The organism is Burkholderia thailandensis E264 (genome assembly GCF_000012365.1).
Classification (GTDB): Bacteria; Pseudomonadota; Gammaproteobacteria; order Burkholderiales; family Burkholderiaceae; genus Burkholderia; species Burkholderia thailandensis.
On record NC_007650.1, the window covers coordinates 1 to 54,588 of the forward strand.

Sequence of the window (54,588 nt, forward strand, 5' to 3'; positions counted from 1 at the left end):
ATGACTCTCGACGAGATCCGGCAATCCATCCGCGAAGAGCTCGACGCGCTGCGCACAGCCGGTGCGCGCCGGCAAGACTTGTCGCTGCACGCATGCAAGCGGTTGTTCTTTGACCTTGGTGTTCGGCCATCCGCGGCGAACGTCCGAGACTTGACCCAGACGGGAAGCGCGAGCGACATCCCGAAAGACATCGATCATTTTTGGGAGCGGATCCGCGCGGCATCGAAAGTCCGGCTCGAAGGAGCCGCCTTGCCGAAGCCGCTCGAGGAAAAAGCCGGCGCGCTGCTGGGCGCGCTCTATGAAGAAGCGTTGAAACAGGCGCGCGAGAGTCTTGATGACGAGCGGCAGCAGGCAAGGGATGCCGTGGCGGCGGCCGAGCAAAAATATCGGGACGTGCTGATTCGCCAGGAAGCACTCGAGGCGGCGCTCGCCCGAAGCGATGCGCGCGCCGAGCAACTGCAGAATCGCCTGACCGACGCCGAGGTGCAACTAGCGTCCGCGGCGACGCAAGGTCTTGCCCATCAGGACTCGCTACAAGGCCTGATTCGCCGGATGGAAAACGAAAATACGCTGCTGAATCAAAGGCTTGAAACCGAGCAGAGCCACAACGCCGCACTGCGCGAGCGGATCGACGCGCTGAACGCGGAGCTGCGCGAGAACACCGAGCACTACGCGCAGCAGATCAAGGATGCGATCGCGGAAGCCGAGCGGCGCGTGAAGCCGATGCTCGTCGAGCTCGATTCGCTGCGCAGCATGGCTTCGACGTATCAACAGGGGTTGCGCGACGTCAACCGCAAGGAGTTTGATTTCCTTCAGCAACTGAGTGCGGCGAAGGCGCGTGCGGATCGGCTCGACGCGCAGTTGCGCGAACAAGGCGACGAATTGACCGCGGCCGCCAACGAAGTCCAGGTATTGAGGGCCAGCCAGGGCATGACACCCGAGATCGCCGCACTGATCCGCCGTCTGGCTGACGCGGGTAATCTCGACGCGGCCGCATTCGACGCGATCGGCACGTCGCTCGATCAGCATGTATCGCTGCCGGGCCGTTGCCCGAAGTGTGGCGACGGCGAACCCGAACTGTCGCACGGCGCAGACGGTTACGAATTGCTTTGTCCCGAATGCGAACACACGTCGGGAGCGCGGCCGTCGCGCTTCGCGGCTGTCGCCTGTTTCACCCGGTCAACGTGACGGAAGGCGCCCGAAATCCTCAAAGGTGAGGAAATTCGGGAGTCGGTGGATGGGAAAAGGTGAGCGTTTTCGGGAGATCGAAAACGCGGATCTCAAGCCTGGCTTGACGCGGCCAACGCTTCATCGGTGAGCGATTCGGCGTCGGGTAGCGCACTGACGAGGCTTTCCCGCCAATTCTTCCACGCCCGATGCAGCCGATTCGACGAAATCGGCTGCGCGAATCCCAGCCACTGACCGACTTTTTCCGGTTCGACGCCGTTTTCGAAAAGTTCGGCCGCGAACGTGTTGCGCAACGTCTGCGGGCTGGCGCGCGCGGTGCGTGATTGCGCGATGTCGGCCGCGTCGACGATCGCATCGACCGCGCGCAGCATCGTTGCCTTATGCATCGGCCGGCCGGATTGCGACGCAGGGAAGACGAGTTCGCCCGGGATGCCGCAGCGCTGACGTTCGGCGAGCCATGCGCCGAACAGCGCGATCGCGAACGAGGCGAGATGCGTTTCGCGTGTGAATTCTGGTTGGGCCGCCGGGATCGTCAGGACGGTTGATCCGAGTTTGACGCAACTAATCGTGAGTGCGCGTGCTTCGCCGGTTTTCAATCCGCCGCCAAGGAACGCGGCGATTAGCGCACGATCGCGGCGCTCCTTCCAGAGCGCCGCGCCCGCCGCGGGCAGCGGGGAAAACAGGTAAGCAAGCAGCGCGGCGCGTTCGGCCGGCGCGAGAAAACTCGTCGGCTCGTTGTCGCGCGCGCTGCGCCAAGTCGCTTCGCCATCCTGAGCAATGAAGCGGGCAGGATTCGTCGAACCGAATTCGTTCTTGCGCACATGATCGAGCACGCGCTCGATCAGCCTCAAATAGCGCACGCGCTGCGTCTTCTTGATCGGCAACTCGCCGACGAACAGAGCGATCGTTTCGGTGTCCACCGTCGCGAGGTTTTTTTGCCGTTTCGCGAGCCAGCCGAGAAACGCGCCCCATTGCGCGCGGTAGACGTCGGCCGACGATCGGCGAAATTCCTGGGCGGCCAGCCATGCATCGAATGCGGTGTCCGGATGGTTGAGCCAGTCCGACGTATCGCGATCGAACAGATCGCTCGGGATGTCGGGCTGCGAAAGGGGACTCGTCAGAATGGGCGGCGACATGTCATTTATCCCGTTAGTTGCGATTCATCGTAGCGTGTCGCATTCGCTCGACAAAGCATTTTTCGAGGCAACGGCGAGTGTCCGGCGGCCAACGATTCGCCAGGAACCGGGCGTCCGCGTGCGACGTGCGGGCCGGGCGGGCTGCCGGGCAAGCGCGGCGACCGGCTAATCGCCCCATGCGCGGGACACGCGCGAGGCGCGCACCGGCGCAATAGACGCATCGGTGCGTGCGCTCGCGGCCCGCTCGTACGCGGCGACCGCGAACGAGAACACCGCGGGCAGCGCATTCGACTGCCCGAAGTCGACGAGATCGTCGGTTTCGGGGAAGCGCAGCTCGGCCGGGCGGTCGAACAGGCAGCGGACCATCGAATCGTGCCGGCTTGCGAAGCCGAGATCGGCGAGCGCTTCGGCCTCGACCGCGTGCAGAAGCCGCCACGTCAACGGAACGCCTTGCCGGATATAGCGCTCGGCAATGTGACGGACAATCGTTTCCATATCGTGCGCCGCAGCCTTGAAGCTGAGCGCGGCCAGATCCTGTTCGGTCATCGCGGGCTCCTGTTTTGCGTATACTGTACGAATATACAGTATTTTGCGCAACTGGCCATTGAGCCGACTAGGCGCCGTGCTATCGATGGATCACGATGAGAAGCGCTTTGGCCTCGCTCTTGCCCGCGTTGCGGATCGCGTGCGGACCGTCGGCCGCATAGCGTGCGGTGTCGCCCGCCTTCAGTCGCCGTGTGACGCCCGCCGCTTCGATTTCGATCGCGCCGTTCAGCACCGTCAGGTGCTCGCGCGTGCCCGGCTCGTGCGGATTCGACACGAGCGCGCCGTTTGCCGGCAGCGTCAGCTCGTACCATTCGAACTTGCCCGCGAGCTCGATCGGCCCCCACACGCGCAACTGGTATTGCGCGTCGTGCCCGGCGAGCGTCGGAATGTCGTGCGGGCCGTCGACGCGGATCGTCTCGGGCGCCTTCGGCTGCGCGAACAGCTCGTCGAGGCTGATGCCGAGCGCGTTCGTGAGCCGCCACGCGACGGCGATCGTCGGATTCGCCTTGTCGCGCTCGATTTCGGACAGCATCGATTTCGACACGCCGGCCGCGCGCGACAGATCGTCGAGCGTGAGCTTGCGCTCGTTGCGCAGGCGCTGGATTTGCTCGCCGACACGCGGCGGCGTCGCGCCGCCGGCGACAGGAGCGGGCGCGGCCGTGCGCCGCGCGCCGGAAGAGCTTGCCATTTGAATTCCGTTCGCTTAGAGTTGTTCGGTATTTCGAATTTTAGTTCGAAATACAGGAAAAATACGCTGGACCCGACGGCCGACTATAACAGTAGCAAGCTGCTTTGCCGCCGCCACGAGCGCGGACGAGCGCCGAGCCTTGCAGCCCATATCAGGAGCTTATTGCGATGCGTGACGCCTATCTCGCCCATCTACGCGGCACCCTCGACCAGATTCGAGCCGACGGTTTCTACAAGACCGAACGCGAGATCGCCAGCCCGCAGGCAGCCGACATTCGGCTCGCCGGCGGCGCGCACGTGCTGAATTTCTGCGCGAACAACTATCTGGGGCTCGCGGACGACTCGCGCCTCATCGCCGCCGCGCAGGCCGCGCTCGAGCAGGACGGGTTCGGGATGGCGTCGGTGCGCTTCATCTGCGGCACGCAGACCGTGCACAAGCAGCTCGAGGCCGCGCTTTCCGCGTTCCTGAAAACGGACGACTGTATCCTGTATTCGAGCTGCTTCGACGCGAACGGCGGACTGTTCGAGACGCTGCTCGACGAAAACGACGCGGTCATCAGCGACGAGCTGAACCATGCGAGCATCATCGACGGCGTTCGCCTGTCGAAGGCGAAGCGCTTCCGATACAAGAACAACGATCTCGCCGATCTCGAAGCGAAGCTGCGCGAAGCCGACGCGGCGGGCGCGCGCTTCAAGCTGATCGCGACCGACGGCGTGTTCTCGATGGACGGCATCATCGCGAACCTGAAGGGCGTGTGCGATCTTGCCGATCGTTATGGCGCGCTCGTGATGGTCGACGATTCTCACGCGGTCGGCTTCATCGGCGAGCACGGGCGCGGCACGCCCGAACATTGCGGCGTCGAGGGCCGCGTCGACATCATCACGGGCACGCTCGGCAAGGCGCTGGGCGGCGCGTCGGGCGGCTACGTCGCGGCGCGGCGCGAGATCGTCGAGCTGCTGCGGCAGCGCTCGCGCCCGTATCTGTTCTCGAACACGCTCACGCCGAGCATCGCGGCCGCGTCGCTGAAGGTGCTCGAACTGCTCGCGAGCGACGAAGGCGCGAGGCTGCGCGAGCGCGTGCGCGCGAACGGCGTGCACTTCCGCGAGAGGATGAGCGCGGCGGGCTTCATGCTCGTGCCGGGCGAGCATCCGATCATTCCGGTGATGCTGGGCGACGCGCAGGTCGCATCGAAGATGGCCGATGCGCTGCTCGCCGAAGGCGTCTACGTGATCGGCTTCTCGTATCCGGTCGTGCCGCGCGGCCGCGCGCGCATCCGCACGCAAATGAGCGCCGCGCACACGCCCGAGCAGATCGATCGCGCGGCCGACGCGTTCGTGCGCGTCGGCAAGACGCTCGGCGTCATTTGACGGAGGCTCGCGATGAAAGCGCTTGCAAAGCTCGAACGCGGACCGGGCCTCACGCTTACCCGCGTGAAGAAGCCCGAGGTCGGCCACAACGACGTCCTCATCAAGATCCGCCGCACCGCGATCTGCGGCACCGACATCCATATCTGGAAGTGGGACGACTGGGCGCAGAAGACGATTCCGGTGCCGATGCACGTCGGCCACGAGTACGTCGGCGAGATCGTCGAGATGGGCCAGGAGGTGCGCGGCTTCTCGATCGGCGACCGCGTGTCCGGAGAAGGGCACATCACGTGCGGCTTCTGCCGCAACTGCCGCGCGGGGCGGCGTCACCTGTGCCGCAATACGGTCGGCGTCGGCGTGAATCGCGAAGGCGCGTTCGCCGAGTACCTCGCGATACCCGCGTTCAACGCGTTCAAGATTCCGCCCGAAATCTCCGACGATCTCGCCGCGATCTTCGATCCGTTCGGCAACGCGACGCACACTGCGCTGTCGTTCAACCTCGTCGGCGAGGACGTGCTGATCACGGGCGCGGGGCCGATCGGCGTGATGGCGGTGGCGATCGCGAAGCACGTCGGCGCGCGCAACGTCGTCATCACCGACATCAACGACTATCGCCTCGACCTTGCCCGCAGGATGGGTGCGACGCGCGCGGTGAACGTGTCGCGCGAATCGCTGCGCGACGTGATGGCGGACCTGCACATGACGGAGGGCTTCGACGTCGGGCTCGAGATGTCGGGCGTGCCGAGCGCGTTCACGTCGCTGCTCGAATCGATGAATCACGGCGGCAAGGTTGCGCTGCTCGGGATTCCGCCCGCGCAAACCGCGATCGACTGGAACCAGGTGATCTTCAAGGGCCTGGAGATCAAGGGCATCTACGGGCGCGAGATGTTCGAGACCTGGTACAAGATGGTCGCGATGCTGCAAAGCGGGCTCGATCTTTCGCCGATCATCACGCACCGCTTCGCCGTGGACGACTACGAGAAGGGCTTCGCTGCGATGCTGTCGGGCGAAAGCGGCAAGGTGATTCTCGACTGGGCCGCTGCGTGACGCCGGACGAGCGGCCTGGCGGGATGTCGGGCCGCGAATCGTACGTCGTGTCGCGTCGCGATGCGGACTGCGTATGATGATCCGCGACCCGCATCGCGCTTGGCGATGCGGCTTCGTTCGGCCTTCAATGCGCAGCGCCCGCCATCGTCAACTGTTCGACGATCGGCCCGAACGCCAGCGCCGGCTGATGCGTCAACAACGTCGTCAGCATGACCGTTCCGTTCAGCAGGACGACGGAGCCCGTGCCGCGCGTGGCGAGCGCGCGGATCGGCGTGAGCAGCACGGCGGTGCCGGCGGCAGCCGACAAGAAGCTCCGCACGGCGATGCCGCCCATCTGGGGCAGATAGCTAGCGTCGTTTCGCCCGCGTCGCCTTGCACGCTCGTGTTGGCGGCGAAGCTCACAGCCGTGTTGAACGCCGAATCTGCGCTGACGGTGGGGAGGGCCTGCGGATTGAGCTGCAGCGCGTGCTGAGCGCGCTGCAACGCGTAGAGTGCGATCGTGCCGACGAGGCTGAGCGACAACAGCGCGATCGCATGGGTTTTCCAGCTCATTGCCTGCTCGGGATCGATGCCCGCCGCGCGATACGTGCATCGCTCGACAGGCTGCAGCATTCGCATCGGCCACGGCGGATCGCCGTTTGCGATGCGCACGATGTACTGTCCGAGCGGCTTGACGTGCCGAGTCAGCACGGCGGCGAAGAGCGCGATCTGCGGAAGGCGTGCTTGTCCATCGATTCTCCCGCTTCGGCCGTCGGTTCGGCCGCGCTTCATGTGTTCATTACAGCGCAGCGGATGTCAAACCGATCGAGAGAGTCGGGCGACGGGAGTAAACAACGCGTCAATATGTCGGCTCGCAAGCGATTCCGCGAGGCGGGTGGCTTGCGTCATTGCGCCTCGTCGAGCAGATGCGGATTCAATTCGATATTCAGGATCACTAGCCAACGTTTCGGGCAATTGGCCGGAACGTCGGGTGGCGTGCTTTCATTCGGCGCGCCGTGCAGACGGCCGCTCGACCGTGCTTCGAGATACGCGCGTCGCGCGTCGGCTTGCAGCCAGTAGCTGACGAGCGCGCACGTCACGAAGTTGAAGAGCAGCAGCGGCCCTGATTCGACGTCGTGGCCGGCGACGCGGGCGAGGCTCGCGAATGCCGCGGTCAGCACCTGGCTTGCCGCGATCGTGATGCATGCGACCTTGACGAGACCGCGCATGCGCATCGCCGCCTTCACGCGAAGCGGATTGCGTGCGCTCCGATCGCCCGAGTCGCGTGGGCGGCCGCGCCGGCGTGCGTCGTCGTCTTCTTCGTCTCCGTATTTCATGCGGCGCGATCGAATCGCGCGAGCATCGGCGCCGGCGTCAGCGGCAGTTCGCGCGCGTTCCATGCGGCCGGATGCGATACCGCCGCCGGCTTGCTGAGGATCGCACTGTCGTAGCCTTTGCCTGAAAAGTGCATGACGTCGACGAGCCGGAATCCGTGACGCGTGTAGAACGCGACGAGATGCGCAGCCGGCTGCGGCGTGTCGAGCGCGAGATGCCGGTAGCCGCGCGCGGCAGCCCAACGCGTGGCGAAATCGAGCATCGATCGGCCGATGCCGCGCCCTTGCCAGACGGGATCGACGCCGAACTGGCGCAGCGTCGCGACGTTGCCGCGGCGATAGAGCTCGCATGGCGACGAAAGGTCGCGTGCGTGAAGCGTCATCGTCGCGACGAGATGGCCGTTGCAGACGGCGACGAAGCACTCGCCCGCGAGCGCGCGTTGCCGCGTGACGGCGGCCGGTTGGTCGACGCATGGACAATTGAGCCCCATCCGGCCGAGCCGGGTGAACGCGCGATGCAGCAGCGCGGTCAGCTCGTCGTACGAGTCGTGCGCAGGATCGAAACGTCGGAGCACGACGCGGCCGTTCGCGCGTGTCGCGCATGCGAAGTGCATCGCTCGTTCGGACTTCACTCGTTGTTGCGGCATGACGCCTCCCAAACCTCGATGGTTGCCCGAAGTGTAGGGAGTCGCGAGCGCGCCTTTCAAGAAAAAATGTCGTAAAAAATCTCGGCGCGGCAAGAGAGGCCGGAGGCGGCGATGCGCGAAACCGCGGCGAATGTCGCGCGTTTCCCCGCGCGACGGCGTGCGTCATCGATGCATCATGTCGCGGGCGCTTCGCCTTGCTTGACGAACTCCGCTTCGATGCGCACGCGCACGTCGTCGCCGACGGCCGGATACCAGCTCGTCACGCCGAATTGCGCGCGGCTGAACGTGCCGCTTGCGGAAAAGCCGAGCGTGTCCTGCTTCGTCAACGGATTGCGGCCGTAGCCATTGAACGTGACGGCGAGCGTGACCGGGTGCGTCGCGCCGCGGATCGTCAGGTTGCCGGTCAGCGTGCCCTGCGTCGCGCTAGTGTGCGCGAAGCGCGTGCCGTCAAAGCGAATTCGAGGGGCGCGGGCGGCGTCGAGCGCATCCGAGCCTGCGACGAGCTTGTCGAGCAGCGGCACATTGGTGTCGATGCTCGCCGCGTCGATCGATGCCGTCACGCCGCTGTCGGCCAGCCCGCCCGCGCGCCAGTCGAGTTGCGCGCTCGCGCGATCGAAGCGCATCGTGAAGCGCGAATACTTGAAGTGGTCGACATCGAACACGATGCTCCAGTGGTGCGGATCGAGCGTGTAGCGGCCGGCCGGAACGGCGGCTTCCGTCGTCGACACGGTGTGCGTGACGACCCGAAGCGGCGTGCAGCTCGCCGCCATCCCCACAAGCGCGATCGCGCACGCGAATCGTTCCGCCCATCTCGCCGGTTTCATCCGAACTCCTTTTGCCGAATGCGTGCGGAAACGATATCGCACCGATCCGATGTTGACAAAGGAGAATGATCGTTCTACCTTAAACGCATGGACACGAAACCGGGCCTCTTCCCTGCCGCCGGCGCGCGCGAGCGCTTGCTCGATGCGGCCGAAACGCTGATCTACGCGGGCGGCATTCATGCGACGGGCGTCGATGCGATCGTCAAGCTGTCGGGCGCCGCACGCAAGAGCTTCTATACGCACTTCGAATCGAAGGAGGCGCTCGTCGCCGCTGCGCTCGAACGTCGCGATGCGCGCTGGATGACGTGGTTCGTCGAAGCGACGCAAAGGCGCGGCAAGACGCCGCGCGCGCGGCTCGTCGGGATGTTCGACGCGCTGCGCGAATGGTTCGAGCAGCCGGGTTTCCACGGCTGCGCGTTCCTGAACGCGGCGGGCGAGATCGGGCATCCGGACGATCCGATTCGCGTCGTCGCGCGCGAACACAAGGCGCGCCTGCTCGGGTTCGTGCGCGAACAGCTCGACGCGCACGCGGCGGAAACGGGGGCGGACCGCCGACACGTCGCCCGGCTCGCGCGGCAGTGGCTCGTGCTGATCGACGGCGCGATCGGCGTTGCGCTCGTGAGCGGCGACGCGTCGGCCGCGCGCGACGCGCGCGCGGCGGCCGAACTGCTGCTCGATGCGACGCTGCCGAGCCAGTCGGGCTAAAGCCCCCGCCTTTTCATCCGATCGAATCGCCAACCGCAACCTGCCCGCTGTACCCGGCGAGCCGGACCGGTACTTTCACGTCCTCAACCTGGAGAACACGATGTCCGATGCAACCGAAATCCGCCCGCCGGTTCCGCCGTTCACGCGCGAAACCGCGATTCAGAAAGTTCGGGCTGCTGAAGATGGCTGGAACACGCGCGACCCGGAGCGTGTTTCGCTCGCCTATACGCCGCAGAGCAAATGGCGCAATCGCGCGGAGTTCGCGACGGGCCGCGCGGAAATCGTCGAGTTGCTGCGCCGCAAGTGGACGCGCGAGCTCGATTATCGGCTGATCAAGGAATTGTGGGCGTTCACCGGCAATCGGATCGCGGTGCGCTTCGCGTACGAGTGGCACGACGACGCCGGCAACTGGTTTCGCTCGTACGGCAACGAGAACTGGGAGTTCGACGAGAACGGTTTGATGGCGCATCGCCATGCAAGCATCAACGACATGCCGATCCGCGAAGCGGATCGCCTGTTTCACTGGCCGCTCGGCCGCCGGCCCGACGATCATCCGGGCCTGTCGGATCTCGGGCTTTGATCGGCGGCGGGCTGCGTAAAGCATCGCGCGGCCTGCAATGTCGATGAGATGCGCGGCGCGATGTCGTGAAGGATGCGGCGAAGCGCCGATTCACCGTGCCACGCGGATAGGGCTCGATGCTGGAGCGAGGTTGAATATCGAACGCCGATTGTTCGGCGCCGCGTTGTGCTGCAAGGCATCGGGACATCGGGGCACGCGCTGCTCATCCGCCTCACCCGCGCTGCGGCACCTCGCGTTCGAGGCGGCCGAGCCGTACGACCGTCACGCCCGGGCGCAACTGGCGCAGCGACGGCATCACGAGCACGCAATCCGGATACGGCGTCGTGACGGGCTTGCCGTTCGACCAGCCGATCGTCGCGCCAGCCTCCGCAAAATGCTCAAGGCCGGTATACGCGCCGGCGAAACGAAACTCGTCGCTCGCCGCGACGACAGGCTCCGTCACCTGCACGATTCGCATCGTCTTCGACAACGGCAGGAACCAGTCGTCCGGCAGATCCTGTTCGTCGACGGCGCCCGACGCGGCCAGGAAGCGCGCGGTGCTGTCACGCGCAACCGCGACCGCGCGCGCCTCCCAATGCTGGCCGCATTCAATGAGAAGCGCGTTCTTCGCGCTCGCCGGATCGCCGAAGCCGCCGTAATCACGCATCCGTTTGCCTTCCGGATGGCCCTCGTCGCGAATCACGGTCGCCGGTGCGCCGATCTGCAGCGCGAGCGCCGTGCCCTTGTCGAGCGGACCCGCGACGATCAGCGGCGCGCTGCGCTCGTGCATCGAATGCAGATCGAGCAGCCAGTCGGCCTCGTCGACGAACGGCCGGATCGCGCGCGCACGATCGAGCTCGACCGAGCGCTTCGACAGATCGTCGAGCACGGCGGGCATCCACACACGATTGAAATCCTGATCGACGAAGCGCGCGGCGTCGGGTCTCGCGGGATCGAAGCGCTCGTACGCGGCGACGTTCGCGAACGACAAAGTCAGCACGCCGCGGCGCGGGCGCAATTTCCGCTTCAGCAATGCGTCGACGACGATCGCGCCGCACACTTCGTTGCCGTGCGTGAGCGCGTTGATCATCACGTGCGGGCCGGGCACGCCCGAATCGAAGCGATGCACGTAGTCGACGCCCACGTTGCCGGCGCGATGCGCGCCGAGGTCCGGAAAGTCGACCTCGATCGAATAGTGAGGAAATACGGGAGCCGGTTCGGTCATGGTGAGCTTTTTCGGGAGCCGGGGAAATGCCGCGCGCGTACCTGGCGGAAGCGCGTCGGGCCGATGTCGCCGCCGCCGTGTGCGCGATCGCGTGCGATCGGCGCTCAGCCGAGCAGGCGCGCGACGATCGCGTCGCCCACTTCGCTTGTCGACGCCTGGCCGCCCATGTCGCGCGTGCGCGGGCCGTGCTTCAGCACGTGCTCGATCGCCGCGACGATCGCATCGTGCGCTTCACGGGCGGGGCCCGCGCCTTCGCCGAGGAAATCGATCATCATCGCGGCCGACCAGATCATCGCGATCGGATTCGCGACCTGTTTGCCCGCGATGTCCGGCGCGGAGCCGTGCACCGGCTCGAACAGCGACGGAAAGTTGCGCTCCGGGTTCAGGTTCGCCGACGGCGCGATGCCGATCGTGCCGGTGCATGCGGGGCCGAGATCGGACAGGATGTCGCCGAACAGGTTCGACGCGACGACGACGTCGAAGCGGTCCGGCTGCATCACGAAGCGCGCGCACAGGATGTCGATGTGCTGCTTGTCCCACGCGACGTCCGGATAACGCGCGGCCATCTCGGCGGCGCGTGCGTCCCACCACGGCATGCTGATCGCGATGCCGTTGCTCTTCGTCGCGACGGTGAGCCGTTTCGCGCGGCGCTGCGCGAGCTCGAACGCGAATTTCATCACGCGCTCGGTGCCGTGCCGCGTGAACACGGCCTGCTGGACGACGAATTCGCGCTCGGTGCCCTCGAACATCGTGCCGCCGACGGCCGAGTATTCGCCCTCGGTGTTCTCGCGCACGATCATGAAATCGATGTCGCCTGCCTTGCGGCCGGCGAGCGGGCACGGTACGCCGTCGAACAGTCGCGCGGGGCGCAGGTTCACGTATTGATCGAACTCTCGGCGGAACTTGATCAGCGAGCCCCACAGCGACACGTGATCGGGCACCGTCTCGGGCCAGCCCACCGCGCCGAACAACAGCGCGTCCATGCCGGAAAGTTGCGCCTTCCAGTCGTCCGGCATCATCTGGCCGTGCTTCGCGTAGTAGCCGCAGCTTGCCCATTCGATCGGCTCGTACTCGAAGCGCAGGCCGAAGCGGCGGCTCACCGCATCGAGCGCGCGCAGCCCTTCGGGCATCACTTCCACGCCGATTCCGTCGCCGGGGATGACCGCGATCCTGTACACCTTGTCGCTCATGCTGAATTCCTCGTCTCGTGTCCTGCCGCACGCGTTGGCCGGGCCGGGCGCGCGCGGGGTTTGGGGCGCGATCGCATGGAGCTAGCGCGATCGTCGATCCATGCATTTTATTTATTTCTGGAAGGATTAAAATCGGCCATTCGGTTAATCAACTTTCCACGCATCGTGAATAATTCGCCGAACCTCGACGACCTGCGCGTGTTCAGTGCCGTCGTGAGGCTCGCGAGCTTCAGCGCGGCGGCCGAGCAACTCGCGGTGTCTCCCGCGTACGTCAGCAAGCGCGTCGCGCTGCTCGAAAAGCGGCTCGGTACGCGGCTTTTGCATCGCTCGACGCGCCGCGTCGCGGTGACGGAGGCCGGCGAGCGCGTCTTTGCGTGGGCCGAGAAGATTCTCGACGACGTCGACCATCTCGTCGAAGACGTGTCCACCACCCGCAGCGTGCCGCGCGGCACGCTGCGCATTTCAAGCAGCTTCGGCTTCGGCCGGCACGTGCTCGCGCCTGCGCTGCTCGACTTCAGCGAACGCTATCCGCAGCTCGACGTGCGGCTCGATCTGTTCGATCGGCTCGTCGACGTCGCGGGCGAAGGCTTCGATCTCGACATCCGGATCGGCGACGAGATCGCCGATCATCTGATCGCGAAGCGGCTTGCGACGAACTATCGGGTGCTGTGCGCGTCGCCCGGCTATCTCGCGCGATGCGGCACGCCGCGCCAGCTCGCGGATCTCGCCGCGCATCAGTGCCTCGCGATCAAGGAGCGCGATCACCCGTTCGGCGTATGGCGGCTCACGGTGCGCGGCGAGACGTCGACGGTGAAGGTTGGCGGCGCGCTGTCGACGAATCACGGCGAGGTCGCCGTGCAGTGGGCGCTTGCCGGACGCGGGATCGTGCTGCGCTCGATCTGGGAGGCGGGGCCGCTGCTCGCGAGCGGCAAGCTCGAGCGCGTGCTGCCGGACGCGCTCCAGCCGGCGAATGTATGGGCCGTGTATCCGGCGCGGCTCGCGGCTTCGGCCAAGGTGCGCGTGTGCGTCGATTTTCTCGCCGACGCGTTCGCGCACCTGAACGAGCGCGCGAACGGCGGATAATCGCCCGGCGCCCGGCGCCCGGCGCCCGGCGAGCGGCGAGCGGCGAGCGGCGAAAGGGAGGCGGTATGGGCCGGCGTGGGTCGACGCGCGGTGGGGTTGAGTCGGCAAGGATTGTCGATCAATAGTTGATTGTCGACTGCAACTAACGGCCTATCCAGCGCGCGTCGGCGCCGCGGCGCGCGTTGGCTTGCGGAACGATAATGGGCGCGCAGGTCGGCACGCGAAGCGATTCGCGACGCAAAGCGAAAAATGCGCAGCCCCCAGCCCCGAGCCCGCAATTTGCAGTTCGTCGAGCGCCTCGAGCGCGCCGCACTGGCTAGCCGTCGAGGCCGCCAACCCCGCCGACGCAACAGGAGGAACCCGCAATGGACTCGCTGTCGAAGCGCGCGCTCGGCGCGCAAGCACGTTTCGTCGCGGCGCTCGCCGTGCTGATCTTCGCGTCGGCAGGCTCGCTGCGTTACTGGCAGGGCTGGATCTACTGGCTCGTGTTCTCCGGCGCGACAACCTGGCTCGCGCTTCATTTCCTCAAGCACGATCCGGCGCTCGTCGCGAGCCGGATGCGCGTGGGCGTGCGCGCGGAGCGCGAGTTCAGCCAGAAGGTCATCCTCGGCGTCGCGAGCATCGCGAGCGTCGGGCTCGTCGTCGCGATGGGCGCCGAATGGCGCGTCGCACGCACGCCGGTCGACTGGCGCGCGGTTGCGCTCGGCAATGCGCTCGTGATCGCGGGTTTCGCGATCTGCTTTGCGGTGCTGCGCGAGAATCGCTTCGCGTCGAGCATCGTCGAGGTGAAGCGCGATCAGACGGTGATCTCGTCCGGCCCGTATCGTTTCGTCCGGCACCCGATGTATTCCGGCGCAATGGTGATACTTTTCGGGAGCCCGATCGCCGCGCAATCGACATGGGCCTGGCCGTTCGCCGCGGTGCTTGCGGCGGGCGTCGTCGCGCGGCTCATCGGCGAGGAGCGCTACCTGAGCGTGCATCTCGACGGCTATCGCGCGTACTGCGAGCGCGTGCGCTGGCGGCTCTTGCCGCGCGTCTGGTGACGCCGTCGCGGGTTCGGCGGCCCGCTCCGGCGCTTGCGCGCGCCGGCGAGGCGCATCGGTTGATAGACGCCGAACCGTACCTGTCGGCGTCGCGTGAGCATCCCTACAATCTTCGGAGTTATCGTCGAACGAGGTGGTCCGTGATGCTGAAAGTGCTTGGCAAGGCGCCGTCGATCAACGTCCGCAAGGTGCTGTGGACGTGCGCCGAATTGGAGCTTGCATTCGAGCGCGAAGACTGGGGGGCGGGATTCCGGTCGACGCAGACGCCTGAATTTCTCGCGCTGAACCCAAACGGCCTCGTGCCGGTGCTCGTGGATGGCGATTTCGTGCTCTGGGAGTCGAACGCGATCCTGCGCTATCTGGCGAACCGGTACGGCGGCGCGCATCTGTATCCGGTCGAGCCGCACGCGCGGGCGCGCGTCGACCAATGGCTCGACTGGCAGACGAGCGCGTTGAATCGCGCGTGGAGCTACGCGTTCCTCGCGCTCGTACGCAATGCCCCGGATCATCGCGACCCGGCTCAGATCCGCGCGTCGTGCGAAAGCTGGGCGCAGCACATGGCGATTCTGAACGCGCAACTCGACGCGACGGGCGCGTTCGTCGCCGGCGCGGACTACACGCTCGCCGACGTCGCGATTGGCCTGTCGATCAACCGCTGGTTGCGCACGCCGTTCTACAAGCCCGATTTTCCGGCGGTGTCCGCGTATTTCGACCGGCTCGCCGTTCGGCCGGGTTTTGCCGAGCATTGCTTCAACGGCTTGCCGTGAGCGTCGATCTCGCCGCGCGCTCACCTTTCATTCAGCGATTGCGCAGGCCTTGAAGCCGGACGCGGCGATCGGGCGTCGCCGCGCGGCGGCGAGGTGCGCGGCCGGTCGAGCGGCGCGCGCGTCGAGCTCGAAGGCGCGCGCGTTCTACCTCGGAGAGCGCGTGACGTTGCGGTGAACGACGGCGGCGCGGATGCGAATGCTGTCGCCGTCCGGACCGGCCGCTTGAGGAGACAACCGTCGATGCCCGTTCGGCGAACGAGCCGGCGGCCCGCTTCGACACGTCTTCCGCCTAAAGGTGAGATTTTTCGGGAGTTGCCGCGAAGGCGTCCGGAACCTGCCCGGAATTCGCCGGCCGCTCGCGGAATCGGCCGTGAGGCCGGATCGAGCCTGTCGAGATGCGGGGGGGCATGGCCGCGCTCACAGGCGCTGGCGCTTCGCGAGCGTCAGCACGCGTTCCCAACGCAGCGCGTCGCGCTTGTCGTCCATCGGCAGCTTCCACTCGGCGCGGCGATCGTCGCGCACGGCGACGATCAGATACCAGCGGCCGTCGAGCGCCTCAGCGCGGCAGCCGCTCAGATCCGTAAGCGTGTAGCGGCCGTCGGCGCCGTCCTGCGACAGCCACAGCAGCCCCTTCGTCGCCGAGACGCGCAGGTCGCCCCAGGCGCGTTGCAGCACATGCGTCCAGCCGTCTTCGCGCGCGTTCGGCGCGATGTCGCGCCGCCGCCGGACCCAGCGTGCGATCGCCGCCGCGATCGCAACGGCCGCGACGGCGGCGGCGCCGATCGCAACAGCGTTACCGAAGCGCGCGGCGATCGCGTGAAACATGTGGACGGCGCCCCAGATCAATGCGGCGATCGCGAACAGAACGACGAATATCGGCATGGCGAAGCGGGAAATGGCAAAACGAAAGGCGCGGCCGGCGCGCGCCGGCCGCGTGCGGCGAGCATCACCGCATCCGGTGAATGTCGTGCGTGACGAAGCCCGCGTCGTTGTCCGGCAGCGCGAGGCCGTTCTTCACCGAGAGCGTCTTGCGGATGTCCGCGAGGCCCGCGGTCCAGTGATCGCGCATCGTCGACGCGCCGAACTGATAGTCCTTGTAGTGCTGCTCGTAAGCCTTCTGCTGATAGATCAGATGCTGGACGTTGTAGCGCTTGCCGCATGACAGCGTCTCGGCCTGCTGGCACCACGGATCGCTCTCGCGGATGGATTCGGGCACCTGATCGAGCACGCGGCGCAGCACATTGCGAAAGCGCTGCTCGCGCTGCAGCGTATCGGTAACGAAGCGCGTGCGGCTCGAATACTGGACGTCCTTCGTGCGCTCCGTCACTTCGTTCATCGATTCGGGCAACGGCCCGCGCGCGCTCCACAGGTCGACCTGGAACGCGAGCGTGTCGCGGCGCGGCGACGCGCGCAGCACCTCCATCAACGGCGTGTTCGATACGATGCCGCCGTCCCAGTAGAACTCGCCGTCGATCTCGACGGGCGGAAACGCGGGAGGCAGCGCGCCCGACGCCATGAAGTGCTCGGGGCGCAGCGTCGTCTTCGTGTTGTCGAAGTAGATGAAGTTGCCCGTACCGACATTCACCGCACCGACCGACACGCGCGTCTCGCCCGAGTTGATCCGGTCGAAGTCGCACAGCTTGACGAGCGTCGCGCGCAGCGCGGAGGTGTCGTAATAGCTGACCTTCTCCGGCGGATGTGTCGAGCCCGGCAGCGGCGGCGGAAAGCGCGGCACGAAAAAGCCGCGCTGCCCTTGCACGACCGCGCTCGCCGCCTGGCTCGCGGTGAAGAACGTGCGCACGTATTCATGGCTGTTGAAGAGCGCGGCTTCGAACATCGCTGGCAATGCCGGAAAGAACGCGGGCTGGCAGATCGTGTTCCAGAACTCGCGCAGCCGCTCGACGCGCCGCTCGGGCGGATTGCCGGCGATCAGCGCGGTGTTCAGCGCGCCGATCGAGATGCCGGCGATCCAGTTCAGCGGAATGCCCGCTTCGTGCAGCCCTTCGAACACGCCCGCCTGATACGCGCCGAGCGCGCCGCCGCCTTGCAGCACGAGCGCGATCGTTTCGTACGGCAGATCGTGGAACGGCGGGCGCGCATGCTCGAGCGCGTGCGGCACGCCAGCTTCGTTGTGCAGGTCCGCCGGATCGACCGCCTGCTTTTCGGTGCGGGCGCGCGGCTTCATTGCATGAACCAGCCGTGGCTGACGACGAACGACTGGCCGGTGAGAGCCGCGCTCGGGAACGCCGACAGGAACAGCACCGTCTTCGCGACGTCCTCGACCGTCGTGAACACGCCGTCCACCGTCTGGCCGAGCATCACCTTCTTCACCACCTCCTCTTCGCTGATCCCGAGCTCCTTGGCCTGCTCCGGAATCTGCTTGTCGACGAGCGGCGTGCGCACGAAGCCTGGACACACCACGTGCGAGCGCACGTTGTGCTTCGCGCCTTCCTTCGCCAGCACGCGCGCAAGCCCCAGCAGCCCGTGCTTGGCCGTCACGTACGCCGACTTCAGCGGCGACGCCTCGTGCGAATGCACCGAGCCCATGTAGATCACGACGCCGCCGCGATCGTCCTTGTACATGTGCTTGAGCGCGGCCTTCGTCGTCAGGAACGCGCCGTCGACGTGGATCGCCTGCATCTTCTTCCAGTCCGCGAACGCGTAGTTCTCGATCGGATTGACGATCTGAATGCCCGCATTCGACACGAGAATGTCGACCGAGCCGAACGTCTCCGCGACCTTGTCGACGCCGGCGTTCACCGCGTCCTCGTTCGTCACGTCCATCGCGACGCCGATCGCCTTGCCCCCCGCCTGCTTGATCTGCTCGGCCACCGCGTTCGCGCCGTCCTGATTCAGATCCGCGATCGCGACCGCCGCGCCCGCCCGCGCAAGCTCCAGCGCGATTTCCTTGCCGATGCCGCTTGCTGCGCCCGTCACGATTGCGGTCTTGCCATTCAGATTGCCCATGATCGAATTCCTGTCGAGAAGAAAGTGAGAGGGAACGAAAAGGCTCGCGTCACTGCGCGAGGTAATCGTAGACGACTTCGCCGAGACCGAGCGTCAAATCGGCGAGCAGGTGCCGCGCTTCGACGATCTCGAGCACCGGCAGATCGGCGACGGGCGCGAGCGCGTGCGGCGCGAGCTGCAGCGAGGCGGGGCCCGTCCACGCGCCCTTCATCTTGATGTCCTGCAGGTAGTAGCGCACGAGCTCGCACACGCGCGCCGAGCCGTCGACGTGCGGAATGATCTTCAGCAGGAAGTTCGCGCCGGCGAGGCGCTTCGCCTGCTCTTCGAGATCGAGTTCCTGGTGCTTGTAGCCCATCGTGCCCGTCGCGACGCGCACGGGGCCGTAGTCGAGCGTGCCGAGCAGCGTGTCGATGTGCGTTGCCAGCGTCGGCTGCGCGAGTTTCTTCGGAAATCCCCACAATTCGCGGCCGCCGGCGATCGGCGGGTGATCGTTCAGATACATCGCGAGCGTATAGCCGCCCGGCTGGCCCTTGTATTCGACGGGGATCACCTGTCCGCTTTCGGTGTAATCGCCGAAGCCGGTCGAATCGGGCATGCGGATGAATTCGTAATGGACGAGCGGTTCCTTGACCTCGAGCGGTTCCGGCACGATTTCGCGCAGGCGATCCATGTCGGTGCGATACGTGATGATCAGGAATTCCCGATTGACGAAACGGTAAGGGCCCATTGGAAATGCCGGGCTCGTGAGCGGCATCGCGAATGCTTTCGATCGGACTTGGCTTGGCTTCATGTGGACTCCTTGTTGATCGCTTCGTTGTCGGGGTGCCGATATCGTATGCTTCCGAGAATCGATTGTGCGATGCCGCAACTGGAAAAGATTATTGCGGAATTCGCGGCAACGAAATGACAAATATTGACAGTGTTGCGGAGGCGGTAACGAACGCGCATCAGCGGGAGACTGGAAACGGGTAACGGATCGCTTGCGCGCCAAAACCACAAAGGTGAGGCTTTTCGGGAGCTTTGGTGAGTATTTACGGGACCTGTGAAACGAGGGTGAACGCAGGCCGAAAACCGGATGCCGCGACATGCGACGCATGCGATTGAACTTTTGCGGCGCGACCGTCCTCGAAGCACCGCGTTGTTGGAATTTTCGATTTCCCTTTCGATCTCGCGGCGCTTCGGGTTAAGTCTGTCTTAAGCGTGCGCGTCCTAGCATCGTGCGGACCGGTGACCCGGCATCGTTCGATTCGCTACCGTTTCAGTCCCATGCAAAATCTCAATCTCGCTGTCTTTTCCGTGCTCAATGCGGGTTCCGCGCCGCATCTCGGCGCCGTTCGCTTCGGCGTGTTCGCCGCCGATTGGCTTGTGTACGCGGTGCCCGCGCTGCTGTTGCTGACCTGGGTGATGGGCGCGCGCCCGACGCGCCGCCAGGCGATCGAAGCGGGCGTCGGCGCGTGCATCGCGCTCGCGCTCGCGCAGGTGATCGGCCATTTCTGGTACTCGCCGCGGCCGTTCGTGCTCGGCGTCGGCACGCAACTGATTCCGCACGCGCCGGACGGCTCGTTTCCGAGCGATCACACGACGTTCGTCTGCAGCGTGGCGGCAGGCCTGCTGATCGCGAGCACGACGCGCATGGCGGGCATCGCGCTCGCCATCGTCGCGGCGGTGATCGGGTGGGGGCGCGTGTACGTCGGCGTACACTGGCCGCTCGATATCGCGGGCGGCGCGCTCGTCGGCACCGCCGGCGCGCTTGCCGCGCATCTGTACGGCCGCCCGGTGACGGCGCTGCTCGACCGGATCGGCGAATCGGTGCATGCGGTTGCGTTCACGCGATTGCACGAGCGGCCGATTCGCATCGACTGACGACGACGCGAATCGCCGGGAATCCGAATCAACCCGGCGTTCTCGTCTGGGCGGCGTCGTTCGTCGGGCTGGGCTCGACGTCGGCGCCGCCGTGCAATTCGACGTTTCCGCTCTGCAGCTGGCGCGCGGCTTCGCGATCCAGCGCGCTGTCCCTCAGGATCGCGCACATCGCGACGAACAACGCGATCGCGATCGCGCCGAGCCCGCAATAGCCGACGATTCTGAGCGTTCTCGGGATGCCTGCGTGGGTGTGGTGGCGAGTCATGGTCGCGTATCCGGGTGGCGATGCGCGAAGTCGCGCGATCTCGTTCTCGTTCGACGCAAGAAACGCAGTAACGCGCGTCGTGTTTTTTCGATATCCGGTCACGGCGGCGCGGGTGCCGTGCTTCCATGGTTGACGCCGCCGTGTGCCGCAACGGCCTCGCCGAACCGGCAGCGCGCCGTCGACATAGGTATAGGTCACGGGCGATGCGGATGCAACTCCGTTCGCATGGAGATGCGCGCGAGGCGGCTCGCGCGATGCAAGCGGATCGACGGAATGTGAACGCGTGCGTGCCGACGGACGCCGATGCGGCGTTGATCTGCGGAAAAGCGGCAGAAAAGCGGCGGAAGGGATTCGGCGGCGCGGTGCGTGGCATCGAAGGCGCGCAACGTGATGCGCCGGTGATGCGCCGGCGCGAGGCGATCGCACGCGCGTTGCGCGGCTGGGCGATCCGGTGCGGACCGGAATCGCTGATCGTGATCGACGCATCGCGAATGCGGCCGAGCCAGGCCATTTCAAGATGAGCCGATGCGGCGCGGCAGCGGCGCCGCATGCGATTCCGTACTACGAAAATAGGAAAACGCGACGCGATGAGCGGGGCCGCGTGAAGGGGGCGTCGCCTTCGTTTTCTTTTTCGGCGACGGCCGGTCGATGCGAGTGCGAGCCACCGAGCGGTCGATATCGCGATCTACGCGAAGCGAGCGCCTGCTGGCAAGCCGATGAGCCTCGGATTTGCGAGCGTGACGCCCGCGCCATGTTCATGCGCAGTGCCGTCCGCCACTCGCCGACGCGAACCGAACGCGCTTGACACGCTCGACTCGCCCGCCGCATCAATCCTCGAGCGATTCGTGCACCGCGACCGCGCCGCGCTTCCAGTAAGCGGCCGCGCGAATCCGCGATTTCGCGACGCCGCGCTCGCCGCACAGATGCTCGCGCACGCCGCGTATCGCGGCCGCTTCGCCCGCGGCCCACACGTAGCCGTCGCCCGCCGGCAGCGGCAATTCGCGCAACGCGTCGACCAACTGGTTCGCGCCACGTTCGCTGTTCGCCGCATCGCCGCGATGACGCCACACGATATACAGATTCGCGTCCGTTTCGAATTCGATCTGTGCCGACGGATCGGCCACTTCGAGCACGGCCGCGACGCGTGTGCCGGCCGGCAGTTCCTGGAGCCGGCGCGCGACGGCGGGCAGCGCGGTGTCGTCGCCGATCAACAGATGCCAGTCGAAATCATTCGGGATCACGAACGAACCGCGCGGCCCGCCGATGCCGAGCGTCTGCCCGACGCTCGCCTGCGCGGCCCATTGCGACGCCGGCCCCGGATGATGCAGCACGAAATCGAGATCGAGTTCGCGCGCGCCGCGATCGTAGCGGCGCGGCGTGAAATCGCGCGCGACGGGCTGCGGCCGGTCGTCCGGAAACACGATGCCGTTCGGGCCGAATTCGGGGCGCGCCGGCGCGTCTTCGCCGGGCGGCGGGAAGAAGACTTTCACGTGATCGTCGAACGACGCCGATTCGAAATCGTCGAGCTCGTCGCCCGTCAGCGTCACGCGCTTCAGGTGCGGCGTCACGTCGACGACGCGCTTGACCTGCAGCAGACGGAACTTCAGCGTATGGCGCACGCGTGTGACCGCGCGCTCGGTAGTCGGTTGAGTCATGTCGATCGGTTCTCCTTGATAAACCGGGCGCGGAACGATTCAGTCTTCCGTCCGGCCTTCGATGTCGGCGACGGCGCGCCGCAGAATGGCCGCGATGCGGCGTTGCTCGTCGGCGCCGGCGCTGCTCTTGCGCAAGAGCGCCTGCTTGAGCGCCATTCGTGCCTCGACGAATTCCGGCAACCAGCCGCGCGTGTCGTCGTCGGGCGCGGCGGGCGCTTCGCCGGCGAATGCGCGACGCATGAATTCCATCTTGCGGCCGAGATGCGCGAGCTTCGCGAACAGCATCTCGACGCGCTCGCGCTGCGCGTCGAGATGCGCGCGGCCCGCATCGGCGAGCGCGTATCGCTTGCGGTTGCCTTCGACCTGCACGGTCACGTAGCCGAGCTCTTCCAGATACGTGAGCGCCGGGTACACCATGCCGGGGCTCGGCGTGTAGAAGCCGCTCGAGCGCGTGTCGAGCGCCTTGATCAGTTCGTAGCCGTGGCTCGGCTGCTCGGCCAGCAGCGCGAGCAGCAGCAACTGCAGATCGTTGGCGCTGAATTGACGGCCGCGCGGCATCGCGTCGTCTCCGCCGAAGCCGCCGAATCCCCCGGGGCCGCCGCCGAAGCCGCCGAACGGGCCGAAGCCATGCCGGCCGCCGCCGCGGCGATGGCCGCCGAACATCTGGCGGAACATGTCGAGCGGGCCGTGGCCGGACGAGTCGTGCATGCCGCATTCGCGGCGGGAAAACCGGTGAGCGTGGCGCATCGCCCTCTCCCATGTGTCTTTAGATATATCGAAAGATATATATCGAAAGATATAAAGTCAACGGGATTTAAAAGGGGCGGATGAAGGGTGGGCGATGGCGCGGGCATGCAAACAAGTGGTTTCCTCGACCTCGGACGGTGGCTGGGTCCACCGGTGGATGGGATTTCTGCCGAATCGAATGTCGCCGACAGCGACAGGTTTTCGGATGTGGCGGTCTGGCTCGAGTCGTCTGCGAAGACATTTCTTTCCGCCGCAGCGCGCCGTGCCGTGCGTGTCCGCCACGAGCCAGGGCAATTGCTGGTGCGGCCGACAGGCCGCGCCCGGGCGCGGCGAGGGTTCGGGAATGCGGCGTGTCCGCTCACGCATGAGATCCGCGCGCATCGGGTATGGCTCGGGCGCTCGCGCCGGGGCCTTCGTCCTCGACAAGCAGGAGGACGCTCGCGCGCCGGACGTCGCGGAACCCCCGGGGCGGAGCATGAAGGCCTGCTGTCGTCTCCGATCGAGGGCGCGCTCATGAAGGCCGCACATGCCCGGGCATTTTGCGCGGCGCCGGACGTTTGGATGATTTCAGGTGCGGCCGCTGATTATCGACTTCGCATTCGTTTGGCGTTTCCATCGGATGCCGACACCTCCGAGCCGGGAACGCTGTCGAACGAATTCGACGGGCCGCGCATATTTTCCGCGCCGTCTTGCCGGCGTATTGGCGCGAGCGGCGCTGCGCGCGAATTTCCGATCGAGAAGCCGTATCGCGATGTCCACCCGGCGCCGATCGAGGACGATGCGACGAAGCTCGAACGTCATGCGCGAGCGCGCGGGCGGCGTGGCGCGCGCGGTAACGTAGGCGCCGTCAGACGTGATACTGTGACGACGCCATGCGCCATGGCGATCAGCCGGCGTAGCCAGGATCGGCACGAGTCGTTCACGGATACCGCTTGCAAATGAACGGTCTACCTCCGTCGCTTCCGCGGGTCGACAGCACCGAGTCGCTTTTTGCGGAGCCGCTCGCGTTTCTCGCACAAGCGCGCTCGCGGCATGGTGATGTCTTCGTCATGCGGGAGCATGGTCCGATTTTTTCCCGCGCGAGCGATTGCAGCGGCGTGATAGCGGTATTCGGCGAGCATCGGCTTCGACAGATATTGACCGATATAGACAATTTCGCGTTGCCGATGTCCGCGGCGGCGAAAATGGCATTGCCGAAAAACCTCGTCAACCTCAATCGCGGCTTGCACAGCATGCGCGAGCCGGAGCATGGCCGGCACAAGCGCCTCTTGACGGGAACGATCAATCGCGAGTTGTTCGACGCGCACCGCTTCGAAATACGAGCGGCTTTGAACCGCTTTTGCGAAATGCTGAAAGTGGACCGCCGGATTTCAGTGGTCAGCCGGATGCGCGAGCTGACCGTGGAGATGGCGTCTCATATCTTTCTTGGGGCGCAGTGCCAAGAGGATGACGAACTGGCGTTTCTTTTAAGCGCCTATTTTACTTTGCGACGCGAAGCGTCTTCGCTGAACGCGCGCGATCCCCTGCTGTACCGGGACGAACTGATCGGCGTCGGGCAGCAACTCGACCGCACATTGCGGGAGCGGATCAGGCGGTATCGAAAGCGTCCCGTCGACGCTCGTGCGGGGCTGCTGCAACGTCTGGCAACGGCCGGACCGCCGGGCTCGCCCGCGCTTTCCGAGGACGAGATAGTCGGCCATGCCAACGTGATGTTCGTGTCGAGCACCGAGCCCGTCGCGATGTCGCTGACGTGGCTGCTGCTCGTTCTGTCGCAGCTGCCCGATCTGAGGCGCGCGCTTCGCGCGGAAATTGCCGATCGCGCGTCGATGCCGGCATCGACGAACGGCGCGTCGTGGCTCGAGAACGTCGTCAACGAGACGCTCCGGCTCCTGACGCCCAACGCGCTGATGGTTCGCGCGACGACGCGCGCGGTCTCGCTGCAAGGCGTCGCGCTTCCGGCGCGTTGCGAGATCGTCGTGTGTCCGTTCCTCGCGCATCGCGAAGCCAAGCCGTTTCCGGACCCGCATGCATTCTCGCCGTCCCGGTGGGAGACGGCCAGGCCGTCTCCGTACGAGTATTTTCCGTTCGGCGCCGGCGGTCATTTTTGCGCGGGGCGAAATCTCGCGCTCTCGCTGATTCGCGAAGTACTGTCAACGCTGCTATCGCGCTTCGATTTCGTTTTGGATGGCGAACAGTCTATCGACTGGCGCATTCATATCATGTTGATGCCGAAAGGCGACCCGGCACTCATCGCGCATCCCGTCGATGAGCGCGGTGACACGCCGTCGCCGAAATGGCGCGGGCCGATAACCGATCTATTCCATTTCGCGCCGGGGCTTTCTTGACATTTACCAGGGCGCATCCTTTAATCAGAAGCGAATCGGCATGCATGCCCATCGGGATTTTTTCCAGTCATTGATCCGCATGGTTCTTTTCACGGGTTATTCCGCGCTCACACGCTAAGCGGCGCGTCCTGCCTACAACAAAGGAACAATCATGGCTACGAAACCCAAAAAAACAAAGGGCGTTTCTGTTTCCATCGAAGGGAAGCTGCCCAAGATGACCCTGGATATGCCGGTGGACGCGAAAAAGATCAAGGCCATCCAGAAATGCCTGGAAAACGGCAAGCTGACCATCACGATGAGCAAGGTGGATCTTGCCGGCGGCCGCATGGGCGAGGGCTATCTCTACGACTGATGTCCGGCGGCGCTCTGGTTTTCGCCGGCGGCGTCGCGATCTCGCCGCCTCGATGCTCGGGCCTCGGAGGGAACGTGCCGCCGAACGCGTGCGTTTGGCGCGCGGTCGCGCGATAACGGGCGATGAATTCCGGGCTTCGGCAGTTCGACCTTAAGGGCGCGGGAAGCCTATGAAAGCCTTCGATCGCGATGCATCGGAGCCTCGGATCGGTCTCGCGTATGGGCCCGGGATGGCGGAATTCGCCGCACGGAACGCGCACCTCGTCGATTACATCGAAGTGCCGTTCGAGCAATTGCGATTCTCGCCGGCGGTCGCCGAGCTTCAGCAAACCATTCCGTTCGTTCTGCACTGCGCCAGCTTGTCCGTCGCGGGATTCGTGCCGCCCGACGATTCGACGGTCGACGCAATCGAGCGCACGGCCGTGCAGACCGGCACGCCATGGATAGGCGAACATCTCGCGTACATTTCGGCCGATCCCGTTGGCGAAGCGCTGGGCGGGACCGGTGAGCCCACCTCGTTGTCGTACACGTTGTGCCCTCAGTTGAGCGACGAGACGGTACGCCGCGTCGTCGACAATCTCGCCGCGCTTCGTCCGCATTTTCCGGTTCCACTGATCGTCGAAAACTCCCCGCAGTACTTTCCGATACCGGGCAGCACGATGGGAATGACGGACTTCATTCGCGCGATCACGGACCGATGCGACGTCGGTTTGCTCCTGGACCTGAGTCACTTCCTGATCACGGCGCACAACACGGGCGCAGAGGTGCATCGGGAACTCGCCCGGCTTCCGCTGGAGCGCGTGGTCGAAGTTCATCTGTCCGGAATGAGCGTGCAGTCCGGCACGGCCTGGGACGACCATTCGCTGCCGGCATCGCCGATCCTGTTCGAACTGCTCGAGCGCCTGCTCGACGTGGCGCGGCCTCGCGCGCTGACCTTCGAATACAACTGGTCGCCATACTTCCCGCTGTCGGTCCTGACGACGCATATCGAGCGCGCACGCCAGTTGATGGGGCTCGCATGAACGCAGGGAAAATACACGCCGTGATCGCCGCCGGCGCCAAGGACCCGCGGCTCATCGAGCATTGGCGGCGGCGTCCGGACCTGCTGCGCCGCGCAGGAATCGAGCCGGATCATCTCGATTTGCGCGTATTGGAGAATTTCGCCGGGTTGAGCCTGAAGGTGCGTCACAACGGCCTGCGCGGGGATCTGCCGCTGAGTTTCAGGTTGTTGAGCGTGGCCGGCCTCGAGATCGAGGTCTTCGCCGCGTATGCGTCGGACTGCGCGGAAAGCGGCCATGTATTCGCCGCCACGCCGCGGGAACGCGCGCGCGATCTGATGGCGTTCCTCGACAGATGGCTGGACCCCGCGCAACGAAATCACGTTCTGCTGTGGGACATCCTTCGTCATGAATATGCGCTTTCGTGCCTGCGGCAAGAAAGCGCCGCGCCGCTACCCGCCGCTCGCCGCATCATCCGCCATCGGGATCGCGCGACAGGCGGCTGCATTCCGATGCTCAACGGCTCCGTCGCTCAGCACGTGATGCATTGCAATCCGGAAGACCTGGCGTCGGCGCTGCGTCAGAAGGAGCCGCCGCTCGATGCGGTTCCCGCCGCCGACACTTACTGCTGCTATTGGCGCTCCGCCGAAACGGGCGAAATCCGGTTTCTGCAGGCCGATACGCTCGGCTATTTCGCGATCGAAGCGATCGACGGCCGGCGATCCGCCGCCGACATCTGCGATCGGCTGCTCGGCGGCCGCCGTCTGCTGCCGCAGTTCCTCCGGTCGCTCGACCAACTGGCCGGAATCGGGATCGTGCGGTTCGAGAGGCCGCTCGGAAGCGCTGCGGCATGAAACTGCTGCTCGTCGACAACCTCGTCATGCCGGAAGAGGGCTCGCTCGCGTACCTCGACGTGCATCCGCATCTCGGGCTGCTCGCGCTGGCCGCGGTCGCCGAAGCCGACGGCCATCGCGTGCAGATCTACGATCCGAAACGACTGATCAGGGACGGCACGCTGGCTTACGATGCGACGCTTTACGAGCGGGCGAGCCAAGCGATTCTCGCGGCGCGTCCGGACGGGGTCGGCTTCACGGCGCTCGGCTGCAGCTTTCTGTTTGCGCTCAATGTCGCGGCGCTGTTGAAGCGGCGCGAGCCCGACCTGCCCGTCTTGCTCGGCGGGCCGCACGCGACGATGCTGCACCGGCAGATCCTCGAGCGGTTCCCGCAGTTCGACATCATCGTCCGGTACGAGGCGGATGAAATCCTGCCCGCCGTGCTCGACTGCCTCCCGCACCGGACATTCGACGTGATTCCCGGCTTGAGCTGGCGCGCGACGGGCCGCGGCTCGCCGTTGCGCTTCACCGACGGCAAGCCCAAGGTCGAGGATCTGGACCTGCTGCCGATCGCCTCGTACGACCATTATCCGGTTGAGGAACTGGGGCTCTCGATGCTGCGCATCGAGGCCGGCCGAGGGTGTCCGTTCGCATGCACATTCTGCTCGACGGCCGGTTTCTTTCAACGCAGCTTCCGCCTCAAATCGGCCGAGCGCCTGGTTCGCGAACTGGATATCCTTCACCAGCGTTATCGCGTGTCGGACTTCAAGCTCGACCACGACATGTTCACCGTGAATCGCCGCAAGGTAATGGAGTTTTGCGAGGCGGTCGCCGGGCGCGACTATCGGTGGCGCGCGTCGGCGCGGATCGACTGCGTCGACGAAGCATTGTTGAAGAAGATGGCCGACGCGGGCTGCGTGAATCTTTATTTCGGCGTGGAGACGGGCTCCGAGCGCATGCAAAAGCTCTGCAAGAAGCGGCTGGATCTGCAACGGGTCGAGCCCATTCTGGCGGCGGCGGATTCATTCGGAATCGAGACGACCGCGTCGTTCATCACCGGCTATCCCGAGGAAACCGGGGAGGATCAGGACGACACGCTGGACATGATCGGGCGCTGCGCTCGGCGAGCGTCTTGCCTCACGCAACTGCACATGCTCGCGCCGGAGCCCGGCACACCGCTGTTCGACGAACGCGGCGCGGAAATCGCCTACGACGGCTGTGGCGGGCCTTACAACACGCGCCTGCTGAGTTCGTCGGACGAGCGTGCGGTGCTCGGCCATCCCGACATATTCCAAACCTACTATCACTACCCCGCCGCGCTGCCGCGTGCGCGATACATCTTTGCCGTCGGGGCGGCGGATCTGCTGCGCCGGGTCGGGCCGGTCATTTTCGCGTATGCGTTGCGGGGGTTCGGAGGGCGGCTGAGCACGCTGATATCGGCGTGGCGACAATTCGCCGACGAAACGTCGCCCGGCGCGCCCGCGGACGCGGCGGGGCTCGAGGCCTTCATTGCCGCGCGGTTCGGCCGCGGCCATCACCTGCATTCTCTTTTTCGGTACGCGTTGCGGCTCTATGCGGCCCGCGCTCCGGCGGACGTAATCGTCGAGGGGCCCTATGAGCCGGACCGGCCTTGCATGCTGGCCGAAAACGTCGGTCTGCTGGAGGACATTCACAATTGCGACGCATTGGTCGACCGGATCAGGCGATCGACCGAAGGCGCGCCGATGCTCGGCGACGCGGATGTCGGCGGGCTCGGAACATATATCGTTCAGGGGCACGGCGAGGCCGCCACGGGCTATTGGGTGGAGTCCGGCATCGCTACGCTTCTCGATCTGTTCAGGTCGCCCCGTTCGTGCCGCGCCGTTGCGCAATGGCTGGCGGACGCCACCCGCAATGACGGCATAGACGCTTCGATCTTCGAGCCGCTGCTGCGCAGAGGCATCCTGGTGTCGGCCGGTTAAATCCATTTCGTCCATGGTGCGTCGCACACTCGAACGTTGGTCCGCGCTGGATCTCGCGGAAGGGCTTCAACTGGCGCATGCCGTCGCCGCGCTGCAGGCGCTCGGCGTTCTGGACGCGATGAGGGAGCCGGTCACGGCGGAAACGTTGAGCGCCAGCCATGATCTCGATCCCGAGTTGCTGCGCGGCATCCTCGAATATGCGGCGTCGAGAACGAATCTGGTTCGCAAGACGGACCGCGGATTCGCGATTTCCGAGCATTACACCGCGCAAGCGCGCTTTCTGTTGAACCTGTACGCCGGCGCTTATGCCGATAACGCTTCACGGCTGGCGACGCTGCTCCGGCGTCCGGCATTGGCGGGCTCCATGATCGACCTCGTCGCGCACGCGCGCGCCTTCGACGCGAGCGAGGCCGGCGGTGGAGCGCTGGCGTCGATCGTCACGCAATTGCGTCTCAATCATGTGCTGGATCTGGGATGCGGCGCCGGCGCGCTGCTGCGCGAGTTGGCGGCGGACGATCGCGGATTCGTCGGCTGGGGACTGGATCGCAATCCCGCGATGTGCAAGGCGGCGCGGGTTCGAGCGCGGCAAGCGGGGCTCGCCGCGCGCGTGAAGGTGTTCCACGGCGACGGCTGGAATCCCGGGGCGTCGGTCCCGCCGCGCGTGCTGGCGCGCGTGCGCAACGTCGTCGCGAGCCAGTTCGTCAACGAGATGTTTCGCGGCGGCACATCGCGAGTGGAAACGTGGCTTCGGCGCATGCGGCGCTTGCTGCCCGGCCGCATGCTCGTGATATCGGACTATTACGGCCGCCTCGGCCACGGCACTCACACGATGCGCCGCGAGACGCTGCTGCATGACTATGTGCAGCTCATATCGGGGCAGGGCGTGCCGCCGCCCGATTCCGACGCGTGGTTGGCCATGTATCGAGCAGCCGGTTGCCGGCCTCTGCACGTGATCGAAGACCGGGCGGCCACGACATGCTTCGTCCATCTGGTGGGGCTATAGTCGCGAGACTGGCGCCGCTCGCCGAAGACGTCCGCGCCGAATGCGGCCCGAATCGTCTCGCTGGTCATTTCATTTGCGCGGATCGCATTCCCGACTGTCGAAGGCGGGCCGATCGAGCGGCGTCGGCCCGGGGGGCATCAACGCCGTGCACGTGAGCTTGCGCCCTTTGCCCGTCGTCACGGCATCGGGCATCGGCGTGCCGCCCGGCGCGCGCTTTTCCCGGTGCCGCACGCCCTAGCGCGTCAGCTCGTCCGGCGGCGCGAGGCCGAGCATTTGGGCCATGTTCGTCCCCACGTCGTCGCTTCGATCGAGCGGCGCGCGCGGAGCGCGTGTGCCGCATGCGCCGGATTCGCGATGCGCTCGCGGCCGCACATCCGGTCGCCCGAATGCGCGCTGCGCCGCGAGCATGCTCGATGGCGCCGGCGCGGCAAACCGGAACTTCCGTCACCGCAACTGCACCGCCGCGAGAAACAGCACCATGCCGCCGATCGCGCCGTCGAGCACGCGCCAAGCGAGCGCGCGCTTGAACCACGGCGCGAGCAATCGCGCGCCGTAACCGAGCGCGACGAACCACACCGCGCTGACCGCCATCGCGCCGAGCGCGAACGCGCTGCGCGCGCCGGCCGGCTCGCGCGCGCCGGCCGTGCCGATCAGCAGGAACGTGTCCAGATAGACGTGCGGGTTGAGCCATGTGAATGCGAGCGTCATCAGCACGATCGGCCATGCGCGCTGCGCGGGCGGCGCGACGGCCGCGCCTGTTGCATCGAGCGTTTCGTGTCCGGGCTTGAACGCGCGGCGCAGCGCGCTCAGGCCGAACCACGCGAGATACGCGAGGCCGACGTACAGCACCGCGTGAACGAAGGTCGGATAGCGTTCGACGAGCACCGATGCGCCGCCCACGCCCGCGCCGATCAGCAGCATGTCCGACAGCGTGCAGAGCAGCACGATCTTGCCGACGTGCGAGCGCATGATCCCTTGCCGGAGGATGAACGCGTTTTGCGCGCCGATGGTGACGATGAGCGACGCGCACAGCATCGCGCCGTGAGAAAAAGCGATCCAGTTCATGTTCGTTGCGGCTTCAGTCGATGGACTAACGGGACAAGAGGCGCTAGTCTGCGGTGATCGTTTGAATAAGAACAGCTAAATCATCTAATGCTGATTAAGGAAAACTGATGCTCGACTACGCTTTGCTCGATGCGCTTGCCGAAGTGATCCGCCACGGCTCGTTCGAACGGGCGGCGAAAGCCCTCAACGTGTCGCCTTCTGCGGTGTCGCAGCGCGTGAAGCTGTTGGAGGAGCGGGTGGGCAGCGTGCTCGTCAAGCGTGGGCTGCCGTGCGTCGCGACGACATCGGGCGCGCTGCTGTGCCGCCACACCGAGCGCGTGCGGATGCTGGAGGCCGAGCTTTCCGGGCACATGCCCGCGTTTGCGGGCGCGCAGACGGGGGCGTGGCCGACGCTGCGCGTCGCCGTCAACGACGACAGCGTCGCGACGTGGTTCGTCGACGCGGTCGGCTCGTTCTGCGCGGAAAGCGGCACGCTGCTCGATCTCGTGATCGACGATCAGGACTACACCGCGGAGCGGATTCGCGACGGCAGCGTGCAGGGCGCGGTGACGGCGCTTGCGGAGCCGATCCAGGGCTGCCGCTCGACGCGGCTCGGCCGGATGCGCTATCACGCGGTGTGCTCGCCCGCGTTCCACGCGCGCTATTTCGGCAACGGCGTCAACCGCGACGCGCTGCGGCGCGCGCCTTGCGTGATGTTCAATCCGAAGGACAGCCTGCAGGCGCGTTTCATTCGGCGCGTGACGCGCGTCGATCTCGATCCGCCGAAGCACTGGATTCCGCACGTCGCGGGCTATCTGCGCGCATGCGAGGCGGGACTTGGCTGGGGGATGTGTCCGGAGCGAATGGTCGAGCGCCGGATCGCCGCGGGCGAGCTCGTCGATTTGTCGGACGGAAGGAGCATCGACGTCGAGCTCTACTGGCAGAGCTGGCGATTGTCGATCGGCTGGCTGGACGAGTTCGGCGCGGCGCTCAAGGCAAGCGCCGCGCAGTATCTCGACTGATCGGTTGATTCGATTCGGAGAAGGGAAAGGGGGGGACGCCTTGCGCCCGGTTACAGCCGGTGCAGGCCGTCGAAATCGACGATGCGGACCATCCGGCCGTGCATTTCGATCAGGCCGCGCTTGTGGAACTTCGACAGTGTGCGGCTGACCGTCTCGAGCGTCATGCCGAGATAGCTGCCGATGTCCTCGCGGGTCATCCGCAGGTTGAATTCGTTCGGCGAATAGCCGCGCTTCATGTAGCGCGACGACACGTCGAGCAGGAACGCCGCGACGCGCTCCTCGGCGTTCAGCGAGCCGAGCACCATCGTCTGTGACGTCTCGCGCACGATCTGCTCGCTCATCAGCTTGTGCATCCGCAACTGCATCGTGCCCGCTTCCGAGCACAGCGTCTTCAGCGCGCTATACGGAATCACGCAGACCGAACTGTCCTCGAGCGCGACCGCAGTGCGGGGATGTGCGTCGTCGCAGATGCCGTCGAGGCCGAGCGCCTCGCCCGCCAGATGCAGGCCGGTGACCTGCTCGCGGCCGTCGTGGCGCGTTGCGATGGTTTTCAGCGATCCCGAGCGCACCGCGTACAGGTTGTCGAACGTGTCGCCCTCGCGGAACAGCGTTTCGCCGCGGCGAACCGGGCGGGCGGTGCAGATCACGGATTCGAGGCGCGCGAGCGCCTCGGGCGCGAGCCCCTGGGGCATGCAGAGATGACGCATCGCGCACGTCGAGCAGTGAGCGGCCTGACGCGGCGCCCACGTGCTGGAAACATGGACGGGAGCCGCAGCGGCGGCAGGTCGAGCGACGGGCGTAAGCATGATGAATGGCTCTGAGGTTGAATCGGTAAAGCCATTGTCCCATCGTGGACTAAGCCTGTTTAGCGACAAAACGCCGCGACTCCCCGTGCGATTTCCTTGTTCGGCCGCAACGCGCAGTTGCGGCGAAACATCGCAGCCATTGCGTTTGATCAGCTTTCGCGATCTTCCGGGTGCGCGGCGGCCGGAATCAGCAGCACGGGCAGCGCCGAGTGGCGCACGCACTGCTCGGCCACGCTGCCGAGCACGAGCCGCTTGAAACCGCGCCGGCCGTGCGTGCCGAGTACGAGCAGATCCGCGCCGAACGCCTTCGCGCCATCGACGATGAGCGATGGCACGTCGGCGAGCGACGTCGCCTCGCCGATCTTCAGTGCTCCCTTCACGCCGGCCGCCCGCATTTTCTCCGCGAATTCCTTCGCGAGCTCGTTGCCTTGCTGAAGGAGCTGCGTGCGCAGGATCGACGGGTCGTAGCCGGGCACGTTGTAATAGATCGCGGCGTTTTCCACGACGTAGAAGGGCTGCAGTTCCGCGCCGCTCGTCCTGGCGATGTCGAGCGCCGCGTCGAATGCGTGGCGTGCCGTTTCGCTGCCGTCGACTGCGACAAGAATGCGCTGATACATGATGTCTCCGTGGTGCGGTTGAGAAAAGGTCGGCCGTTCGGCCGATTGAGTTTGGTGACGTCTTTTTACAAAGTAAACGATTACTGACTAAAGTGCAGCGAACTGACGTGGCGGTGTAAACGCGGCGCCGGATTTTTCCGGATTCGATCCGGCGCCGCCGATTTTTTGCACGCGACCGGCGTATCGGCCCGCCCGGCCGACACCGCGCGCCGCGACGCCGTAATAGACTTGACCGGCCTCGCTCGCCCGGCGGCCGGCGCAAGCCGACGCTGGTTTGAAACACATCGGGCGAGAGCGTTCCCGACATTTCTTACGACGTCCGACGGAGGCTGCGTGCCAGCGCCGCGCTTGCGTTTCGGCGAGCCGCGGCCCGCCGCGTGCCCCGGGGCCGTCTCGTTCAACCGGAGAAGGAGGAGACACATGCCGTATGTCGCGCTCGAGGTGCTGACCGAGGACGCCAACCGGTACGCGCTGCCCGACCTGATCGGCGTGGGCGGCGCTTCGCCCGATGTGCCGCACGTGTGCGAAATGCTGCTCACGGACGCGCAATGGCCGACAATCCAGGCCTATCTCGATCGACGGGAGCTGCCCTACAAGTTCGCGAGGCCGAGTACGGGGCGCAGGGTGGGGCGGAACAATCCGTGTTGGTAGCGCGGCATGTTCGACGCGGTTTGGATGCCCTGAACCGGCGCGGCGCCCGCGGCGAATTTTCCAATCCGGAGCAAGCATGCAGATCACAGGCGAGATGTTGATTGGCGCGGCTGCGGTGCGCGGCACCGAAGGCACGATGCGCGCTTACGACCCGGCGCGGGGCGTCGAACTCGAGCCGACGTTCGGCGCGGGCGGCGCGGGCGATGTCGACCGTGCGTGCCGCCTCGCGAACGCCGCGTTCGATTCGTTTCGCCATGCGCCGCTCGAGACGCGCGCGCGTTTTCTCGAGGCGGTGGCCGAGCGCATCGTCGGGCTCGGCGATCAATTGATCGAGCGTGCGCACGCGGAATCGGCGCTGCCTGTCGCGCGCCTCGAAGGCGAGCGTGCGCGCACGGTCGGCCAGCTCAGACTGTTCGCGTCGGTCGCGCGCGATGGCCGGTGGCTGGACGCGACGCTCGATTCCGCACAGCCCGAGCGCAAGCCGATTCCGCGAGCGGATTTGCGCTTGCAGAAAATTCCGGTCGGCCCCGTCGCGGTGTTCGGCGCGAGCAACTTTCCGCTCGCGTTCTCGGTGGCGGGCGGCGATACCGCGTCGGCGTTCGCGGCCGGCTGCCCGGTTGTCGCGAAGGCGCATCCCGCGCATCTCGGCACGTCGGAACTCGTCGGACGCGCGATCCGGCAGGCGGTTGCCGAGTGCGGACTGCACGAGGGCGTGTTCTCGCTCGTCGTCGGTGCGGGCAATGCGATCGGCGAGGCGCTCGTCGCGCATCCGGCGATCAAGGCGGTTGGCTTCACCGGTTCGCGCGCGGGCGGCATCGCGCTGATGGGCGTCGCCGCGCGGCGGCGCGAACCGATTCCGGTCTTTGCGGAAATGAGCAGCATCAATCCGTTCTTCGTGCTGCCGGGCGCGTTGCGCACACGCGGCGCGAAGATCGCGCAGGGCTTCGTCGAATCGCTGACGCTCGGCGTCGGGCAGTTCTGCACGAACCCGGGGCTCGTCGTCGCGCTCGAAGGCCACGACCTGCAGGCGTTCGTCGACACGGCCGCGCGGGCGCTTGCGCAAAAGGGCGCGCAGACGATGCTGACCTCGGGCATCGCGTCGTCGTACGAGCGCGCGGTCGCGGCGCGCCGCGCGGCGGCCGGCGTCAGCGAGGCCGCGCAAGGCGCGCGCGGCGACGCGCGCAACGCCGCGTTGCCGGCGCTCTTCACGACGACGCAAACGCAGTTCATCCAGAATCCGCTGCTCGAAGCTGAGATCTTCGGGCCGACGTCGCTCATCGTCGCGTGCCGCGACATCGACGAGATGATCGCGCTCGCCGAGCACGTCGAAGGGCAACTGACCGCGACGTTGCATCTCGAAGACGACGATGTCGATCTGGCGCGCAAACTGCTGCCGACGCTCGAGCGCCGCGCGGGCCGCATCGTCGCGAACGGCTATCCGACGGGCGTCGAGGTCGCGCACGCGATGGTGCACGGCGGGCCGTTTCCGTCGACGTCGGATTCGCGCGGCACGTCGGTCGGCGCGCTTGCGATCGAGCGCTTCCTGCGGCCGGTCTGCTATCAGGATCTGCCTGCGGCGCTGCTTCCCGACGCGCTCGCCGACGCGAATCCGCTTGGCCTTTGGCGTTTGCGCGACGGCCAACTCGGCAAGGCGTGAGCGTGATGAACGGGGCGGCGCGCGATGTCCGCTTGGACGGCGGCGCGTGACGAGGCGCTTCGGCATCGACGGTCATGCGCCGAGAGCTGAACACCGAATGCCGAGCATCGCGCCATCGCGATCGCTTCCGCACGTGCCGAGCTCCTGTCGAAGCCGCGTGGCGAAGCCGGCCGGCGGAGCGCAACGATCGCGCGGCTTGTTGCGTATTCAAACGTCCGAATCAAACGCTCGGCCGGATCAAGCTCATCGGCACACGAACGTTTCGACGCGCGCATGCAAACGCGGCCGAGCTGCTGCGCGAAGATCGTGCGGCGACCATCATCGCTCGCCGCACGAACCGGTTCCCCGCCGGCACGCGCGCGCCGACGACGTCAAGCCGGCGTCGGCATCGACAAAGACTTCAACGCGAAACCGGCGCGAACTCGACGATGCGCCCCGGTCGACGCGGCGGGTGATAAGGCGATGGGAACTCGTCGTCACCGTGTGCATCGCGTGACGCGGCGGCGTCGAATCCCTTGTCGACGACCGTGTAGCCCGCGCGCGGCGCGACCTGCGGTCGATTGCCGCCGGGCCGGCTGTCGAAGCCGGCGAAGCCGTCGGGCGTCTCGGGCATCGCATTGACGAGCGATGCGTTGCTCGTCGTGATCTGGTCAGGAGAAATCGGCCCGCCGCTCGCGATGCGGGCGGCTTCGCGGTTCTTGCCGTCGGTGTCGACGGTGCTGTCGTGCGTCGCGTCGTTGTACAACTCGACGCTGCGCGGATGCGCCCGGCCGGCGGCGGCGGGCGTCTTGGGTTCGAACGGATTCATCGCGGTCATCCCGGCGGCGCGACGCCCGGACCTTCGAAGCTCCGTTCCGGGCAACACGGAAAAGGACGCGCGTGCGAGCGCCGCTGCCGCACCGCGCGTCGCGCTTTCCAAATAATTATTTCAGCTAGAAGACGCGTTTCCTACAGAGTATGATTCTTTTCCGACAAGCGGTGCGCGACATTCGGCGCACCCGCTTCCGCCCGCATCGGGCGCCGCGGCATCCTTAACGGACGGGTAGCGAAGAAGAAGGTAAAGGGGACTTAAGGTGGGCGGACTTATGCACTCTACAACTACTGCATTCACGCATCGCGGGTATCTGCTGAACTGCGCGCCCGCGCGCGCGAGCGACGGCTCGTTCCAGCCTTACGTCGTCATCTCGCGATCGAGCGACGGCGAACTGGTAGCGAATCGCTTCTTTCCCTCCGATCTGCATTTCAACGACGAAGACGCGGCGGTCGCGCATGCGCGCGATTGGGCCGTCCGATGGATCGACGCGAGCAGTCTCACCATATAGGACGGCGCGGCGGCGCGCGCACTCCGCCGACACGGCGAAAACGCGGTAACCTTGCGGAACCCGTCACTTTTATTTGGCGGCCGTGTGCGCAAGCGCGGCCGTGCGTTTTGCCTATGTCGAAATCCGCTCGAAACTGGGGCCTCGAACAGATCGTCGCCGACCTGCGCGAATCGCGCGAGAAACTGCACCGCACGCGCCATCCGCGAGGCATTCGCGAACTGCCGTCGCGCGACGCGGTCTGCACGATCGTATCGGGGCTGCGCGCGTCGATGTTCCCGACGCACTACGGCGCGCCCGATCTGACCGACGAGACCGTCGACTACTATGTCGGCCACACGCTCGAAAGCACGCTGCGCCTGCTCTCCGAGCAGATTCGCCGCGCGCTGCGGTTTTTGCCCGAGCACGCCGAAACGCCGCTTGCCGCGCTCGACGAACGCGCGTTCGAGATCGCGCGCGAGTTCGGCACGCAGTTGCCCCGCATCCGCGCGCTGCTCGTCAGCGATATCCAGGCCGCGTACACCGGCGATCCGGCCGCGCAACACATCACTGAAATCCTGCTCTGCTATCCGGGCGTGCTCGCGATGATGCACCACCGGCTCGCCCATGCGCTGTATCGGCTCGGCGTGCCGCTGCTCGCGCGCTTCATCAACGAGATCGCGCACTCGGCGACGGGCATCGACATCCATCCGGGCGCGCAAATCGGCCCGAGCTTCTTCATCGACCACGGCACGGGCGTCGTGATCGGCGAGACCGCGATCATCGGCGAGCGCGTGCGCGTCTATCAGGCGGTCACGCTCGGTGCGAAGAGCTTTCCCGCCGACGGCGACGGGATACTCGTCAAAGGTAACGCGCGGCATCCGATCGTCGAGGACGATGTGGTCATCTATGCGGGCGCGACGATTCTCGGCCGCGTGACGATCGGCAAGGGCTCGGTGATCGGCGGCAACGTATGGCTTACGCACAGCGTGCCGCCCGGCAGCAGCGTCGCGCAGGGGAAGATTCGCGAGAGCGACAAGGATCAGGCCGAGAAGGACTGAGCGGGCGGCGCGGTTGCCGCTTGACGCCGCCGCGTCGCTCGCTCACGCTGACTACGCGGCTTGCGGCAACCGGTTGCCGGTTGCCGGTTGCCGCCGTCGCGCCGAATCAATGCTTGCCAGCCGGCGAACGGTGCTTGTACAGCACGTCCTGATCGACGCGGATCAGATTCTGTCCCGCGTCGACGACGAAATCGGCGCCGTTGTATGCGGGCCCAGTCAACAACAGGATCGCGTCCGCGACATCGTTCGGCCCGGCGATCCGCGCAAGCGGCGTCGACGCGCGGCTTGCATGCTCGAAATCGGCGGGGGTCTGATCGTCGCTCGGCAGCATCAATCCCGGAAACACAGCGTTCACGCGCAGCACGGGGCTTGCCGACAGCGCGAGCATCTGCGTGAGATTGCCGAGCGCCGCTTTCGCGACCGTATAGCTGAAATGGTCGCGATGGAAGTTCTCCTTGATCTTCTGATCGACGACGTTGATCACGACACCCTGCGCGAGCGCGGCCTTCGCGCGCTCGTAGTACGCGCGCGTCAGCAGGATCGGCGCGCGGCAATTGATCGCCCACGCGTTGTCGAATGCGGCGAGATCGAAGCTCGGCAGATGGTCTTGCCAAAACACCGACGCATTGTTCACGAGCACGTCGAGACGGCCGAAGCGCGTGTAGACCGCATCGATCAACTGCGCGATCGCGTCCGCGTGCGCGAGATCCGCCTGCAGCGCGACGGCTTCGCCGCCCGACGATTCGATCTCGCGCACGACCGCCTGCGCGGCGTCGGCCGAACGGTCGTAGTGCACGGCAACGCGATAGCCGCGCGCGGCGAAGCGCAACGCGAACGCGCGGCCCGCGCGGCGCGCGGCGCCCGTCACGAGCACGACGGGCGAGGTGGCTGGTTTCACGCTCGACGGCATTTACGTATTCGTCAGGTTGACTGAGGAAGGATTCGCGACGATCGACAGAAATTCCCGGCGCGTCGCCGGATCGGTGCGGAACGTGCCGAGCATTCGCGACGTCACCATCTCGACGCCGGGCTTGTGGATGCCGCGCGTCGAGATGCACTGGTGCGCCGCTTCGAGAATCACGCCGACGCCTTTCGGCTGCAGCACGTCGAACAGCGTATCGGCGATCTGCACGGTCATCTTTTCCTGGATCTGCAGGCGCTTCGCGAACGCATCGACCAGGCGCGCGAGCTTCGAGATGCCGACGACGCGATGATTCGGCAGATACGCGACGTGCGCGCGGCCGATGATCGGCACCATGTGATGCTCGCAATAGCTCTCGAAGCGAATGTCTTTCAGCACGATCATCTCGTCGTAGCCGTCGACCTCGCTGAACGTGCGCGCGAGGATGTCGCGCGGCTCGAGCGTGTAGCCGGAGAAGAACTCTTCGTATGCGCGTACGACGCGCGCCGGCGTGTCGACGAGGCCTTCGCGTTCCGGATCGTCGCCCGCCCAGCGCAGCAGCACGCGAACGGCCGCTTCGGCTTCGTCGCGGCTCGGCCGGTTCACGGGCGCGCTCGTGCGAGCCGCTGCACGGGCCGCCGGCTTGCTTGCTGCCTGGCCCGCTTCGTTCGATGTCCTGCTCGCCGCCGGGTGCGCGGCCGGAGCCGCCGCCTTGCTCGCGGTATTTCCTTTAGCCATATGCTCTGAACTCCATGAAGACCGCGGATGCTGCGGCCGGTCGATCATTGTTTCATGCTTTCGCCGCAAGCGTGCGCCGCGGTTCGCGTTTGCGAACGACGAGCGTGCGTTGGCGCACGCGCCGCTCGCGGCCGGCGCCCGCCGTCACTTCGGCCATTCGTCGAGCGCATCGTTGAACAGCTCGGCAACGACGCTGCGCAGCCACGCAATGCTCGGATCGTTATGGAACTTGCGGTGCCAGTGCTGCTTTAGGTCGAAGCGCGGCAACGGCAGCGGCGGCTCGACGAGCGTGATCGACGCGTGCTCGGTCGCGTACGCATAGCCGATCGCGTGCGGGACGGTCGCGATCAGATCGGTGCGGCTCAGGATGAACGGCAGGCTCATGAAATGCGGCGTTTCAAGCACCGCCCGCCGCGCGAGCCGCCGCTTCGCCAGATACTGCTCGAGCACTTCCTGGCTGCGGCCTTCCGCGCGCACGACCGCATGGCCGCACGCGAGGAACCGCTCGAGCGTGAGCGGCCGCTCGGCGAGCGGATGGCCGCGCCGCAGCAGGCAGATGAAACGGTGCGTGAAGAGCCGCTGCTGAAAGATGTTCGTGCCGCCGAGATCCGGAAAGTAGCCGACCGCGAGGTCGATGCCGCCGTCCTCGAGCGCATGCGCGACTTCCGCGTGCGACAGCGATACCGAACGCAGGTTCGCCTGCGGCGCGCGGTCCGCGAACGCTTGCAGCAGCCTCGGCAGGAACACGATCTCGCCGACGTCGGACAACGCGATCGAGAACGTGCGCGCGCTCTTCGCCGGATCGAAATCGTGCGGCGCGCCCAGGCCGCGCTCGATGCTCGCGAGCGCGTCGCGCGCGGCCGGAATCAGCGCGAGCGCGCGAGGCGTCGGCTCCATGCCGCGCGAGGTCCGCACGAACAGCGGATCGCCGAAGTGCTCGCGCAGCCGCCCGAGCGCGGCGCTGACACGCGGTTGGCTCACGCCGAGCAACTCGCCCGCGCGGCTCACGTTGCGCGTCTCGTTGAGGGCGACCAGATAAGGAATCAGGTTCAGATCGAGATCAGGCATCGCGTCACTACTATGGGATATCTGTATACAAGTTATCTCCTGAATTGCGTTGTCGCATAGTCGGGATAGCGCTGACAATCTGTTCGCTATTCGAATCAATGTTCACATTTCAACGGGCCGGGACGCGCGGCGTGGGGCCGAAGTCAGTGCTGAAGCGCCGGCTTCGGCCGCCATGAGCGCCAATTTCGGCCGATACAGGAGACGAACAATGCGCACGCAAGTCGCGATCATCGGCGCTGGCCCGTCCGGGCTGCTGCTTTCCCATCTGCTGCGTCAGCAAGGCGTCGACTCCGTCGTGCTCGAAGCGCGTTCGCGCGAATACTGCGAGAACCGGATTCGCGCCGGCGTGCTCGAGCAAGGCACCGTCGACACGTTGAACGAAGCGGGCCTGGGTGCGCGGATGCGGCGCGAGGGGCTCGTTCATCGCGGCATCGAACTGCTGTTCGACGGCCGCCGCCACCGGATCGACTTCGGTGAGCTGACGCCCGGCCGCGCGATCACCGTCTACAGCCAGCACGAAGTCGTGCGCGACCTGATCGCGGCCGCGCTCGAGCACGGCCAGCCGATCCATTTCGACGTGCGCGACGTCGCGCTGCACGACGTCGCGACCGGTCGGCCATCGGTGACGTTCACGCATGCGGACGGACGCGCCGACCGGATCGATTGCGACTATGTTGCCGGCTGCGACGGCTTTCACGGCATCGCGCGCGGGGCGATTCCGGCCGAACGGCTGCGCACGTTCGAGCGCGTGTATCCGTATGCGTGGCTCGGCATCCTTGCCGACGCGGCGCCGTCGCTCGACGAGCTCGTCTATGCGCATCACGCACGCGGCTTCGCGCTGTTCTCGATGCGCTCGCCGACCGTCACCCGACTGTACCTGCAATGCCGGCCCGACGAGAACCTGGCCGAATGGCCGGATGCGCGGATCTGGGAGGAGCTGCGCACACGCTTCGAAAACGACGGCGGCTGGACGCCGAACGAAGGCCGCATCACGCAGAAGAGCGTGACGCCGATGCGCAGCTTCGTGTCGGAGACGATGCAGTACGGCAGGCTCTTTCTCGCGGGCGACGCCGCGCACATCGTGCCGCCGACGGGCGCGAAGGGAATGAACCTCGCGGTCGCCGACGTCCGGGCGCTGTCGCGCGCGCTGGGTGCGCGCTACCGCGACGGCCGCGACGATTTGCTCGACGCGTACTCGTCAACCTGTCTGGAACGGATATGGCGCGCCGAGCACTTTTCGTATTGCATGACGAATATGCTGCACCCGTCGGTCGACGATTCGCCGTTCGTCAATCGGCTGAAGCTCGCCGAGCTCAAGTACGTGACGCGCTCGCGCGCGGCCGCGCAGTCGCTCGCGGAGAACTATGTCGGCTTGCCGTTCGATGATGCGCCGGACGCCACGCCGTCGTTCGACGAGGTCGCCGCCGCATGAGCGCATCACGCCGCAACCCGCGCGCGGTGAGGCCAACGGGGCGTCGCCTTGACAATCGTGCGCACGCGCCTCTATGATCGGCAAACCGTTCGCTAATCGAATCTGAGTTCGCAATTCGAACAAATCGGATCGCCCGGCGAAGCGCGCAGCCTTTCGCGCGAACGCGTGCCGCAGCGGGCGGCGCGCGCGGATTCGCATAGGAAGAGACATGGTCAACAAGATTTTCGATTCCCTTCGCTCGGCGGTGGCCGATGTCCACGATGGCGCGACGATCATGATCGGCGGCTTCGGCACGGCCGGAATGCCCGCCGAGCTGATCGACGCGCTGATCGAGCAAGGCGCGCGCGATCTGACGATCGTCAACAATAACGCCGGCAACGGCGAGACCGGCCTTGCCGCGCTGCTGAAGGCGAAGCGCGTGCGCAAGATCATCTGCTCGTTCCCGCGGCAGGCCGATTCGCAAGTGTTCGACGCGTTGTATCGCGCGGGAGAGATCGAGCTCGAACTAGTGCCGCAAGGCAATCTCGCCGAGCGGATTCGCGCGGCGGGCGCGGGCATCGGCGGCTTCTTCTCGCCGACGGGCTACGGCACGAAGCTTGCCGAAGGCAAGGAAACGCGCGTGATCGACGGCAAGCACTACGTGTTCGAAACGCCGATCCATGCGGATTTCGCGCTCGTGAAGGCGTACAAGGGCGATCGCTGGGGCAACCTCGTCTATCGGAAGACCGCGCGCAATTTCGGGCCGGTGATGGCGACGGCCGCGAAGACGTCGATCGTGCAGGTGTCGGAAGTCGTGCCGCTCGGCGCGCTGAACCCGGAGCACATCGTGACGCCCGGCATCTTCGTGCAGCGCATCGTCGAAGTGCCGCAGGCCTCGCATGCGGCCGAGCTGGCTGCCGAGCGCGCCGCGAGCGCCGCCTGAATTCCCGAGGAGAACACGATGAAACGACTGACCCGCGACGACATGGCGAAGCGCGTCGCGCAAGACATCCCCGAAGGCGCATACGTGAACCTCGGCATCGGCGTGCCGACGCTCGTCGCGAACCATCTCGATCCGAGCAAGGAAATCTTCCTGCACAGCGAGAACGGCCTGCTCGGCATGGGCGCAGCCCCCGCGCCGGGCGAAGAGGACGACGAACTGATCAACGCCGGCAAGCAGCACGTGACGTTGCTCACGGGCGGCGCGTATTTTCATCATGCGGATTCGTTCGCGATGATGCGCGGCGGCCATCTGGACTATTGCGTGCTCGGCGCGTTCCAGGTGTCCGCGCAAGGCGATCTCGCGAACTGGCACACGGGCGCGCCCGACGCGATTCCCGCGGTCGGCGGCGCGATGGATCTCGCGATCGGCGCGAAGCAGGTGTTCGTGATGATGGAGCATCTGACGAAGCAGGGAGAAAGCAAGATCGTCGCCGAATGCACGTACCCGGTGACGGGCGTGCGTTGCGTCGATCGCATCTACACCGATCTCGCGGTGCTCGACGTGACGCGCGATGGCCTCGCCGTGCGCGAGATCTTCGCCGATCTCTCGTTCGACGAGCTGCAGAAGTTGACGGGCGTGCCGCTCGTCGATGCGACGCAGCGGGCCGCGGCGTGAAGCGGCGGCTTGCGGCGTCGTTCGCTTTCGCTTCGTCCGGCGCCTCGGCGTCTCGCCGCGATTGGCCGAACGGACGAGTGCGCAACGTACGGCGCCTCGGTGGACAATAAGCGCAATTCGTTTTTTTCGATCGACCCCATGCTCGAAGACAGCGCCCGCCTGACCGCTCTCATTTGTGGAAGCGAACCGCTCAACCGGATCTGGTCGCCTCACGCGACGCTGCAGCGGATGCTCGACGTCGAAGCGGCGCTTGCGCGCGCGCTTGCCGCGAACGGCGTGATTCCGGCGAGCGCGGTGCAGCCGATCGAGGCGGCGTGCACGGCCGGCGAGCTCGACGCGCAAGCGCTGACGCGCGACGCGGCGCTCGGCGGCAACCTCGCGATTCCGCTCGTCAAGCAACTGACCGCGCGCGTGAAGGCGCGCGACGCCGAAGCGGCGAAGTATGTGCACTGGGGTGCGACGAGCCAGGACATCATCGATACCGCCGCCGTGCTGCAACTGCGCGACACGCTCGACTGGCTCGATCCGCTGCTGCGCGATACGTGCGCGACGCTCGCGACGCTCGCGGCCGCGCACCGCGCGACGCCGATGATCGGCCGCACGTGGCTGCAACAGGCGCTGCCGATCACGCTCGGATTGAAGTTCGCGCAGTGGCTCGACGCGCTGCTTCGTCACCGCGAGCGCATCGCCGCGTTGCGCGAGCGGGCGCTCGCATTGCAGTTCGGCGGCGCGGCGGGCACGCTCGCGAGCTTGCGCGGCGCGGCGCCCGCGGTTGCGCGCGCGCTCGCGGACGATCTTCGGCTCGCGCTGCCGGCCGTGCCGTGGCATACGCAGCGCGACCGGATCGCCGAGACCGCCGCTTGCTTCGGGATGCTGATCGGTACGCTCGGCAAGATCGCGCGCGACATTTCGCTGTCGATGCAGACGGAGATCGGCGAACTCGCGGAGCCCGCCGCGCCGGGCAAGGGCGGCTCGTCGACGATGCCGCACAAGCGCAATCCGGTCGGCTGCGCTGCCGTGCTGACCGCTGCCGTGCGCGCGCCGGGACTCGTGTCGACCGTGTTCGCCGGCATGGTTCAGGAGCACGAGCGCGCGCTCGGCGGCTGGCAAGCCGAGTGGGACGCATTGCCCGAACTCGCGCGGCTCGCGGGCGGCGCGCTTGCGCAGGTCGCGCAGATCGCCGGGGGGCTCGATGTCGACGTCGGGCGCTTGGCCGAAAACCTCGACGCGACGCACGGCCTCGTGCTCGGCGAAGCGGTGATGCTCGCGCTCGGCGACAAGGTCGGCCGGCTCGATGCGCATCATCTCGTCGAGCGTGCATCGAAGGAAGCCGTGCGCAGCGGCCGTTCGCTGCACGACGTGCTGGCCGCGGACCCTGACGTCGCCGCGCACCTCGCGCCGGATGCGCTGCGGCAGTTGCTCGACCCCGCTCATTACGTCGGCGAGGCGCACGCCTACGTCGACGCTGTGCTCGCGCTCCACGCGAGCCGCCATTAAGGAGAGATTCCCATGCCTTTCGCCTCAGTCAATGGAGTGCGGCTGCATTACCGGATCGATCGCGCGGCGCGTGCAGACGCGCCGTGGCTCGTGTTCTCGAACTCGCTCGGCGCGGATCTGTCGATGTGGGCGCCGCAGATCGGCCCGCTGACCGCGCACTTCAATCTGCTGCGATACGACACGCGCGGTCACGGCCATTCGGACGCGCCGGCGGGCCCGTACACGATCGCGCAACTGGCGGGCGACGTGATCGGCCTTCTCGATCATGTCGGTGTCGCACGTGCGCATTTCTGCGGCATCTCGATGGGCGGCCTGACGGGCGTGGCGCTCGCCGCGCGCCATGCGGGGCGCATCGATCGCGTGGTGCTGTCGAACACGTCGGCCAGAATCGGCTCGCCGGAAATATGGGGGCCGCGCGCGCAGAAGGCGCGCGCCGAAGGGATGGCGGCGCTTGCCGACGCGGTGCTGCCCCGCTGGTTCACGGCCGCGTTCTTCGAGCGCGAGCCGCGCCTCGTCGACATGATTCGCGACACGTTCAATCACACGGACAAGGACGGCTACGCGGCGAACTGCGACGCGCTGAATGCCGCCGATCTGCGCGACGAAGCGAAAGGAATCGCGGCGCCGACGCTCGTCGTGACGGGCGCGCACGATCTCTCCACGCCGCCGGAACAGGGCCGCGCGCTCGCCGCGTCGGTCGCGGGCGCGCAGCATGTCGAATTCGACAGTGCGCATATCTCGAACATCGAATGTGCGGACGGTTTCAATCGCATGCTGATCGATTTCCTGACGGCCTGACGCGAGCACATCGATATGAACGACGAACAACGTTACGAAGCGGGCATGAACGTGCGCCGCGCGGTGCTTGGCGATGCGCACGTCGACCGCTCGCTCGAGAATCGCACCGAGCTGACGGAAGATTTCCAGAACCTGATCACGCGCTATGCGTGGGGTGAGATCTGGACGCGCGACGGCCTGCCTCGCCACACGCGCAGCCTGCTGACGATCGCGATGATGGTCGCGCTCAATCGCGGCGAGGAGCTTGCGCTGCACCTGCGCGCGGCGAAGAACAACGGCGTGACGCGCGACGAGATCAAGGAAGTGCTGCTGCAAACCGCGATCTACTGCGGCGTGCCCGCGGCGAATTCGGCGTTCCATTTCGCGCAGCGCATCTTCGGCGAGGAAGACGCGGCGAGCTGAATTCGCGCGATGCGGGACACGCGGGACACGCAAGACACACGCAACACGAAATGGCACACCGCACGGGCGGCGCTGAAAACGGCTGCCGCCCGTGCGCGACGACTCGCGCCGGCATCGTATCGGCGCAGGACGCGAACGCGTCGACGGCAACCCCAACGGAGACACCCATGACCCACCTTGCGCGCCAGCTCGATGTGCAGCAGTTCATCGACGAACGGCGTTTTTCGCCCTATCAGTGGCTGATTCTGATCCTGTGTTTTCTGATCGTCGCGGCGGACGGCTTCGATACCGCCGCGATCGGCTTTGTCGCGCCCGCGCTTGGCCAGGAGTGGCACGTGACGAAGGCCGCGCTCGGGCCGGTGATGAGCGCGGCGCTCGTCGGTCTTGCGCTCGGTGCGCTCACGGCGGGCCCGCTTGCCGACAAGATCGGCCGCAAGCGCGTGCTCGTGGGCTCGGTCGTGCTGTTCGGACTCTTCAGCATCGGCTGCGCGTTCACGCAGTCAGTCACGGAACTCGCGGTGCTGCGGCTGTTGACGGGGCTTGGCCTCGGCGCCGCGATGCCGAACGCGACGACGCTGATGGCCGAGTATGCGCCGCACGCGAAACGTTCGTTCCTCGTCAACACGATGTTCTGCGGCTTCACGCTCGGCTCGTCGGCGGGCGGCCTCGTCGCCGCCGCGTTGATTCCCGATCATGGATGGCGCAGCGTGTTCATCGTCGGAGGCGCCGCGCCGCTCGTGCTCGCTGCGTTGCTGATCGCGCTGCTGCCCGAGTCGATCCGTTTCATGGTGCTGCGCGGCGCGCCGCACGAGCGGATCGCCGCAGTGCTGCGCAGGATCGCGCCCGATGCGACGTTCGACGGCGTGCGCTTCGTGTTGCCCGACGAGCGCGGCGAGCAGCGGCGCTCCGGCGTGGCGGTCGTGCTGTCACCGCGCTACCGCGCGGGCACCGCGATGCTGTGGCTCACTTACTTCATGGGGCTGCTCGTTTATTACCTGATGACGAGCTGGTTGCCGACGCTGATTCGCGACACGGGCTTCACGGTGCGCGACGCGGCGCTCGTCACCGCGCTGTTTCCGCTCGGCGGCGGCGTCGGCGCGATCGCGTGCGGCTGGCTGATGGACCGCTTCGAGCCGCATCGCGTGATTGCGGTCACATATGCGCTGACGGCCTTGTTCGTCTGGATGATCGGGCTGCAGGCCGGGCATCTTGCGCTGCTGGCGGCCGTCGTGTTCGTCGCGGGCATTTGCATGAATGGCGCGCAATCGTCGCTGCCGGCGCTCGCGGCGGCGTTCTATCCGACGAGCGGACGCGCGACGGGCGTCGCGTGGATGCTCGGCGTCGGGCGCTTCGGCGGGATTCTGGGAGCGTTTTCGGGAGGCTTGCTGCTGCAGGCGCAGTTCGGATTCGGCACGATTTTTTCGATGCTCGCGGTGCCGGCGCTGATCGCGGCGGGCGCGCTGATGGTCAAGCGCACGGCCGCGTCGCGCGACGCGCAGCCAAATGCGCCGACGCGCGCGGCGTGACCGGATTGGTGGTGCGAGCGAGCCGTCGCGGCGATCGACGGGGCGGCGCGATCGCGCCCCGTCATTCCTCTGCGTCGTGAACTTTCGCGAAGTGGCGCAGGTAAGCGCGCAATGCGGCTTCGCGGCTGCGATGATCGGCGGGCGTCGATGCGCCCATCTCTTCCTCGTCGCCGAACAGTGCGGACGGCGCGCCGTAAGTGCCCACTTCGACGCGCTCGCGCAGCACGCGAATCAGGTGTGCGCGATGGCGGTATTCGGCAACCCAATGCAGGCCTTCGATCCGATCGCCTGCTTTCAGCAGTGGCTTCATCAGCATTCTCCCGGCGGGGACGGATTCGCGGGGGAGGCGAACCGACGTCGGAACGAACAGCGTACGCTTTACCGGATCGGATCACAACGGGGCCGAGCGCTCAGTGACCGGTGACCTTGGCGAACATCGGATACAGAGACAGAACGAGCAGCGCGGCCATCGTGACGTTGAACACGCGCAGCCATCGCGGATTCGACAGGAATCCGCGCAGACCCTGGCCGAACGCGGCCCAGACGCTGATGCACGGCAAGCCGACGAAAACGAATACAAGCGCCATCCAGACTGCGTTGCGGCCATAGTCCGTCGAGAGCTGGATCGTCGTCGCGGCGGTCAGCACCATCATCCACGCTTTCGGGTTGACCCATTGAAACGCGATCGCTTCGACGAACGTCATCGGACGCGACTTGCCGTTGTGAGTGCGCACTTCGCTCGACGTGCCGATACGCCATGCGAGATACAGCAGATAGACGATGCTGGCGGTTTCGAGCAGCGTATAGAGCAACGGGAGCCGCTTGAACGCTTCGCCGAGGCCGAAGCCGACCGATAGCATCAGGATTGCGACGCCCGCGCTGATGCCAAGCATGTGCGGCAGCGTGCGACGGAAGCCGAAGTTGACGCCCGACGCGAGCAGCATCGTGTTGTTCGGGCCGGGCGTGATCGACGTGACGAGCGCGAAGAGCATGCCGGCGGGCAGCGCGCTGAGGGTGAGGTAGTCCATGGTGATGCTCTCTTCGTCTGCGAAATGACAGGTGACGGAGGGAGTGTAGTGGATGGATTCTGTACAGTACCGGTACAGTTGTGGAGATGGTTGCCGGTACGGGATAGGGCGGTGGCGGACGGTTTGGTGGGCGGATGTGCTGGTTCTCGGAAAAGATGTCCGCAGTCTTGATATGTTGTTTTTGAATAAAGGGCGCACTCCATGAGTGAAGGATGTGACCTGCATCGATCTTCGGGGAAATGGCCGGAGAGTGTTTTGTCACGGTGCTTCCGACACGACGCTCGATCGACGGCACCGTATCGTTGCTGAAGCATTGGCGGCACTCAACCGCCATTTCACATTTGACGCTGGCCTGCGCGAACTTACGGTGAGGTCAATGCTCCGCCGGCACACCGAACCCGGCGTAGCACGCAATTGCGTTCCGAGCGCCTCGTTCGGCGGGGATACAACTGCCCTGCGGCGTCGACGTCCTCAGGCGTGCAAATCTCATGGAGAAACAAAGCGACCAGCCCGAAGCACTGGATCATCGAGATTCAGGACTCAGGACGCCCCTGATGGGCGCGGCGACGGCATTCTGCCGCGCTGGAACGCACCGGCAGCCCAGGGGCGGCAAGCTGGGGACGTGCTCGAATTGAGTCTGGCCACCGAATCCGGTGCGGCCGGGATTCGGAATCGCTATGCAGCGTGTCGTCAAATTTCCGCGCCCGGAAAGTCATTCTCTGACGACGCACAGAAGTGTGAGGGTGGTCATGAATGACGGCGACGGCACGTGGTTTCGAGAACACGTTGAAGGGGCGATTCGCGAGGCGAACGATCCGAAAGCAGATGGGGTTTCCCATGCCCAGGCAAAAGCGGGCATGGCGGCGCGACGCGACGCTCGACAGCGTCGATACCGCGGTGCCGGCAGCGACCCTTCTCAATCGAACGATATAGATCGACGAGGGCCTCCGATGTGCGATCGAGCTTCTGCGCGCCGTTGTCAACGCGGCTGGACCGAGCGTACCCACTGAGTGATCTGCTGGCTGGACATGGCGCCGGTGCGGCGGCTGCTCTCGACGCCGTTGAGAAACAGAATCACGGTCGGGATCGAGCGAATCTGGTATTGCGCGGAAATGCGTTGCGCGTGATCCGTCTCGACCTTGGCGAACATCACCGAGCCCGTTAGAAGCTTGGCGGCAGCCGCGAATTGCGGCGTCATCGCGTGGCATGGCCCGCACCAGTTGGCCCAGAAGTCCACCACGACTGGCAGGTCGTTCCTGCCCACGAACGTCGCGAAATGGCGCTCGTCGAGGTTGGCAGGCTCGCCCGTCAACAACGGCGAGCCGCATGTGCCGCACAGCGGATGTTCGCCGAGGCGGTCGGCATCGAGCCGATTGATCGCGAAGCAGTGACTGCAGACGATATGCATATCGTTTTCTCCTCGTGCGCGAGTCGACGGACGATCACCGCTCGCGACGAATGCGTTCCGATCAGTGCTTCAGCTTCCTGATGCCCAGCATGTCGAGCAGCAGACGCTCATATGCCGGCTCGGTCGCGCCGGTTCTCATACGATGGAGAAAATACTTCTCGAACGCGATTTTGGCCGCGTGCACCCATTTTCCCTCGCTCGACCAGTTCAGATTGCGCGGCGGTATCTGCGGAAGTGCGACGAACGCGATCCCGCGATCGCCGAAATCCGCCAGACAGATTGCATTCCATGTCGCGCGCGCCGAGGGTTCGTGACCGTCGAGGGATGCACGGATGTTCTCCGCCGCGGCATGCACCATCGATTCGATCATGAATCCGGTTTTGGGCACGCCGGTCGGAACCGGCGTGGACTCGAGCGGTGCGATCGCGACGCACACGCCCACTGCATACACGTTCCGGTACGTCGGGTTGCGCTGGAATTCGTCGATCAGCACGAAGCCGCGCGGATTGGTCAAATCGCCGATGCCGGCCACCGCATCGACACCCTTGAAGGCAGGCAGCATCATGCAGTAGCTGAACGGCAGTTCGTGCGTGCGCCGCTCGTGCCCGAGATCGTCGAGTTCGGTGGCATACAGTGTGTTCGGCGCTACGCGAGTCGTTTTCGCGTTGCAGATCCATTTGATGTCGTGCTCACGCAATGTCGACTCGAGCATGCCTTTCGAGTCTCCGACTCCGCCAAGCCCCAGATGGCCGACGTAAGGTTCGGGGGTAATGAGCGTCATGGGCACGCGGTCGCGGATCTTGCGTCGGCGAAGATCGGTGTCCATGATCATCGCGTGCTCATAGACCGGTCCGAAGCACGACGCGCCTTGTACGGCGCCAACCAGCACGGGCCCGGGGTTCTGGACGAACGCATTCCAGGAGGTCGATGCGGCTTCCGCGTGATCGATGTGGCAGATCGATTGCGTGTTGGCCTGCGGACCGAGCCCGTCGATCTCGTCGAACGCGAGCTTGGGGCCCGTCGCGATGACCAGGTAGTCGTAGGCAACCGTTTCGCCGCTTGCCAGTTCGACTTCGTTTCGCTCCGGATGAATCCGCTTCACGCCGCCGGCGTCGAAGCCGATTCCTCGTTTTTCCAGTATTGGCCGCAGATCGACTGAGATGTCGTCGCGCTTGCGCCACCCGACCGCCACCCACGGGTTCGACGGCACGAAATGGAATCGCGCGCTGTCCGACAGCACCGTCACCGTGTCGCCTGTCCGAGCGGCCTTGCGCATCGCAAAGGACATCGACAGGCCACCGAGTCCTGCGCCTACTATCACGATTTGAGCCATGTCGTCTTCTCCTGAATCAGAATGCCTCTGAGAGCAGTTCGGATAAAAAGGGCGCGCGCCGCTGCCTGAAATCGGAATGCCGGCAATGCGGCTATTGAAGATATCCGTTGATCCGTTCCAGCAGCTTCTCGTCGAGCTCGCCGGCGGCGGCGGCGAGCCGCAACCGGTTCATCACGACCTGATAGCGGGCCGCCGCGAGATCCCGGCGTGTCGTGTACAGCGCCTGTTGCGCGTTCAGGACGTCGATCGATGGACGATCGCCTGCCTCGAATCCCGTCTGGTTCGCGTTCAGTTGCCGTTCGGCCGACCGTAGCGCCAGCGTGAGGGCGGCCACTTGCGCCAATGCGCTGCGCAGGCCGAGAAACGACTGCCGGACGTCGCGCGCAACTGCGATGCGCGCTGTTTCCTCGTCGAACCCGGCTTTGCGAAGCAATGCCGCGCTTTCGTCGCGCTTGGCATTGCGCAGGCCTCCCGTATACAGCGGAATGGTGACCATGACGCCGACAACCGCGCTGTTGCTGCGCATCGAACTGTTGCCGCCGTATCCGGCGCCGTTCGTCCGGTCGCCGATGTACGATGCAAACGCATCGACCGTCGTCCCGGCTCCGGGGCGATACTTCGATGCCTCCGCCCTTGCGCTTTCCATGCCCAGCTTGCGCAGCGCGATCAGCGGATTGCCCGTCATCGCGCGCGCCTGCCAGTCGGCGAAGTCGCCCGCATCGATGGAATCGAGCGTGGACGTTTGAGCAAGGTGGCGCAGCGCCGTGTCGGAATTGCCGGTGAGGTCGTGAAGTTCGGCTCGCTTCAGATCGAGCACGGTTTGCGCGGCGACCAACTGCGCGTTCGCGAGGTCCGCGCGCGCCTCGGCGTCGCTGACGTCGGTGATCGACGCGTCACCGGCCTCGAAGCGCGCACGTGCGATATCGCGGGCTTCGAGCGCAGCAGTCTTGGTCGAGTTCAGCGCGGCTACGTCGTCTTCCGCGAGCAGGATGGCGAAGTAGGTTTGCGCGACTTCAAGCATGACGGATTGACGCGTGCTGGCCAGTTGCGCGTCGCCGGCGTCTGCGGCCGCATTCATCTGGACGGCGACGGCGTTTCGTTCGGCGCTGAACAGGTTTTCCTTGATCGTGATGGCCCACCCGGCGCCTGTCGCGCCGGCGGCGCGCGTGTCGAAAGCGATGCCGTTGCTGGAGCCGAAGCCGCCGCCGGAGAAATGTGCGCCGGTGGTTTCCTGATCGACCGTCCCGTAACGAACGTTTCCGGTCGCCAGGATCTGGGGCAGGAAACCTGCGTGCCCCTGCCGGCGCTTGGTGGCGTCGGCCTGACGCTGGGCGAGCGCCGCCGCGTAGGCGGGATCGTGAGCAAGTGCGTCCTTCGCGGCGGCCAACAGGTCCGTTTCCGCGCGGGCAAACGGAATCCAGGCGAGCGTGAGCAGAACCAACAGGCGTGCGGCGCGCGTCATGATCGTCACCATCGTGAGCTGGCAGGTTCGCCGCCGGCGGTCAGGCGCCGCCCTTCAAGCCGAGCTTGCGCATGAAGATCTCCATCGGACACCATTGCGTGAAGCCGCTCTGCATCAGGTTCGCGCCGACGAAGACGGTCAGCCAGAGCCACCAGCTGCTCACGTACAACGGGCTGGACGGCGCGCCGATGGCCAGTGAAACGAGGATCAGCATGCCTGCGATGATTCGCGTGATCTGCCAGGATGTCATGATCGTCTCCTCAACGATGGGCAGGAAGAGGACGCCGCCGGTAGGCGGTGTAGTAGAGCAACGGGATGACGACGAGCGTGAGCAGCGTCGATACCAGGATTCCGAAAATCAGCGATACCGCCAGGCCGTTGAAGATCGGATCGTCAAGGATGAAGAACGCGCCGATCATCGCGGCGAATGCGGTGAGCAGGATGGGTTGCGCGCGCGTGGCCGCGGATCGCACGATCGCGTCCTTGAACGGGACGCCCTCGGTCACCTGAAGGTTCACGAAGTCGACGAGCAGGATGGAGTTGCGCACGATGATGCCGGCGAGCGCGATCATGCCGATCATCGACGTCGCGGTGAACTGCGCGCCGAGCAACGCGTGGCCGGGCATCACGCCGATGATCGTCAACGGGATCGGCGCCATGATGATCAACGGTGTCAGGTAGGAGCCGAATTCCGCGACGACGAGCAGATAGATCAGCACGAGCCCGACCGCATAGGCGATGCCCATGTCCCGGAAGGTTTCGTACGTCACCTGCCATTCGCCGTCCCATTTGATCGCGAACGAGCGGTACGGGTCGTCCGGCTGACGAATGAACCATTCGCCTAGCGGGCCGCCGCCGGGCGTCGCGAGCTTCGACAGGCGGCCGCGCATCTCGAACATCCCGTACAGCGGGCTGTCGATCCTGCCGGC

58 protein-coding genes and 1 pseudogene (1 of these 59 only partly in view) are annotated in these 54,588 nt (G+C 65.9%); 29 read left to right on the forward strand and 30 right to left on the reverse strand.

What is annotated here, in order from left to right:
• Complete coding sequence (locus BTH_RS00005) at positions 1-1,188, forward strand: DNA-binding protein (RefSeq protein WP_009894485.1); 1,188 nt, start codon at positions 1-3, stop codon at positions 1,186-1,188.
• A 92-nt stretch (positions 1,189-1,280) separates the two neighbouring features.
• Here BTH_RS00005 and BTH_RS00010 read toward each other — a convergent pair whose 3' ends face one another.
• From BTH_RS00010 to BTH_RS00020, 3 genes are all read right to left on the reverse strand, one after another.
• Positions 1,281-2,324: a tyrosine-type recombinase/integrase gene (locus BTH_RS00010; protein WP_009894488.1), complete on the reverse strand. Its 1,044-nt coding sequence runs from the start codon at positions 2,322-2,324 to the stop codon at positions 1,281-1,283.
• A 165-nt stretch (positions 2,325-2,489) separates the two neighbouring features.
• Complete coding sequence (locus BTH_RS00015; protein ID WP_009894491.1) at positions 2,490-2,870, reverse strand: DUF2471 family protein; 381 nt, start codon at positions 2,868-2,870, stop codon at positions 2,490-2,492.
• A 79-nt stretch (positions 2,871-2,949) separates the two neighbouring features.
• Positions 2,950-3,558 carry a helix-turn-helix domain-containing protein gene (locus BTH_RS00020; RefSeq protein WP_009894493.1) on the reverse strand — a complete coding sequence of 203 codons (609 nt, stop codon included), beginning with the start codon at positions 3,556-3,558 and terminating at the stop codon, positions 2,950-2,952.
• Between the two features lie 167 nt (positions 3,559-3,725).
• Here BTH_RS00020 and BTH_RS00025 point away from each other — a divergent pair, with 167 nt between their 5' ends.
• Complete coding sequence (locus BTH_RS00025) at positions 3,726-4,925, forward strand: glycine C-acetyltransferase (protein WP_009894495.1); 1,200 nt, start codon at positions 3,726-3,728, stop codon at positions 4,923-4,925.
• 12 nt (positions 4,926-4,937) lie between these two features.
• Positions 4,938-5,969, forward strand: coding sequence for an L-threonine 3-dehydrogenase (tdh, locus tag BTH_RS00030; protein ID WP_009894498.1), 1,032 nt, complete (start codon positions 4,938-4,940; stop codon positions 5,967-5,969).
• Between the two features lie 124 nt (positions 5,970-6,093).
• Here tdh and BTH_RS34740 read toward each other — a convergent pair.
• The 4 genes and pseudogenes from BTH_RS34740 to BTH_RS00050 all read right to left on the reverse strand — a co-directional run bounded on the left by BTH_RS34740 (position 6,094) and on the right by BTH_RS00050 (position 8,753).
• Positions 6,094-6,740, reverse strand: a pseudogene (locus BTH_RS34740) (potassium-transporting ATPase subunit KdpA).
• A gap of 113 nt (positions 6,741-6,853) precedes the next feature.
• Positions 6,854-7,285 (reverse strand): hypothetical protein, encoded by a 432-nt coding sequence (locus tag BTH_RS00040; RefSeq protein WP_009894503.1) that lies wholly within the window; start codon positions 7,283-7,285, stop codon positions 6,854-6,856.
• Positions 7,282-7,929, reverse strand: a complete 648-nt coding sequence (locus tag BTH_RS00045; protein WP_009894504.1) for a GNAT family N-acetyltransferase — start codon at positions 7,927-7,929, stop codon at positions 7,282-7,284. The genes BTH_RS00040 and BTH_RS00045 overlap by 4 nt, the downstream gene beginning before the upstream one ends.
• Positions 7,930-8,102: 173 nt before the next feature.
• Positions 8,103-8,753, reverse strand: coding sequence for a YceI family protein (locus BTH_RS00050; protein WP_009894506.1), 651 nt, complete (start codon positions 8,751-8,753; stop codon positions 8,103-8,105).
• 87 nt (positions 8,754-8,840) lie between these two features.
• On the opposite strand from BTH_RS00050, the gene BTH_RS00055 reads away from it, so the two are divergent.
• A complete protein-coding gene (locus tag BTH_RS00055; protein ID WP_009894509.1) occupies positions 8,841-9,458 on the forward strand; it encodes a TetR/AcrR family transcriptional regulator in 618 nt (205 codons plus the stop codon).
• A 100-nt stretch (positions 9,459-9,558) separates the two neighbouring features.
• Positions 9,559-10,038: a DUF1348 family protein gene (locus BTH_RS00060; protein WP_009894511.1), complete on the forward strand. Its 480-nt coding sequence runs from the start codon at positions 9,559-9,561 to the stop codon at positions 10,036-10,038.
• Between the two features lie 211 nt (positions 10,039-10,249).
• On the opposite strand, the gene BTH_RS00065 is transcribed toward BTH_RS00060, so the two are convergent.
• On the reverse strand, positions 10,250-11,242 hold the full coding sequence (locus BTH_RS00065; RefSeq protein ID WP_009894513.1) for a M14 family metallopeptidase: 993 nt from the start codon (positions 11,240-11,242) through the stop codon (positions 10,250-10,252).
• A 104-nt stretch (positions 11,243-11,346) separates the two neighbouring features.
• Positions 11,347-12,432, reverse strand: a complete 1,086-nt coding sequence (locus BTH_RS00070) for a tartrate dehydrogenase (protein ID WP_009894515.1) — start codon at positions 12,430-12,432, stop codon at positions 11,347-11,349.
• Between the two features lie 165 nt (positions 12,433-12,597).
• Between BTH_RS00070 and BTH_RS00075 the strand changes: the two genes are divergently transcribed.
• The 3 genes from BTH_RS00075 to BTH_RS00085 all read left to right on the forward strand — a co-directional run bounded on the left by BTH_RS00075 (position 12,598) and on the right by BTH_RS00085 (position 15,325).
• A complete protein-coding gene (locus tag BTH_RS00075) occupies positions 12,598-13,515 on the forward strand; it encodes a LysR substrate-binding domain-containing protein (RefSeq protein WP_009894517.1) in 918 nt (305 codons plus the stop codon).
• A 365-nt stretch (positions 13,516-13,880) separates the two neighbouring features.
• Positions 13,881-14,558: a methyltransferase family protein gene (locus BTH_RS00080; RefSeq protein WP_009894520.1), complete on the forward strand. Its 678-nt coding sequence runs from the start codon at positions 13,881-13,883 to the stop codon at positions 14,556-14,558.
• Between the two features lie 143 nt (positions 14,559-14,701).
• On the forward strand, positions 14,702-15,325 hold the full coding sequence (locus BTH_RS00085; protein WP_009894521.1) for a glutathione S-transferase family protein: 624 nt from the start codon (positions 14,702-14,704) through the stop codon (positions 15,323-15,325).
• Positions 15,326-15,742: 417 nt separating this feature from the next.
• Here the strand turns inward: BTH_RS00085 and BTH_RS00090 are convergent, their stop codons facing one another.
• The 4 genes from BTH_RS00090 to BTH_RS00105 form a co-directional block, all read right to left on the reverse strand.
• Complete coding sequence (locus BTH_RS00090) at positions 15,743-16,207, reverse strand: hypothetical protein (protein ID WP_009907050.1); 465 nt, start codon at positions 16,205-16,207, stop codon at positions 15,743-15,745.
• A gap of 64 nt (positions 16,208-16,271) precedes the next feature.
• Entirely contained in the window at positions 16,272-17,510 is a 1,239-nt protein-coding gene (locus BTH_RS00095) for a DUF3734 domain-containing protein (RefSeq protein WP_009894525.1), read from the reverse strand.
• Positions 17,507-18,292 (reverse strand): 3-hydroxybutyrate dehydrogenase, encoded by a 786-nt coding sequence (locus BTH_RS00100; RefSeq protein WP_009894526.1) that lies wholly within the window; start codon positions 18,290-18,292, stop codon positions 17,507-17,509. The genes BTH_RS00095 and BTH_RS00100 overlap by 4 nt, the downstream gene beginning before the upstream one ends.
• A gap of 49 nt (positions 18,293-18,341) precedes the next feature.
• Positions 18,342-19,082 (reverse strand): acetoacetate decarboxylase, encoded by a 741-nt coding sequence (locus BTH_RS00105; protein WP_009894527.1) that lies wholly within the window; start codon positions 19,080-19,082, stop codon positions 18,342-18,344.
• Positions 19,083-19,558: 476 nt separating this feature from the next.
• Here BTH_RS00105 and BTH_RS00110 point away from each other — a divergent pair, with 476 nt between their 5' ends.
• Positions 19,559-20,155: an undecaprenyl-diphosphatase gene (locus BTH_RS00110; protein ID WP_009894528.1), complete on the forward strand. Its 597-nt coding sequence runs from the start codon at positions 19,559-19,561 to the stop codon at positions 20,153-20,155.
• Positions 20,156-20,183: 28 nt separating this feature from the next.
• On the opposite strand, the gene BTH_RS00115 is transcribed toward BTH_RS00110, so the two are convergent.
• Entirely contained in the window at positions 20,184-20,420 is a 237-nt protein-coding gene (locus tag BTH_RS00115; protein ID WP_009894529.1) for a hypothetical protein, read from the reverse strand.
• 287 nt (positions 20,421-20,707) lie between these two features.
• Here BTH_RS00115 and BTH_RS00120 point away from each other — a divergent pair, with 287 nt between their 5' ends.
• Positions 20,708-20,941: a hypothetical protein gene (locus BTH_RS00120; protein ID WP_223297137.1), complete on the forward strand. Its 234-nt coding sequence runs from the start codon at positions 20,708-20,710 to the stop codon at positions 20,939-20,941.
• A gap of 306 nt (positions 20,942-21,247) precedes the next feature.
• Here the strand turns inward: BTH_RS00120 and BTH_RS00125 are convergent, their stop codons facing one another.
• Together BTH_RS00125 and BTH_RS00130 are read right to left on the reverse strand one after the other, a co-directional pair.
• Positions 21,248-22,075 carry a siderophore-interacting protein gene (locus BTH_RS00125; RefSeq protein WP_009894531.1) on the reverse strand — a complete coding sequence of 276 codons (828 nt, stop codon included), beginning with the start codon at positions 22,073-22,075 and terminating at the stop codon, positions 21,248-21,250.
• A gap of 39 nt (positions 22,076-22,114) precedes the next feature.
• Complete coding sequence (locus BTH_RS00130; protein WP_011400758.1) at positions 22,115-22,822, reverse strand: PadR family transcriptional regulator; 708 nt, start codon at positions 22,820-22,822, stop codon at positions 22,115-22,117.
• Between the two features lie 513 nt (positions 22,823-23,335).
• On the opposite strand from BTH_RS00130, the gene BTH_RS00135 reads away from it, so the two are divergent.
• From BTH_RS00135 to BTH_RS00165, 7 genes are all read left to right on the forward strand, one after another.
• On the forward strand, positions 23,336-23,764 hold the full coding sequence (locus tag BTH_RS00135; protein ID WP_223297138.1) for a hypothetical protein: 429 nt from the start codon (positions 23,336-23,338) through the stop codon (positions 23,762-23,764).
• Entirely contained in the window at positions 23,761-25,167 is a 1,407-nt protein-coding gene (locus BTH_RS00140) for a RiPP biosynthesis cytochrome P450 ApyO (RefSeq protein WP_009894540.1), read from the forward strand. Before BTH_RS00135 ends, BTH_RS00140 begins: the two co-directional genes overlap by 4 nt.
• Before the next feature lie 151 nt (positions 25,168-25,318).
• On the forward strand, positions 25,319-25,519 hold the full coding sequence (locus BTH_RS00145) for an aminopyruvatide family RiPP (RefSeq protein ID WP_004201048.1): 201 nt from the start codon (positions 25,319-25,321) through the stop codon (positions 25,517-25,519).
• A 169-nt stretch (positions 25,520-25,688) separates the two neighbouring features.
• The gene (locus tag BTH_RS00150; RefSeq protein WP_009894562.1) at positions 25,689-26,540 is read left to right on the forward strand and encodes a multinuclear non-heme iron-dependent oxidative enzyme ApyH; all 852 of its coding nucleotides are present in this window, start codon (positions 25,689-25,691) and stop codon (positions 26,538-26,540) included.
• Positions 26,537-27,370 (forward strand): RiPP maturation protein ApyI, encoded by an 834-nt coding sequence (locus BTH_RS00155; RefSeq protein ID WP_009894564.1) that lies wholly within the window; start codon positions 26,537-26,539, stop codon positions 27,368-27,370. The genes BTH_RS00150 and BTH_RS00155 overlap by 4 nt, the downstream gene beginning before the upstream one ends.
• Positions 27,367-29,310 (forward strand): RiPP biosynthesis radical SAM protein ApyD, encoded by a 1,944-nt coding sequence (locus BTH_RS00160; RefSeq protein WP_009894565.1) that lies wholly within the window; start codon positions 27,367-27,369, stop codon positions 29,308-29,310. The genes BTH_RS00155 and BTH_RS00160 overlap by 4 nt, the downstream gene beginning before the upstream one ends.
• 13 nt (positions 29,311-29,323) lie before the next feature.
• Complete coding sequence (locus BTH_RS00165) at positions 29,324-30,313, forward strand: RiPP biosynthesis methyltransferase ApyS (protein ID WP_009894566.1); 990 nt, start codon at positions 29,324-29,326, stop codon at positions 30,311-30,313.
• A gap of 444 nt (positions 30,314-30,757) precedes the next feature.
• Here BTH_RS00165 and BTH_RS00170 read toward each other — a convergent pair whose 3' ends face one another.
• Positions 30,758-31,378: a LysE/ArgO family amino acid transporter gene (locus BTH_RS00170; RefSeq protein WP_009894570.1), complete on the reverse strand. Its 621-nt coding sequence runs from the start codon at positions 31,376-31,378 to the stop codon at positions 30,758-30,760.
• A gap of 107 nt (positions 31,379-31,485) precedes the next feature.
• Here BTH_RS00170 and BTH_RS00175 point away from each other — a divergent pair, with 107 nt between their 5' ends.
• Positions 31,486-32,379 (forward strand): LysR family transcriptional regulator ArgP, encoded by an 894-nt coding sequence (locus tag BTH_RS00175; protein WP_009894571.1) that lies wholly within the window; start codon positions 31,486-31,488, stop codon positions 32,377-32,379.
• 50 nt (positions 32,380-32,429) lie between these two features.
• Here the strand turns inward: BTH_RS00175 and fnr are convergent, their stop codons facing one another.
• Positions 32,430-33,185 carry a fumarate/nitrate reduction transcriptional regulator Fnr gene (fnr, locus tag BTH_RS00180; RefSeq protein ID WP_009894572.1) on the reverse strand — a complete coding sequence of 252 codons (756 nt, stop codon included), beginning with the start codon at positions 33,183-33,185 and terminating at the stop codon, positions 32,430-32,432.
• Positions 33,186-33,334: 149 nt separating this feature from the next.
• On the reverse strand, positions 33,335-33,802 hold the full coding sequence (locus tag BTH_RS00185) for a universal stress protein (protein WP_009894573.1): 468 nt from the start codon (positions 33,800-33,802) through the stop codon (positions 33,335-33,337).
• A gap of 420 nt (positions 33,803-34,222) precedes the next feature.
• Between BTH_RS00185 and BTH_RS00190 the strand changes: the two genes are divergently transcribed.
• Together BTH_RS00190 and BTH_RS00195 are read left to right on the forward strand one after the other, a co-directional pair.
• Positions 34,223-34,453, forward strand: a complete 231-nt coding sequence (locus BTH_RS00190) for a hypothetical protein (protein ID WP_009894574.1) — start codon at positions 34,223-34,225, stop codon at positions 34,451-34,453.
• A 76-nt stretch (positions 34,454-34,529) separates the two neighbouring features.
• Complete coding sequence (locus BTH_RS00195; RefSeq protein WP_009894575.1) at positions 34,530-36,110, forward strand: aldehyde dehydrogenase (NADP(+)); 1,581 nt, start codon at positions 34,530-34,532, stop codon at positions 36,108-36,110.
• Positions 36,111-36,510: 400 nt separating this feature from the next.
• On the opposite strand, the gene BTH_RS00200 is transcribed toward BTH_RS00195, so the two are convergent.
• Positions 36,511-36,927 carry a DUF3005 domain-containing protein gene (locus BTH_RS00200; RefSeq protein ID WP_009894576.1) on the reverse strand — a complete coding sequence of 139 codons (417 nt, stop codon included), beginning with the start codon at positions 36,925-36,927 and terminating at the stop codon, positions 36,511-36,513.
• Positions 36,928-37,195: 268 nt separating this feature from the next.
• Here BTH_RS00200 and BTH_RS00205 point away from each other — a divergent pair, with 268 nt between their 5' ends.
• Together BTH_RS00205 and epsC are read left to right on the forward strand one after the other, a co-directional pair.
• Positions 37,196-37,432: an HlyU family transcriptional regulator gene (locus tag BTH_RS00205; RefSeq protein ID WP_009894577.1), complete on the forward strand. Its 237-nt coding sequence runs from the start codon at positions 37,196-37,198 to the stop codon at positions 37,430-37,432.
• A gap of 113 nt (positions 37,433-37,545) precedes the next feature.
• Complete coding sequence (gene epsC, locus BTH_RS00210) at positions 37,546-38,469, forward strand: serine O-acetyltransferase EpsC (RefSeq protein ID WP_009894578.1); 924 nt, start codon at positions 37,546-37,548, stop codon at positions 38,467-38,469.
• Positions 38,470-38,575: 106 nt separating this feature from the next.
• Here epsC and BTH_RS00215 read toward each other — a convergent pair whose 3' ends face one another.
• From BTH_RS00215 to BTH_RS00225, 3 genes are all read right to left on the reverse strand, one after another.
• Positions 38,576-39,379 carry an SDR family oxidoreductase gene (locus BTH_RS00215; protein WP_009894579.1) on the reverse strand — a complete coding sequence of 268 codons (804 nt, stop codon included), beginning with the start codon at positions 39,377-39,379 and terminating at the stop codon, positions 38,576-38,578.
• Positions 39,380-40,108 carry a GTP cyclohydrolase I FolE gene (gene folE, locus BTH_RS00220; protein WP_025988572.1) on the reverse strand — a complete coding sequence of 243 codons (729 nt, stop codon included), beginning with the start codon at positions 40,106-40,108 and terminating at the stop codon, positions 39,380-39,382.
• A gap of 144 nt (positions 40,109-40,252) precedes the next feature.
• The gene (locus tag BTH_RS00225) at positions 40,253-41,176 is read right to left on the reverse strand and encodes a LysR family transcriptional regulator (protein ID WP_009894583.1); all 924 of its coding nucleotides are present in this window, start codon (positions 41,174-41,176) and stop codon (positions 40,253-40,255) included.
• 208 nt (positions 41,177-41,384) lie between these two features.
• Here BTH_RS00225 and BTH_RS00230 point away from each other — a divergent pair, with 208 nt between their 5' ends.
• The 7 genes from BTH_RS00230 to BTH_RS00260 all read left to right on the forward strand — a co-directional run bounded on the left by BTH_RS00230 (position 41,385) and on the right by BTH_RS00260 (position 48,428).
• A complete protein-coding gene (locus tag BTH_RS00230; RefSeq protein ID WP_009894585.1) occupies positions 41,385-42,608 on the forward strand; it encodes a 4-hydroxybenzoate 3-monooxygenase in 1,224 nt (407 codons plus the stop codon).
• 208 nt (positions 42,609-42,816) lie between these two features.
• On the forward strand, positions 42,817-43,530 hold the full coding sequence (locus BTH_RS00235; protein WP_009894587.1) for a 3-oxoacid CoA-transferase subunit A: 714 nt from the start codon (positions 42,817-42,819) through the stop codon (positions 43,528-43,530).
• A gap of 18 nt (positions 43,531-43,548) precedes the next feature.
• On the forward strand, positions 43,549-44,205 hold the full coding sequence (locus BTH_RS00240) for a CoA transferase subunit B (protein WP_009894589.1): 657 nt from the start codon (positions 43,549-43,551) through the stop codon (positions 44,203-44,205).
• A 138-nt stretch (positions 44,206-44,343) separates the two neighbouring features.
• Positions 44,344-45,702 carry a 3-carboxy-cis,cis-muconate cycloisomerase gene (locus BTH_RS00245; RefSeq protein WP_009894594.1) on the forward strand — a complete coding sequence of 453 codons (1,359 nt, stop codon included), beginning with the start codon at positions 44,344-44,346 and terminating at the stop codon, positions 45,700-45,702.
• A 12-nt stretch (positions 45,703-45,714) separates the two neighbouring features.
• On the forward strand, positions 45,715-46,500 hold the full coding sequence (gene pcaD / locus BTH_RS00250; protein ID WP_009894595.1) for a 3-oxoadipate enol-lactonase: 786 nt from the start codon (positions 45,715-45,717) through the stop codon (positions 46,498-46,500).
• Positions 46,501-46,515: 15 nt separating this feature from the next.
• A complete protein-coding gene (pcaC, locus tag BTH_RS00255) occupies positions 46,516-46,902 on the forward strand; it encodes a 4-carboxymuconolactone decarboxylase (protein ID WP_009894596.1) in 387 nt (128 codons plus the stop codon).
• Positions 46,903-47,069: 167 nt separating this feature from the next.
• Positions 47,070-48,428, forward strand: coding sequence for an MFS transporter (locus tag BTH_RS00260; protein ID WP_009894597.1), 1,359 nt, complete (start codon positions 47,070-47,072; stop codon positions 48,426-48,428).
• Between the two features lie 61 nt (positions 48,429-48,489).
• Here BTH_RS00260 and BTH_RS00265 read toward each other — a convergent pair whose 3' ends face one another.
• The 7 genes from BTH_RS00265 to BTH_RS00295 all read right to left on the reverse strand — a co-directional run.
• Positions 48,490-48,738: a hypothetical protein gene (locus BTH_RS00265; RefSeq protein WP_009894598.1), complete on the reverse strand. Its 249-nt coding sequence runs from the start codon at positions 48,736-48,738 to the stop codon at positions 48,490-48,492.
• Between the two features lie 100 nt (positions 48,739-48,838).
• Positions 48,839-49,456 (reverse strand): LysE family translocator, encoded by a 618-nt coding sequence (locus tag BTH_RS00270; RefSeq protein ID WP_009894599.1) that lies wholly within the window; start codon positions 49,454-49,456, stop codon positions 48,839-48,841.
• Positions 49,457-50,435: 979 nt separating this feature from the next.
• On the reverse strand, positions 50,436-50,864 hold the full coding sequence (trxC, locus tag BTH_RS00275) for a thioredoxin TrxC (RefSeq protein WP_009894601.1): 429 nt from the start codon (positions 50,862-50,864) through the stop codon (positions 50,436-50,438).
• A gap of 61 nt (positions 50,865-50,925) precedes the next feature.
• Entirely contained in the window at positions 50,926-52,197 is a 1,272-nt protein-coding gene (locus BTH_RS00280; protein ID WP_011400768.1) for an NAD(P)/FAD-dependent oxidoreductase, read from the reverse strand.
• 91 nt (positions 52,198-52,288) lie between these two features.
• A complete protein-coding gene (locus BTH_RS00285; protein WP_009894605.1) occupies positions 52,289-53,671 on the reverse strand; it encodes a TolC family protein in 1,383 nt (460 codons plus the stop codon).
• 28 nt (positions 53,672-53,699) lie between these two features.
• The gene (locus BTH_RS00290; RefSeq protein ID WP_009894607.1) at positions 53,700-53,909 is read right to left on the reverse strand and encodes a YgaP family membrane protein; all 210 of its coding nucleotides are present in this window, start codon (positions 53,907-53,909) and stop codon (positions 53,700-53,702) included.
• Positions 53,910-53,919: 10 nt separating this feature from the next.
• Positions 53,920-54,588, reverse strand: partial view of an efflux RND transporter permease subunit gene (locus BTH_RS00295; RefSeq protein ID WP_009894609.1) — the end only. Its footprint extends 2,535 nt past the window's final position; only the last 669 of its 3,204 coding nucleotides appear in the window; its start codon lies beyond the right edge, outside the window; its stop codon occupies positions 53,920-53,922.

Excerpts from the sequence above, each read along its gene's own strand:
- BTH_RS00225 (WP_009894583.1), bottom strand. The coding sequence starts at position 41,176 with ATGCCTGATCTCGATCTGAACCTGATTCCTTATCTGGTCGCCCTCAAC.
- BTH_RS00085 (WP_009894521.1), top strand. The coding sequence starts at position 14,702 with ATGCTGAAAGTGCTTGGCAAGGCGCCGTCGATCAACGTCCGCAAGGTG.
- BTH_RS00005 (WP_009894485.1), top strand. The coding sequence starts at position 1 with ATGACTCTCGACGAGATCCGGCAATCCATCCGCGAAGAGCTCGACGCG.
- BTH_RS00165 (WP_009894566.1), top strand. The coding sequence starts at position 29,324 with ATGGTGCGTCGCACACTCGAACGTTGGTCCGCGCTGGATCTCGCGGAA.
- BTH_RS00140 (WP_009894540.1), top strand. The coding sequence starts at position 23,761 with ATGAACGGTCTACCTCCGTCGCTTCCGCGGGTCGACAGCACCGAGTCG.
- BTH_RS00205 (WP_009894577.1), top strand. The coding sequence starts at position 37,196 with ATGCACTCTACAACTACTGCATTCACGCATCGCGGGTATCTGCTGAAC.
- BTH_RS00090 (WP_009907050.1), bottom strand. The coding sequence starts at position 16,207 with ATGCCGATATTCGTCGTTCTGTTCGCGATCGCCGCATTGATCTGGGGC.
- folE (WP_025988572.1), bottom strand. The coding sequence starts at position 40,108 with ATGGCTAAAGGAAATACCGCGAGCAAGGCGGCGGCTCCGGCCGCGCAC.
- BTH_RS00130 (WP_011400758.1), bottom strand. The coding sequence starts at position 22,822 with ATGCGCCACGCTCACCGGTTTTCCCGCCGCGAATGCGGCATGCACGAC.
- BTH_RS00135 (WP_223297138.1), top strand. The coding sequence starts at position 23,336 with ATGAAGGCCGCACATGCCCGGGCATTTTGCGCGGCGCCGGACGTTTGG.
- trxC (WP_009894601.1), bottom strand. The coding sequence starts at position 50,864 with ATGCATATCGTCTGCAGTCACTGCTTCGCGATCAATCGGCTCGATGCC.
- BTH_RS00150 (WP_009894562.1), top strand. The coding sequence starts at position 25,689 with ATGAAAGCCTTCGATCGCGATGCATCGGAGCCTCGGATCGGTCTCGCG.
- BTH_RS00290 (WP_009894607.1), bottom strand. The coding sequence starts at position 53,909 with ATGACATCCTGGCAGATCACGCGAATCATCGCAGGCATGCTGATCCTC.
- BTH_RS00155 (WP_009894564.1), top strand. The coding sequence starts at position 26,537 with ATGAACGCAGGGAAAATACACGCCGTGATCGCCGCCGGCGCCAAGGAC.
- BTH_RS00115 (WP_009894529.1), bottom strand. The coding sequence starts at position 20,420 with ATGACTCGCCACCACACCCACGCAGGCATCCCGAGAACGCTCAGAATC.
- BTH_RS00070 (WP_009894515.1), bottom strand. The coding sequence starts at position 12,432 with ATGAGCGACAAGGTGTACAGGATCGCGGTCATCCCCGGCGACGGAATC.
- epsC (WP_009894578.1), top strand. The coding sequence starts at position 37,546 with ATGTCGAAATCCGCTCGAAACTGGGGCCTCGAACAGATCGTCGCCGAC.
- BTH_RS00060 (WP_009894511.1), top strand. The coding sequence starts at position 9,559 with ATGTCCGATGCAACCGAAATCCGCCCGCCGGTTCCGCCGTTCACGCGC.
- pcaC (WP_009894596.1), top strand. The coding sequence starts at position 46,516 with ATGAACGACGAACAACGTTACGAAGCGGGCATGAACGTGCGCCGCGCG.
- BTH_RS00065 (WP_009894513.1), bottom strand. The coding sequence starts at position 11,242 with ATGACCGAACCGGCTCCCGTATTTCCTCACTATTCGATCGAGGTCGAC.
- BTH_RS00050 (WP_009894506.1), bottom strand. The coding sequence starts at position 8,753 with ATGAAACCGGCGAGATGGGCGGAACGATTCGCGTGCGCGATCGCGCTT.
- BTH_RS00260 (WP_009894597.1), top strand. The coding sequence starts at position 47,070 with ATGACCCACCTTGCGCGCCAGCTCGATGTGCAGCAGTTCATCGACGAA.
- BTH_RS00240 (WP_009894589.1), top strand. The coding sequence starts at position 43,549 with ATGAAACGACTGACCCGCGACGACATGGCGAAGCGCGTCGCGCAAGAC.
- BTH_RS00170 (WP_009894570.1), bottom strand. The coding sequence starts at position 31,378 with ATGAACTGGATCGCTTTTTCTCACGGCGCGATGCTGTGCGCGTCGCTC.
- fnr (WP_009894572.1), bottom strand. The coding sequence starts at position 33,185 with ATGCTTACGCCCGTCGCTCGACCTGCCGCCGCTGCGGCTCCCGTCCAT.
- BTH_RS00095 (WP_009894525.1), bottom strand. The coding sequence starts at position 17,510 with ATGAAGCCGCGCGCCCGCACCGAAAAGCAGGCGGTCGATCCGGCGGAC.
- BTH_RS00110 (WP_009894528.1), top strand. The coding sequence starts at position 19,559 with ATGCAAAATCTCAATCTCGCTGTCTTTTCCGTGCTCAATGCGGGTTCC.
- BTH_RS00185 (WP_009894573.1), bottom strand. The coding sequence starts at position 33,802 with ATGTATCAGCGCATTCTTGTCGCAGTCGACGGCAGCGAAACGGCACGC.
- BTH_RS00245 (WP_009894594.1), top strand. The coding sequence starts at position 44,344 with ATGCTCGAAGACAGCGCCCGCCTGACCGCTCTCATTTGTGGAAGCGAA.
- BTH_RS00055 (WP_009894509.1), top strand. The coding sequence starts at position 8,841 with ATGGACACGAAACCGGGCCTCTTCCCTGCCGCCGGCGCGCGCGAGCGC.
- pcaD (WP_009894595.1), top strand. The coding sequence starts at position 45,715 with ATGCCTTTCGCCTCAGTCAATGGAGTGCGGCTGCATTACCGGATCGAT.
- BTH_RS00100 (WP_009894526.1), bottom strand. The coding sequence starts at position 18,292 with ATGGGCAATCTGAATGGCAAGACCGCAATCGTGACGGGCGCAGCAAGC.
- BTH_RS00285 (WP_009894605.1), bottom strand. The coding sequence starts at position 53,671 with ATGGTGACGATCATGACGCGCGCCGCACGCCTGTTGGTTCTGCTCACG.
- BTH_RS00200 (WP_009894576.1), bottom strand. The coding sequence starts at position 36,927 with ATGACCGCGATGAATCCGTTCGAACCCAAGACGCCCGCCGCCGCCGGC.
- BTH_RS00020 (WP_009894493.1), bottom strand. The coding sequence starts at position 3,558 with ATGGCAAGCTCTTCCGGCGCGCGGCGCACGGCCGCGCCCGCTCCTGTC.
- BTH_RS00265 (WP_009894598.1), bottom strand. The coding sequence starts at position 48,738 with ATGAAGCCACTGCTGAAAGCAGGCGATCGGATCGAAGGCCTGCATTGG.
- BTH_RS00015 (WP_009894491.1), bottom strand. The coding sequence starts at position 2,870 with ATGACCGAACAGGATCTGGCCGCGCTCAGCTTCAAGGCTGCGGCGCAC.
- BTH_RS00080 (WP_009894520.1), top strand. The coding sequence starts at position 13,881 with ATGGACTCGCTGTCGAAGCGCGCGCTCGGCGCGCAAGCACGTTTCGTC.
- BTH_RS00235 (WP_009894587.1), top strand. The coding sequence starts at position 42,817 with ATGGTCAACAAGATTTTCGATTCCCTTCGCTCGGCGGTGGCCGATGTC.
- BTH_RS00175 (WP_009894571.1), top strand. The coding sequence starts at position 31,486 with ATGCTCGACTACGCTTTGCTCGATGCGCTTGCCGAAGTGATCCGCCAC.
- BTH_RS00270 (WP_009894599.1), bottom strand. The coding sequence starts at position 49,456 with ATGGACTACCTCACCCTCAGCGCGCTGCCCGCCGGCATGCTCTTCGCG.
- BTH_RS00045 (WP_009894504.1), bottom strand. The coding sequence starts at position 7,929 with ATGCCGCAACAACGAGTGAAGTCCGAACGAGCGATGCACTTCGCATGC.
- BTH_RS00010 (WP_009894488.1), bottom strand. The coding sequence starts at position 2,324 with ATGTCGCCGCCCATTCTGACGAGTCCCCTTTCGCAGCCCGACATCCCG.
- BTH_RS00280 (WP_011400768.1), bottom strand. The coding sequence starts at position 52,197 with ATGGCTCAAATCGTGATAGTAGGCGCAGGACTCGGTGGCCTGTCGATG.
- BTH_RS00215 (WP_009894579.1), bottom strand. The coding sequence starts at position 39,379 with ATGCCGTCGAGCGTGAAACCAGCCACCTCGCCCGTCGTGCTCGTGACG.
- BTH_RS00230 (WP_009894585.1), top strand. The coding sequence starts at position 41,385 with ATGCGCACGCAAGTCGCGATCATCGGCGCTGGCCCGTCCGGGCTGCTG.
- BTH_RS00195 (WP_009894575.1), top strand. The coding sequence starts at position 34,530 with ATGCAGATCACAGGCGAGATGTTGATTGGCGCGGCTGCGGTGCGCGGC.
- BTH_RS00125 (WP_009894531.1), bottom strand. The coding sequence starts at position 22,075 with ATGACTCAACCGACTACCGAGCGCGCGGTCACACGCGTGCGCCATACG.
- BTH_RS00160 (WP_009894565.1), top strand. The coding sequence starts at position 27,367 with ATGAAACTGCTGCTCGTCGACAACCTCGTCATGCCGGAAGAGGGCTCG.
- BTH_RS00145 (WP_004201048.1), top strand. The coding sequence starts at position 25,319 with ATGGCTACGAAACCCAAAAAAACAAAGGGCGTTTCTGTTTCCATCGAA.
- BTH_RS00105 (WP_009894527.1), bottom strand. The coding sequence starts at position 19,082 with ATGAAGCCAAGCCAAGTCCGATCGAAAGCATTCGCGATGCCGCTCACG.
- BTH_RS00025 (WP_009894495.1), top strand. The coding sequence starts at position 3,726 with ATGCGTGACGCCTATCTCGCCCATCTACGCGGCACCCTCGACCAGATT.
- BTH_RS00040 (WP_009894503.1), bottom strand. The coding sequence starts at position 7,285 with ATGAAATACGGAGACGAAGAAGACGACGACGCACGCCGGCGCGGCCGC.
- tdh (WP_009894498.1), top strand. The coding sequence starts at position 4,938 with ATGAAAGCGCTTGCAAAGCTCGAACGCGGACCGGGCCTCACGCTTACC.
- BTH_RS00190 (WP_009894574.1), top strand. The coding sequence starts at position 34,223 with ATGCCGTATGTCGCGCTCGAGGTGCTGACCGAGGACGCCAACCGGTAC.